Origin of the sequence: Streptomyces cinnamoneus, assembly GCF_014650495.1 — a bacterium.
Taxonomy (GTDB): domain Bacteria; phylum Actinomycetota; class Actinomycetes; order Streptomycetales; family Streptomycetaceae; genus Streptomyces; species Streptomyces cinnamoneus.
Window position 1 is genome coordinate 285583 of the sequence record NZ_BMVB01000007.1, and the last position, 56696, is coordinate 342278.

Here is a 56696-nt window from a genome sequence, read left to right on the forward strand (position 1 = left end):
ACTCAAACTCCTGGCCCTCGTGGGAGAAACCTCATCGTCGTTCTCTATTGACTTCGGAAAATGAAGACGTAGGGTCTCCCACGTTGCTTACGCCTTCAAGTGGTGGGCGCTTTGATCTTGTGCCCCACTGGAATGGCCACCCCCCACCCCGGCAACGTGGCCGGGTCCCAGGAGTACACGTTGACCAGCACTGCGACGGCGCAGGGTGCCGAGGGCCGCAAGGCCCAACCGGACCACCTCGGCCATGTCATCTTCATCACCGCGGCCGCGGCCATGGGTGGCTTCCTCTTCGGCTACGACAGCTCCGTGATCAACGGCGCCGTCGAGGGCATCCGCGGGAAGTACGACATCGGTTCGGCCGCCCTCGCGCAGGTCATCGCCATCGCGCTGATCGGCTGCGCCATCGGTGCCGCCACGGCCGGCAAGCTGGCCGACCGCATCGGCCGCATCCGCGTCATGCAGATCTCCGCGACGCTCTTCACCATCAGCGCCGTCGGTTCGGCCCTGCCCTTCTCGCTCTACGACCTCGCCTTCTGGCGCGTCCTGGGCGGCATGGCCATCGGCATGGCCTCGGTCATCGGCCCGGCCTACATCGCCGAGGTCTCCCCGCCCGCCTACCGCGGCCGTCTCGGCGCGTTCCAGCAGGCCGCGATCGTCATCGGCATCGCCATCTCGCAGCTGGTCAACTGGGGCATCCTCAACGTCGCCGACGGTGACCAGCGCGGCAAGGTCATGGGCATCGAGGCATGGCAGGTCATGCTCGGCGTCATGGTGATCCCGGCCGTCCTCTACGGCCTGCTCTCCTTCGCGATCCCCGAGTCGCCCCGCTTCCTGATCTCCGTCGGCAAGACCGACAAGGCCAAGAAGGTCCTGGCCGACGTCGAGGGCCACACCGTCGACCTCGACAAGCGCGTCGCCGAGATCGAGCTCGCCATGAAGAGCGAGCAGAAGTCCACCTTCAAGGACCTGCTCGGCGGCCGCTTCGGCCTGCTGCCGATCGTCTGGGTCGGCATCGGCCTCTCCGTCTTCCAGCAGTTCGTCGGCATCAACGTCGCGTTCTACTACTCCTCGACGCTGTGGCAGTCGGTGGGCGTGAACCCGGAGAGCTCGTTCTTCTACAGCTTCACCACGTCGATCATCAACATCGTCGGTACCGTGATCGCGATGGTCCTGGTCGACCGCATCGGCCGCAAGCCGCTCGCCCTCGTCGGCTCCATCGGCATGGCGCTCTCCCTGGCCCTCGAAGCCTGGGCCTTCGCCTCCAAGACCGCCGACGGCACCCTGCCGACCACCCAGGGCACGGTCGCCCTGGTCGCGGCCCACGCCTTCGTGCTCTTCTTCGCCCTCTCCTGGGGCGTCGTGGTCTGGGTCTTCCTCGGCGAGATGTTCCCCAACCGCATCCGCGCCGCGGCGCTCGGCGTGGCCGCCTCCGCCCAGTGGGTCGCGAACTGGGCCATCACGGCCAGCTTCCCGAGCCTGGCGGACTGGAACCTCTCCGGCGCGTACGTGATCTACACGGTCTTCGCCGTGCTCTCGATCCCCTTCGTGCTCAAGTACGTGAAGGAGACCAAGGGCAAGGCGCTGGAGGAGATGGGCTAACCCCCCCCGCCGCCCGTCCCCTCCAAAGGGCGCTGCCCCCGGCTACGGCCGGGGGCAGCGCCCTTTTCGTACGGGGGTCGCAGGCCCTGCCGGGCTGGGCCGGTATCGCCTTGCGCGACCCGTACGTGGCGGTGGCTGCGCGCCGCGGTTGCATTTGCGCCCGCCTTCCCCCAGCTACCGCTGGGAGGTGCCCCAGCCCTGCGGAACGATGGCACGCAAACGGACGGGAGGGGCCGGGGTGGGGTGAGCCCTGACAGGGGGCGTAAAGCGTTATTTGCGGCGACGGAGACGGCACGTCAACGCGCTGCAGGGGCCGTAGATAATGCACCCCCAGAAGGGCCCGCCCCACCCCGGCCCCGGCACCACGACGGCGCTGCGGCGGGCAAACGAAAGAGGGCCCCCGCGCAGGGGGCCCTCTCACCGTTCAGCAGGACGGAACTACGCCGCCACCTTCTCGCGCTCGGTGCGCTCCGCGACCTGGGCCGCCTCTTCGCGAGGCGTCGGCAGCACCGCCATGATCGCCGCCGAGATGGCGATCGTCGCCGCCCAGCCGAGCCCGTACTTGCCGACGAACGTCGACGCCAGCGGCCCCGTGAACCAGTCGCACTTCGTGAAGCAGATACCGGCCGCCAGCGCCACGGTCCACGCCGTCATCGCCTGCCAGCAGAAGCCGCCCACGTACCAGTACCGGCTCGTGCGGCCCGTGTCCATGAGCGCCTCCGCGTCGTACCGCACGGCCCGCGACTTCCGCCGCGCCATGTCGACCGCGTACACGCCGATCCACGCCGAGAACGAGACGGCCAGCAGGATCAGGAAGGTGATGAAGGAGCTCAGGAAGCTCTTCGCGACGAGCATCAGCAGCAGACCGCCCACCAGCGAGATGACGGCGTTGATGCTCACGGCCATGGCCCGCGGCAGCTTGACGCCCATCGTCTGGGCGGTGAAGCCGGCCGAGTACATCGACAGGCTGTTGATCAGCAGCATGCCCACGATCGCGGTCACCAGGTACGGCACCGCCAGCCACGTCGGCAGGATGTCGCCCAGGAAGGAGACGGGGTCCGGCGCATCGGCCAGCCCGGGCGTGGCGACGGCCATCACGGCACCCATGAGCACCATCGGCACCATGACCAGACCCGCACCGGAGACCGTCGCACCGACGATCTTCTTGCCGGAGGCGGCGTGCGGCAGGTACCGCGCGAAGTCCGGCCCGGTCGGCACCCAGCTGATGCCACCGGCGGCGATGGTCCCGATGCCGGCGATCATCATCGCCGTCGTGCCGGCCGGCTTCGAGAAGACGTCGTCCCACTTGATGTGGGTGATCAGGTAGCCGAGCACCAGCACGCTGAAGATGCCGAAGAGGTACGTCGACCACTGGTTGCAGACGTTGAGCGCCTTGCGTCCCATGCCGCTCACCAGGAAGGTGCAGGCCACGAAGACGAACAGCGTGATGACGATCAGCACGTTGTTGCTCTTCACGCCGAAGAGCAGGTCGAGGACGGTGAGCACGGCGTACGCGCCCGTCACGGCGTTGATCGTCTCCCACCCGAAGCGGGCGACCCACAGGATCGCCCCGGGGAAGAGGTTGCCGCGTACACCGAACGTGGCGCGCGAGAGCATCGCGCCGGGCGCACCGCCCCACTTGCCGGAGACGGACAGCACACCGACGAGGCCGAAGGACACGAGCGCCGCGCACGCCGCGACGATCAGGACCTGCCAGAAGTTCAGCGCGTTGAAGACCACCAGCGCCGCGCCCATGGTGAGCAGCAGCACACTGATGTTGGCGGCGACCCAGGTCGGGAAGAGCTCCCGGACCCGGCCGTGCCGCTCGTGATCGGGGACGGGCTCGATGCCGCGGGTTTCTATCGCACTCGCGCCGGCCGCGTCGGCGGTACCGGTCGCGTCGGGGGTGCTGGACACGTTGGCGCCGTCGGCAGCGTTGTCCGTCATGGGGGCCATATCGGGGGCTCCGTGCAGGGTGAAGCAGGGCGGGGCCTGGGCAGAAAGGGACGTTGGGACTCTACGCGCGTCGCGCGAGCCCACGCCATCGTACTTTGATCTAACTTTGGCCGGTTAGTGCCGTTGGTCCTTGGAGCAAGGCACAACAAGACACCAACGGACGCCCTGCGACCTGCGGCGTCACGGCACTGCGGCGCTCCGCCGCCGAGGTGTCCGATACTGGGTGCGTTATGGACATCGTCATCCTTGCTGTAGTCATCGCTGTGGTCGCGCTCGGCGCGATCAGCGGGCTCGTGGTCAGCAGCCGCAAGAAGAAGCAGCTGCCCCCCGCTCCGCCGAGCAGCCCGTCTGTCACCGCGCCGCCCGCCGAGCCGCACGTCGGCGAGGAGGCCGAGACCCCGCGCGCCGAGGCGCGCCGCACCGTAGAAGAAGTAGAGCTCCCCGAAGCTCCCGCCCCGGCCCCGGTCGCCGAGGAGAGCGCGCCGGCCGTCGAGCCGGAGACCGCGGCCGAGGCCGCCGCCCCGGCCGAGCCGGAGATCGAGGTCCCGGAGCCCACCGCCGGCCGTCTCGTGCGCCTGCGCGCCCGGCTCTCCCGTTCCCAGAACTCCCTCGGCAAGGGTCTGCTGACCCTGCTGTCCCGTGAGCACCTCGACGAGGACACCTGGGAGGAGATCGAGGACACCCTCCTCACCGCCGACGTCGGCGTCGCGCCGACGCAGGAGCTGGTCGAGCGGCTGCGCGAGCGCGTGAAGGTGCTCGGCACGCGCACCCCCGAGGAACTGCGCGCCCTGCTCCGCGAGGAGCTGCTGACGCTCATCGGCACCGACTTCGACCGCAGCGTCCACACCGAGCCGGGCGTGGGCGTGAACGGCGAGGAGAAGCCCGGCGTCGTCATGGTCGTCGGCGTCAACGGCACCGGCAAGACCACCACCACGGGCAAGCTGGCCCGCGTCCTCGTGGCCGACGGCAAGTCCGTCGTCCTGGGCGCGGCCGACACCTTCCGCGCCGCCGCTGCCGACCAGCTCCAGACCTGGGGCGAGCGCGTCGGTGCCCGGACGGTCCGCGGCCCCGAGGGCGGCGACCCGGCGTCGATCGCCTTCGACGCGGTCAAGGAGGGCATCGCCGAGAACGCGGACGTCGTGCTCGTCGACACCGCCGGCCGACTGCACACCAAGACGGGCCTCATGGACGAGCTCGGCAAGGTCAAGCGCGTCGTGGAGAAGCACGGCTCGGTCGACGAGGTGCTGCTGGTGCTCGACGCCACCACCGGTCAGAACGGCCTCGTGCAGGCGCGCGTCTTCGCCGAGGTCGTGAACATCACCGGCATCGTCCTCACCAAGCTGGACGGCACCGCCAAGGGCGGCATCGTCGTCGCGGTCCAGCGCGAACTGGGCGTTCCGGTGAAGCTCGTGGGCCTGGGCGAGGGCGCGGACGACCTCGCGCCGTTCGAGCCGGAGGCGTTCGTCGACGCCCTGATCGGCGAGTAACCCCGCACGGGCCGTCCGGCCGGAGAAAGGGCCCGCGTCGCAGGTGCAGCTGCGACGCGGGCCCTTTCGCATGCGACGGCTCCCGGGCGCGTCGTATACGACGACGCCGCGAAGGGGCCGCGGGCCCCGGCGCCGCGCCGGGGCCCGCGGCCCCGCACTGCGCGGGGCCGTGCCAGGGGCGGCGGCTCACCCGGCGGCGGCCCGGTGGCAGACGTAGGCCAGGGTGCCCAGCAGCAGCCGCGCCTCGGGGGGCCGCCCCGCGGTGTCCAGGGCGGGCGGCAGCAGCCACCGCATGGGCCCGAGGCCCGCGAAGTCGGACGGCGGTGCCGTGATGTGGTCGCCGTGACCCAGCCCCCGCAGGTCGAGCCGGGCGTCGTCCCAGCCCATCCGGTACAGCAGCTGGGGGAGTTCCGCGGCGGCGCCGGGGGCGACGAAGAACAGCGCACGGCCGTGCGGGGTGAGCGCCACCGGCCCCAGCGGCACCCCCATGCGCTCCAGCCGTGCCAGTGCGTGCCGGCCGGCGGCCTCGGAGACCTCCAGCGCGTCGAACGAGCGTCCCGTCGGCAGCAGGACGGCCGCCCCCGGGACCTCCGCCCAGGCGGCCGCCGCCTCGTCCAGCGTGGAGCCCGCCTTGACGGGCGGGGCGAAGGAGAGCGGGTGCGCGCCGGGGGAGGGGCAGGCGGCGACGCCGCACGAGCAGGTGACGCGGCCGCCGCGCGAGGCCCGCGCGCCGGGGACCACGTCCCACCCCCACAGCCCGGTGTACTCCGCGACCGTCGTCACGGCCTCGGACGCGCGGCCTCGACGCCGAGAGCCGGAGCGCAGATCCCGGATGCCGCCGATAGTGAAGCCCATGCCCCCTCCAACGGGTCGTGCTCGCGGATGGTTACGTGTCGGAGTGTCTCGGACACGGACCGTCGCGGACCTCTGTCGCGGGACGGCGCGACGGTGCGCAAGAGGTGGTGCGGCAGGGGCCGTGCGCCGTGGCGCACATCCCTTCACCTTCCCGCTGGTTTCCGCGCGTTCGTTCCGTGTCAAGTCAATCGCGAAGCGGGAGGAAGGAGTTCATTCGTTGGGGTGGCGAATGGTGGCGTTTACTGGACTGCTCTCGCCCGACCGGTGATCGTAGGATTACTTTCGGTACATGAACCCCGCCGGACAAGCGGCCGCAGTGCACACGCACGGCAACGACACACGCAGGGCAATGCACGCGCACGAGCACGACAGGCTGTTGGCGGTTCGCACGCAGACGTGCGGGTGCACGCATGGATGTGGATGCACGTATGGATGCAGGCGCTTGGCTGCGCAGCTGCAGAGTTTCGGATGGGGGCGTTCCCGTGGGCGGCAGTGTCAGTGATGCCGAGGGTGCCGACATGGCTGATGGCGCGGCGGAGGAGTCCGGGGACGCGACGGGCGACAAGCCGCTCGACAAGTCCGCCGACAAAGCCGAGAAGCGCCCCAACGGACAGCTGAATTCGTGGTTCCTGCGCAGCGGATGGTCGAAGGGCGAACTGGCGCGGCAAGTGAACCGCCGGGCCCGGCAATTGGGCGCCCATCACATCAGCACGGACACCTCGCGGGTGCGCCGCTGGCTGGACGGCGAACAGCCGCGCGAGCCGATCCCGAAGATCTTGTCCGAGCTGTTCTCCGAGCGCTTCGGCTGTGTCGTCGGCGTCGAGGACATCGGCCTGCGGGCCGCGCACCAGTCGCCCTCCGTGTCGGGGGTCGACCTGCCGTGGGCGGCCCCGCAGACCGTCGAGCTGCTCAGCGAGTTCTCCCGCAGCGACCTGATGCTGGCGCGCCGGGGCTTCCTCGGCACCTCCCTGGCGCTGGCCGCCGGGCCCTCCCTGATCGAGCCCATGCAGCGCTGGCTGGTCCCCGGCCCCGCGGGCCGGGACGCCGCGGGCGCCGCCGACCGCGACCGCCCCCGGCGGTCGCGGCTGTCCGGACCCGAGCTGGAGCTGCTGGAGTCCACGGCCGTGATGTTCCGGCAGTGGGACGCCCAGTGCGGCGGCGGCCTGCGCCGCAAGGCCGTGGTCGGGCAGCTCCACGAGGTCACCGACCTGCTGCAGGAGCCCCAGCCCGAGGACATCTCGCGACGGCTCTTCCAGGTCGCCGCCGAGCTCGCCCAGCTCGCGGGCTGGATGAGCTACGACATCGGCCTGCACCCCACCGCCCAGAAGTACTTCGTGCTGGCCCTGCACGCCGCCAAGGAGGCCGGCAACCGCCCCCTGGGCTCGTACATCCTCTCCAGCATGAGCCGTCAGATGATCCACCTCGGCCGCCCCGACGACGCCCTGGAGCTCATCCACCTCGGCCAGTACGGTTCGCGGGAGACGGCCACCCCGCGGACCCAGGCCATGTTGTATGCGATGGAGGCCCGCGCGTACGCCAACATGGGCCAGCCCGCCAAGGTCAAGCGCGCGGTGAGCATGGCCGAGGACTGCTTCGGCGACTGCGAGTCCGGTGACGGCGACCCCGACTGGATCCGCTTCTTCTCCGAGGCCGAGCTGAACGCCGAGAACGCCCACTCCTTCCGCGACCTCGCCTACGTGGCCGGCCGCAGCCCCACCTACGCCTCGCTGGCACGCCCCAAGATGGAGCGGGCCGTCGAGCTCTTCGCACAGGACAACGAGCACCAGCGCTCCTACGCCCTCAACCTCATCGGCATGGCCACCGTGCACCTGCTGGAACGCGAGCCGGAGGAATCCACCGTCCTCGCCGGACAGGCACTGCGCATCGCCAAGCAGGTCCGCTCCGAGCGGGTGAACAACCGCCTGCGCAAGACGGTCGACAACGCCGTGCGCGAATTCGGCGACGTCGCCGAGGTGATGATGCTGACCGAGCAACTCGCCGTCCACCTGCCGGAATCGGCGGAGGCCGTCCAAGCGGTCTGACCCGAACCGGCCCCCCTACCCGGCCGCGGCGCCCCTCCCGTACCGCCCGACTCGGCCCCCCACGCCAGTCACACAGGAGGATCGCCGCGGCCGGCCTCTGCCGCCCGGATCCGGTAAGGCTCCGGTGAGGATCCGGTGAGGGTAGCGGCGCGATCGCCTCCGGATCGGCAGTTCACCCCGCCGTAACGCACCCGTCTCCTTCGTCACCGCCGCGAAACAACCCGTAGCGCTGGCCGAAACCGCGTTGCGCGAGCCTCAAGGCGACACCGGCCCACTGGGAAACCGGCCCGCACGGGGGCCTGGGCCGCGGCCGCGAGGAGACATCGACATTGAATGGCGCAGATACCGCATTCGTATTGATCAGTGCCGCGCTCGTGATGCTGATGACACCGGCCCTGGCCTTCTTCTACGGCGGCATGGTGCGGGTCAAGAGCGCGCTCAACATGCTGATGATGTCGTTCATCTCGCTCGGCATCGTCAGCGTCCTGTGGGTGCTCTTCGGCTACTCCCTCGCCTTCGGTGACGACGTCGGCGCCGGCCTCCTGGGCAACCTCGACCACATCGGCTTCAAGGGCATCACCCCCGAGACGCTCACCGGCGGCAAGGAAGGCATTCCGGTCCTCGCCTTCGCCCTCTTCCAGCTGATGTTCGCCGTCATCACCCCCGCCCTGATGAGCGGCGCCCTGGCGGACCGCGTGAAGTTCAGCGCCTGGGCGCTGTTCATCACGCTCTGGGTGTCGGTCGTCTACTTCCCCGTCGCCCACTGGGTCTGGCAGGCCGACGGCTGGCTCTTCAAGCTCAAGGTGATCGACTTCGCCGGCGGCACGGCCGTCCACATCAACGCGGGCATCGGTGCCCTCGCCGCCGTCCTCGTCGTCGGCAAGCGCATCGGCTTCAAGAAGGACCCCATGCGTCCGCACAGCCTGCCCCTGGTGATGCTCGGCGCCGGACTGCTGTGGTTCGGCTGGTTCGGCTTCAACGCCGGCTCCGCCCTCGCCGCCAACGGCACCGCCGCGAACATGGCCATGAACACCCAGGTCGCCACCGGCGCCGCCATGCTCGGCTGGCTCGCCTACGAGCGCATCCGGCACGGCGCGTTCACCACTCTCGGCGCCGCCTCCGGCGCCGTCGCCGGACTGGTCGCCATCACCCCCTCCGGCGCCGCCGTCAACGCCTTCGGCGCGATCCTCATCGGCCTCGTCGCCGGAGCCGTCTGCTCCTGGGCCGTCGGCCTGAAGTTCAAGCTCGGCTTCGACGACTCCCTCGACGTGGTCGGCGTCCACCTCGTCGGCGGCGTCATCGGCACCCTCCTCGTCGGCCTGCTGGCCACCGACGGCGTCGGCGGCCTGACCCAGCTCGGCCGCCAGGCGGCCGGCGCCTTCTCGGTGATGGCCTACTCCTTCGCCGTCTCCTGGGCCCTTGCCAAGCTCACCGACAAGCTGATCGGCTTCCGGGCGAGCGAGGAGGACGAGCTCAGCGGCATCGACCAGGCGTTCCACGCCGAGACCGCCTACGACTTCAGTGCGGTCGGCGGCGCCGCGGCCGCCCGCGGCACGTCCGCCCACGCCGAGCAGCAGATTCGGAACAAGAAGGTGGACGCATGAAGCTCATCACCGCGGTCGTCAAGCCGCACCGGTTCGAGGACGTCAAGAAGGCGCTGCAGTCCTTCGGCGTCAAGGGCCTGACCGTCACTCAGGCCAGCGGCTACGGCCGCCAGCGCGGCCACACCGAGGTCTACCGCGGCGCCGAGTACGAGATCGACCTCGTACCGAAGATCCGCATCGAGGTCCTCGCCGAGGACGACGACGCCGACGACGTCATCGACGTCATCGTCGCCGCCGCCCGCACCGACAAGATCGGCGACGGCAAGGTGTGGGTCGTCCCCGTCGAGACGGTGGTGCGCGTCCGCACCGACGAGCGCGGCGCCGACGCGCTCTGACCGGGCGCAACGCCCACGGGGGAGCAACGCCCAGGGGGGGCACGGAGAGCCGGAAGAGCCGGAGAGCCGCAAGGCACCGGAAACCTCGGGAAAAGGGGCCCTGACATGACGCAGACCGCCGCCACCGCCACCGACCCCGGGCCCAGCGGCTACGCGGCGGCCCGGCTGCGCCTCCTCCACGAGGAGTCCCTCTCCGGCCCGCCGCTGCGCACCGGGCTCGCCCGCCTCACCGACCGGTGGCTCGGCGGCCTCCTCGGCGACGCCCGGGGCGTCGCGCTCGTCGCCGTCGGCGGCTACGGGCGCGGCGAGCTCTCCCCGCGCAGCGACCTCGACGTCCTCCTGCTGCACGACGGCCGGACCGGCGCCCCCGGCATCGCCGCCCTCGCCGACCGCGTCTGGTACCCCGTATGGGACATGGGCCTCGCCCTGGACCACTCCGTCCGCACCCCCGCCGAGGCGCGCAAGACCGCGGCCGCCGACCTCAAGGTGCACCTGGGCCTGCTCGACGCCCGTCACCTCGCCGGCGACCCCGCCCTCACCACCGCCCTGCGCGGCGCCGCCTACGAGGACTGGCGCGCCCAGGCCCCGGACCGCCTGCCCGAACTGCGCGAGCTGTGCGAGGAACGCGCCCGCCGCCAGGGCGAGCTGCGCTTCCTGCTCGAACCCGACCTCAAGGAAGCGCGCGGCGGACTGCGCGACGCCACCGCCCTGCGCGCCGTCGCCGCGTCCTGGCTCGCCGACGCCCCCCGCGAGGGCCTCGAAGACGCCCGCTCCCTGCTCCTGGACACCCGCGACGCCCTCCACCTCGCCACCGGCCGCGCCAGCGACCGGCTGGCCCTCCAGGAGCAGGACCAGGTCGCCGCCCGGCTCGGCCTCGCCGACGCCGACGCCCTGCTGCGCGGCGTGTACGAGGCCGCCCGCACCGTCTCCTACGCCGCCGACGTCACCTGGCGCGAGGTGGGCAGGGTGTTGCGGTCCCGCTCCGGACGGCCCCGGCTGCGCCGCATCCTCGGCGGCCGCGGAGGCCGCGGGGGCTTCGTCGAGCCCGAGCGGGTCCCGCTCGCGGAGGGCGTCGTCGAGCAGGACGGCGAGGTCGTGCTCGCCCGGACCGCCCGGCCCGACCGCGACCCCGTCCTGCCCCTGCGCGCGGCCGCCGCGGCCGCACGGACGGGGCTGCCGCTCTCCCGGCACGCCGTGCGGCGCATGGCGGGCGCGCCGCCGCTGCCGGTGCCCTGGCCCGCCGAGGCCCGTGAACAGCTCGTCACCCTCCTCGGCGCGGGCGAGCCCACCGTGGCCGTCTGGGAAGCCCTGGAGGCCGAAGGCGTCGTCTCCCGGCTGCTGCCCGAATGGGAGCACGTGCGCTGCCGCCCGCAGCGCAACGCCGTGCACCGCTGGACCGTCGACCGGCACCTGGTCGAGACGGCCGTCCGGGCCTCCTCCCTCACCCGCGGCGTCGGCCGCCCGGACCTGCTGCTCGTCGCCGCCCTGCTGCACGACCTCGGCAAGGGCCGGCCCGGCGACCACAGCGAGACGGGTGCGGCGCTCGCCCGCGACATCGCGCCCCGGCTCGGCTTCGACGCCGCCGACACGGGCGTCCTCGTCACGCTCGTCCGCCACCACCTGCTGCTCGCCGAGACGGCCACCCGCCGGGACCTCGACGACCCCGGCACGATCCGTACGGTCACGGACGCCGTCGGGTCGGCCGGCGCGCTGGAGCTGCTGCACGCCCTCACCGAGGCCGACGGCCTCGCCACCGGCCCGGCGGCCTGGAGCGGCTGGCGGGCCGGCCTGGTGGCCGAGCTGGTCCGCCGCGCCGCCGCCGCGATGGCGGGGGAGCCGGTGCCCGGCCGTACGGAGCCGGCGCCGCCGACGCCCGCGGAGGAACGGCTGACGGCCGAGGCCGAGCGCACGGCGGGACCGGTGGTGGCGCTGGACCCGCCCCCCGGTCCGGCGGCCGAGGAGACGGTCGCGCTGACCGTCGCGGTCCCCGACCAGCCCGGCGTCCTGCCCGCCACCGCCGGCGTCCTGGCCCTGCACCGCCTCACGGTCCGGGCGGCGGAGCTGCGGGCCGTGGGCGGCACGCTCCTGCTGAACTGGCGGGTGGCGGCCGAGTACGGCTCCCCGCCGGAGGCGGCCCTCCTGCGGGGCGACCTCGTCCGCGCCCTGGACGGCACCCTCGACATCGCGGGCCGCCTGGCCGAGCGCGAGGCCGCGTACGGCAGGCGCCGCCGCGGCGCCGTCCACGCCCCGGCGCGGGTCACGGTCGCCGGCGGCGGCTCCCGGAACGCGACGGTGCTGGAGGTCCGTGCCCAGGACGCCCCGGGCCTGCTGCACCGCATCGGGCGGGCCCTGGAGGACGCCGGGGTGTGGGTGCGCAGCGCGCACGTGAGCACGATGGGGGCGAGCGCGGTCGACGCCTTCTACGTGACGGGTCCCGAGGGGGCACCGCTGGCGGACGGGGTGGCACTGGAGGTGGCCCGGAAGGTGCAGGAGTCGCTGGGCGGCTGACCGGATCGTGGAGGGGCGGATACCCTTGGGGGTCAGCTGCCGCCCCGACTCCGACAGAAGGATCCGCGACCACCGTGTTCGATACCCTCTCCGATCGCCTTGCAGCGACTTTCAAGACCCTGCGGGGCAAAGGCCGCTTGAGCGAAGCGGACATCGACGCCACGGCGCGCGAGATCCGTATCGCCCTCCTTGAGGCCGACGTGGCCCTGCCCGTCGTCCGGGCCTTCATCAAGCAGGTCAAGGAGCGCGCCCTCGGCTCGGAGGTCTCGAAGGCGCTCAACCCGGCGCAGCAGATCATCAAGATCGTCAACGAGGAGCTCATCGGCATCCTCGGCGGCGAGACCCGCCGGCTGCGCTTCGCCAAGACCGCGCCGACCGTCATCATGCTCGCCGGTCTGCAGGGTGCCGGTAAGACCACGCTCGCCGGAAAGCTCGGCAGCTGGCTGAAGGCGCAGGGCCACAGCCCGCTGCTCGTCGCCTGCGACCTGCAGCGCCCCAACGCCGTCAACCAGCTCTCGGTCGTCGCCGAGCGCGCCGGCGTCGGCGTGTACGCGCCGCAGCCGGGCAACGGCGTGGGCGACCCGGTGCAGGTCGCCAAGGACTCGATCGAGTTCGCCCGCACCAAGCAGTACGACATCGTCATCGTCGACACCGCCGGCCGCCTCGGCATCGACGCCGAGATGATGCAGCAGGCCGCGGACATCCGCGACGAGGTGCGTCCCGACGAGATCCTCTTCGTCGTCGACGCCATGATCGGTCAGGACGCGGTCAACACCGCCGAGGCGTTCCGCGACGGCGTCGGCTTCGACGGCGTCGTGCTCTCCAAGCTCGACGGCGACGCCCGCGGTGGTGCCGCGCTGTCGGTCGCGCACGTGACCGGCAAGCAGATCATGTTCGCCTCCAACGGCGAGAAGCTGGACGACTTCGACGCGTTCCACCCGGACCGCATGGCGTCCCGCATCCTCGGTATGGGCGACATGCTCAGCCTCATCGAGAAGGCCGAGCAGACCTTCAGCCAGGACGAGGCCGAGAAGATGGCGGCCAAGCTGGCGAAGGGGCCGAAGGAGTTCACGCTCGACGACTTCCTGTCCCAGATGGAGCAGGTCCGCAAGATGGGCAGCATCTCCAAGCTGCTCGGCATGCTCCCCGGCATGGGCCAGATCAAGGACCAGATCAACAACCTCGACGAGCGCGACGTCGACCGCACCGCCGCGATCATCAAGTCGATGACCCCGGCCGAGCGCCAGGACCCGACGATCATCAACGGCTCGCGCCGGGCCCGCATCGCCAAGGGTTCGGGCGTCGACGTCAGCGCCGTCAAGAACCTGGTCGAGCGGTTCTTCGAGGCCCGCAAGATGATGTCGCGCATGGCGCAGGGCGGCGGCATGCCGGGCATGCCGGGCCTGCCGGGCATGGGCGGCGGCGCAGCGCGCAAGAAGAAGCAGGTCAAGCAGGGCAAGGGCAAGCGTCAGTCGGGCAACCCGATGAAGCGCAAGGCCGAGGAGCAGGCCGCGGCCGCCCGCCGCGAGCAGGCCCAGGCCGCCAACCCGCTGGGCCTGCCGCCCGGCCAGGCCGGCCAGGACTTCGAACTGCCCGACGAGTTCAAGAAGTTCATGGGCTGATCCGGTTCACCGGTTCAGCCACGCGAAAGCCCCCCGGCGCCGGCCGGGGGGCTTTCGTGCGTACGGCTACACCCGCGCTATCAGGTAGCGGAACACGTTGGGCATCCACACCGTGCCGTCGCCCCGCAGGTACGGGTGGAGCGCCTCGGTGAGCTCCTTGACGACCTGCTCCTCGTCCGTGGCGCGGGCGGCCGCGTCGAAGGCGCCCGTGGAGAGCAGGCCGCGCACCGCGCTGGTGAGGTCGGCGTAGCCGTACGGGCAGGCGACCCGGCCCGAGCCGTCGGGGGCGAGCCCGGCCTCGCGGGCGAGGTTCTCCAGGTCGTCGCGGCCGCTGGGGCGCCAGCGGGCCGGGGCGCACATGGGGTCGGCCAGGCGCGCGGCCACCCGGAACGCTCCCGCCGCCGCGCAGCGCTCCTGCGGGCCCCAGCCGGCGAGGACGACGGGCGAGCCGGGCTCGGCGCAGGCGGCCGCGCCGGCCAGGGCCTGCGCCAGGCCGCGCGAGCCGGCGCCCGCACTGAAGAGCGGGTCGAAGGCGGTGATGAGGGTGAAGGCGGGGCCGTCGGGGCCGCGGACGGTCTCGGGGCCGCCGAGGCCGAGGCGGGTGCCGTTGCCGGGGGCGCCCTCGGGCAGGAGGCGCTCCCGGGCCAGCTCCAGCCGGCGGGCGTCGCGGTCGACGCCGCAGACCGTGGCGCCGCGGGCGGCGGCCATCAGCAGGGCCAGGCCGGAGCCGCAGCCGAGGCTGAGCAGGCGGGTGCCGGGGCCGGCCTCCAGGCGCTCGTACACCGCTTCGTAGAGCGGCACCAGCATCCGTTCCTGGATTTCCGCCCAGTCGCGGGCCCGTGAAGCGGGCGAGGTCGGGGACGGCCGGTGCCGCCGCACGAGCGTTGGTGTCATCGAATGCGCCCCAATCCGCCGGGTGAGGTGTCCTGGTCCTGATCCGTGGTTCCGCCCCCATGAGTGCTGCCGAGTGCTCTGAGAGTGCTGCCGGTGCCGCTGCCCGTGCGTGGTCCGTGCGTCGTTCACGCCGTGGCGAAGAACCCCCCGATGCCAGAAAACTCCGCTTCCGCCCGCGAGTCCAGGGGGAGGGCGCGAGAAGGTGCCCGTATGCCCACGATGGCATGTGCCGGGCGTCATCGCACGAAATGGAACCGGCTGCGGACGGGCGGCCGGAAAGGACGGTCCGGCCGGGAAGGCGGGGTTGCGAGTGGACGGATTCACACTCGGCCTGACGGGCCCCGTACCATTCGCAGCATGGCAAAGGCTCCCATTCTCACCCCCCAGGCGGAAGACTTCCCGCGCTGGTACCAGGACTTGATCAACAAGGCCGAGCTGGCCGACAACGGCCCGGTGCGCGGCACCATGGTCATCCGACCGTACGGCTATGGGCTCTGGGAGCGGATGCAGCAGGAGATGGACGCCCGCATCAAGGACGCGGGCGCCTCCAACGCGTACTTCCCCCTCTTCATTCCGCAGTCCTACCTGACGAAGGAGGCGGAGCACGTCGAGGGCTTCGCCCCCGAGCTGGCGGTCGTCACGCACGGCGGCGGCAAGGAGCTGGAGGAGCCGGTCGTCGTCCGGCCGACGTCCGAGACGATCATCAACGAGTACTTCTCGAAGTGGGTGCAGAGCTACCGCGACCTGCCCCTGCTGATCAACCAGTGGGCGAACGTCGTCCGTTGGGAGATGCGTCCGCGCGTCTTTCTCCGCACGAGTGAATTCCTCTGGCAGGAGGGCCACACCGCCCACGCCACGTACGAGGACGCCCGCGACTACGCGGCCCGTATCCACCGCGACGTCTACTACGACTTCATGGTGAACGTCCTCGGCATCGACGTCGTGCTCGGCCGCAAGACGCCCAAGGAGCGATTCGCCGGCGCGATCAACACGCTCACGCTCGAAGGCATGATGGGCGACGGCAAGGCCCTGCAGATGGGCACCAGCCACGAGCTCGGCCAGAACTTCGCCAAGGCGTTCAACACCTCGTACCTGTCGAAGGGCGGGCAGCAGGAGCTGGTCTGGCAGACCTCCTGGGGCGTCTCGACCCGTATGGTCGGCGGTCTGATCATGTCGCACGGCGACGACAGCGGCCTGCGCGTCCCGCCGCGCCTCGCGCCCGTCCAGGCCGTGGTCCTGGCGATCAAGGGCGACGAGGCCGTGCTGGCCAAGGTCCGCGAGATCGGCGACGTGCTGAAGGCGGCCGGCGTGCGCGTGCAGGTCGACGACCGCACCGACACCCCCTTCGGCCGCCGCGCGGTGGACTGGGAGCTCAAGGGCGTGCCCGTCCGCATCGAGATCGGCCCGCGCGACCTGGAGAACGGCACGGCCATGCTGGCCCGCCGCATTCCGGGCGGCAAGGAGCCGGTGCGCATCGACGAGCTGGCCGCGCTGCTGCCCAAGGTCCTGGAGGAGGACCAGGCGCAGCTGCTGCGCGAGTCGCGCGAGCGCCGTGAGTCCCGCACGACGGACGTGAAGACCATCGAGGAGGCCGCCGAGGCGGCCGCCGCCGGCGGCTGGGCCCGCATCCCGTGGGCGACGCTGGGCGCCGAGGGCGAGGCCAAGCTCGCCGAGCAGGCCGTGACCGTGCGCTGCCTGGTGGCCGAGGACGGCTCCGTGCCGGAGTCGGACGACGCCCCGGGCGCCGTCGCCATCGTCGCGCGCGCCTACTGACCCATCTGCCCCCGGGTGTGCGCTCCGGCGCACACCCGGGGGTTTTGTGCGCGGGGCGTGCACCGGCGCCCGGAGGGATCGTCCGACTTACTGATGCGTCAGTACGTCCCACCTTGCGAACTGGTGCACGGCTCATCCGCCTTCTCCGCAGTTCTGCGCACCCGCCCTCCTCAGGACGTATGAGGCGGGAAACTGACTGGTACGTGCAAATTATTTGGGATGGCCCGGTATCGGAACACCGGGCTGTCCCTGCTCGTTGTCACGACGTGAGCACGACACCACCTGTTCTCGCCGCAGAGCTGGCGCAGGCGTGGGCCGACATTCAGCGGTTCCACCCCGAGCTGCCGGATCTTGCCGCGCCCGAATCATTGATCGGGGAGTCGTCGTCCGCCTGCGGCGCCGAGCTCTCCTTCGAAAGGCTGCTGCACGAGGCAGTGCACGGCATCGCGGCCGCCCGCGGTGTCCGGGACACCTCACGCGCCGGCCGCTATCACAACCGCCGGTTCCTGGCGATCGCCGAGGAGCTGGGGCTCGACCACAGCGATGAGCCGCATCCCAGCAGCGGGTTCTCGCTCGTCGTGCTCAACGCGGAGGCGCGCAAGCGCTACCGTCCGACGATCGACAGACTGCAGCGTGCCCTGAAGGCGCACACGGTCGCCACCACCGCCGACACCTCGCGCACCTTCCGCGGGCCGGCGGCGCGGCACGGCTCGTCCGGCGGCGGGGTGCGGGTGAAGGCGGTGTGCGAGTGCGGGCGCAACGTGCGCGTCGTCCCCTCGGTCCTCGCCCAGGCGCCGATCATGTGCGGGGGCTGCGGCCAGCCGTTCCGGATCCCCGAGGCCGTCTCGGTCGGCTGAGCGCGGCGGGTTCCCGCCGCGGTTCGGCGGGCTCGTGGTGGTGTGGCACAATGAGTGGCTGTACTCGACAGTCGCATAGGACCCCTCTCTCCTCCGGCTGACGCGTCCATCGGGCACCCCGAGTACCGCAAACCCCACGTGGCATCTCGTTGTGCCCCACCACGTCAAGACCAGGAGACACCACTCCAGTGGCAGTCAAGATCAAGCTGAAGCGTCTGGGCAAGATCCGTTCGCCTCACTACCGCATCGTCGTCGCCGACTCCCGTACCCGCCGTGACGGCCGGGCCATCGAGGAGATCGGTCTGTACCACCCGGTGCAGAACCCCTCGCGCATCGAGGTCGACAGCGACCGTGTCCAGTACTGGCTGGGTGTCGGCGCGCAGCCGACCGAGCCCGTCATGGCCATCCTCAAGGTCACCGGCGACTGGCAGAAGTTCAAGGGCCTGCCGGCCCCGGCCCCGATGCTCGTTGCCGAGCCGAAGGCCGACAAGAGCGGTCTGTTCGACGCCGCCGTGAGCGCCGTCGGCGACGCGAAGGGTGAGGCCATCACCCCCAAGGCGAAGAAGTCGGAGAAGAAGGACGAGGCCGAGGCGGCCGAGTCCTCTGAGTCGACCGAGGCCTGAGGATGCTCGAGGAGGCCCTTGAGCACCTCGTAAAGGGCATCGTCGACAACCCCGACGACGTGCAGGTCGCCTCGCGCAACCTGCGCCGCGGGCGCGTGCTGGAGGTCCGGGTGCACCCCGACGACCTCGGCAAGGTGATCGGCCGCAACGGCCGCACCGCGCGCGCACTGCGCACCGTCGTGGGCGCCCTCGGCGGCCGTGGCATCCGTGTCGACCTCGTCGATGTGGACCAGGTCCGCTGAGAAGCGACAGAGCACCGGCACGGGCCGGGAAGGGTTTCCCTTCCCGGCCCGTTGTTGCGTTCGTACGGCTGTTGTGTTCGTACGGCCGTGTTCATTCAAGAAGCGTGTGAGAAGGAATGAGTAGCGTGCAGCTCGTAGTCGGCAGGATCGGCCGCGCCCACGGCATCAAGGGCGAGGTCACCGTTGAGGTCCGCACGGACGAGCCCGAGCTGCGGCTCGGGCCCGGGGCCGTGCTGGCCACGGACCCCGCGGGCGTGGGACCGCTGACCATCGAGACCGGCCGCGTGCACAGCGGACGGCTGCTGCTGCGCTTCGCCGGCGTCGGCGACCGCACGGCCGCGGAGGCGCTGCGCAACACGCTGCTGATCGCCGAGGTCGACCCGGACGAGACCCCCGAGGACCCGGAGGAGTTCTACGACCACCAGCTGATGGACCTCGACGTCGTCACCGTCGACGGCACGGTCGTCGGCCGGATCGCGGAGATCTCCCACCTGCCGTCGCAGGACCTGCTGATCGTCGAGCGCCCCGACGGCAGCGAGGTGATGATCCCCTTCGTCGGCGAGATCGTCACGGAGATCGACCTGGAGGAGCAGCGGGCGGTCGTCGACCCGCCGCGCGGCCTTCTCGACAGCGCGGAGGCCGAGGTGGCGAGCTCCCGCGACGCCGACGAATCCGGCGAGCAGGGCTCCGGCGCCGGAGCGGACGCCGGGGCGGACGCCGGGCAGGACGCCGGGCAGGGCTCCGCGCGGGGCGAGGGTGACGTCTGATGCGCCTCGACGTCGTCACGATCTTCCCCGAGTACCTCGAACCGCTGAACGTCTCGCTCGTCGGCAAGGCCCGGGCCCGCGGCCGGCTGGACGTGCGCATCCACGACCTGCGGGAGTGGACGCACGACAAGCACAACACGGTCGACGACACGCCGTACGGCGGCGGCCCCGGCATGGTCATGAAGCCCGAGCCCTGGGGCGAGGCGCTGGACTCGATCATCGAATCCGGTGAGGAGGGCGCGCGCCCGGTCGTCGTCGTGCCCACGCCCAGCGGCAAGCCGTTCACGCAGGCGCTCGCCGTCGAGCTGTCCGAGCAGCCCTGGCTGGTCTTCACCCCCGCCCGCTACGAGGGCATCGACCGCCGCGTCATCGAGGAGTACGGCGACCGCCTCGACGTGCGCGAGGTGTCCATCGGCGACTACGTCCTGGCCGGCGGCGAGGCCCCGGTCCTGGTCATGGTCGAGGCCATCGCCCGGCTGCTGCCCGGCGTGCTCGGCAACGCCGAATCGCACCGCGACGACTCCTTCGCCCCCGGCGCCATGGCCGACCTGCTCGAAGGGCCCGTCTACACCAAGCCGCCGGAGTGGCGCGGCCGCGGCATCCCGGACGTCCTGCTCAGCGGTCACCACGGGAAGATCGCCCGGTGGCGCCGCGACGAGGCGTTCCGCCGTACGACCGCCAACCGGCCGGACCTGATCGAGCGGGCCGACCCGGCCGCCTTCGACAAGAAGGACCGCGAGATGCTCTCGATCCTGGGCTGGGGCCCGGGCGAGGACGGCCGATTTGGGCGTACGGCCCCGGACGTGGAAGAATAAGCCGTTGCCGTCCGCCCGGCGCACGCCCCTGCCACAGGGGGAACGACGTCCGCCCGGCGCACCGGCACCATCCCCACTTCGGCACGAATTCCGCTGATGACCTGTGGCATCGGCGAGGAAGCAGACGCACATGTCCTCCCTGCTCGACAACGTCAACGGCGCCTCCCTGCGCACCGACGTCCCGGCCTTCCGCCCCGGCGACACCGTGAACGTCCACGTTCGCGTCATCGAGGGCAACCGCTCCCGCATCCAGCAGTTCAAGGGTGTCGTCATCCGCCGTCAGGGCGCGGGCGTCAGCGAGACCTTCACGGTCCGCAAGGTCTCCTTCTCCGTCGGCGTCGAGCGCACCTTCCCGGTGCACAGCCCGATCTTCGAGAAGATCGAGCTCGTGACCCGCGGTGACGTCCGTCGCGCCAAGCTGTACTACCTCCGTGAGCTCCGCGGCAAGGCCGCGAAGATCAAGGAGAAGCGCGACAACTGAGCTTCTCGCCGGAGTCCCGGACCGGCCGGATAGGCTTTCGGCCCGATGGACACCGACGCACAGCTTTCGGAGCGCGACCGCTCTCCAGCACCCGATGAGGCACCCGGCGACGGGATGCCGGACCAGGGTGCGGAGCAGGGGTCGCGCTCCGCTCGTTTTCCCCGGTGGGTCCGGCGGGTCCGGGTCCGGCGGGTTTGGCGGTGGCTGACCGGCGGCGGCCCGCTGCGCCGCCTGGGTCTGCTGCTGATCGTCTGTTTGGTCTTCCTGCTTCTGGTCAGCAGCTACGTTGTGCAGCCCTTTCAGATCCCCAGCGGATCGATGCAGCAGACCTTCCGGGTCGGCGACCGCGTGCTGGCCAACAAGCTGGCCTACCGCTTCGGCGACGAGCCGCGGCGCGGCGATGTGATCGTCTTCGACGGCACCGGCTCCTTCGTCCAGGACACGCCGTCGGAGAACCTCGTGACGGCGCTGATCCGCAAGGGCGCCTCGGCCGTCGGGCTGATGCGCCCGGCGGAGACCGACTACATCAAGCGCGTCGTGGGCGTCGGCGGGGACCGGGTCCGGTGCTGCGACCGGCGCGGGCGGCTGGAGGTCAACGGCCGGCCGGTGCTGGAGGAGTATCTGTACCCGGGTGACGAACCTTCCCGAGTCCCGTTCGACATCGTGGTCCCGGAGGGCAAGCTATGGGTCATGGGCGACCATCGCAGTGACTCCCGTGACTCCCGCGACCACTTGGGCGAGCCCGGCGGTGGCACGGTCCCGCTGGACCGGGTCATCGGGCGAGCCGACTGGATCGGCTGGCCGCTGGGCCGGATGACGTCGCTGAAGCGACCGGATGCCTTCGCGGACGTCCCGGACCCGGGCGGTCCGGGAGGGGGCACGGGGCATCCCGGCGGTCCGCATGGGTAGTCGGGGGCGTACACAGGTACGGACGGGCGCGGGGGCCCGTGCACGCACCGGCTCCCACGCCCGTACCACCCCCGCGGCCCCGGACCGCGGACCGGCGGAAGCGGGGGCAGGGGCCGGGGCGCCGCCGGCGACCGGGGGACGGGCGGCCCGGCGCAAGGCCGCGCGGCGGGCCAAGCGGCGCCGCCAACGGTCGGCGATCAAGGAAGTGCCCATCCTCATAGGGGTGGCGCTGCTGATCGCCCTGGTGCTGAAGACCTTCCTCCTGCAGGCGTTCGTGATCCCGTCGGGGTCGATGGAGCAGACCATCCGCATCGGCGACCGGGTGCTGGTGGACAAGCTGACGCCGTGGTTCGGCTCCCGGCCGGAGCGGGGCGACGTCGTGGTCTTCCAGGACCCCGGGGGGTGGCTGGACGGCGAGCAGTCCTACGGCGGCCACGACCCGGTGGTCGTCAAGCAGGTGAAGGAGGGGCTCGCGGCCATCGGCCTGCTGCCCTCGGCCGGTGAGCAGGACCTGATCAAACGGGTGATCGGCACCGGCGGGGACACCGTCAAGTGCTGTGACACCGACGGCCGGGTCACGGTCAACGGAAAGCCCCTCATCGAGCCGTACGTCCATCCGGGGAATCCGCCCTCGCAGTTGAAGTTCGAGGTGAAGGTCCCCGCGGGCCGGCTCTTCGTCATGGGGGACCACCGTTCCGACTCGGCGGACTCGCGGTACCACCTGACCGAGCCGGGGCAGGGGACGATCGCGGAAAGCCAGGTCGTGGGGCGTGCGGTGGTGATCGCCTGGCCCCTGGGGCACTGGCGCGGACTGTCGCAGCCGGAGCCCTTCGCCGCCGTGCGGGACGCACCCCGTACGGGGACGCGAGGGGACGCTTCGGCGCATAGTGTGTCCTCCACGGATCAAGAAGGGTTGATCCGGCTCCCGACCCCTGCGGAACTCCCGCTCGTTATGGGAGTGGTGGGCCTGCGTCGTGTGTGCGACAGGCGGCAGCGTGGAGTGAGGAGTGGATGTGGGGGATTTGGCGGTCGGCGCACGTTCCGGTCACGGAGAGCCCGAAAAGCGGCCCGGGCGGACGGATGAGCCGCTCGGGCAGGCGTCCGGCGGACCCGGCGGCGGGGCCGCCGCGGACGCGCCGGGCGAGGCCGGGGCCCAGGCGGCCCCCGGTCCCGTCGGCGCCGGCCCCGACGCCGTGCCCGTGACGCCCGGGGCGGGCGACGGGGGCACGGACGCCGCGCGGTCCCGCAGGGAGCCGAAGAAGCAACGATCCTTCTGGAAGGAACTGCCGATCCTCGTCGGCATCGCCCTGTTGCTGGCGCTGGTCATCAAGACCTTCCTGGTGCAGGCGTTCTCGATCCCCTCCGAGTCGATGCAGAACACCCTCCAGCGCGGCGACCGGGTGCTGGTGGACAAGCTGACGCCGTGGTTCGGGGCGAAGCCCGAGCGGGGCGAGGTCGTCGTCTTCCACGATCCGGGCGGCTGGCTGGGCGAGACCCCGGGCGCGGACAACGGCCCGGTGGCCGGCGGCATCCAGAAGGTGCTCAGCTTCGTCGGCCTGATGCCCTCCGCGGAGGAGAAGGACCTGATCAAGCGGGTCATCGCGGTCGGCGGCGACACGGTCGAGTGCAAGGGCAACAACGACCCGGTCACGGTCAACGGCAAGGCGCTGGACGAGCCGTACATCTTCCCCGGCAACACGCCCTGCGGTGACAAGCCCTTCGGCCCGATCAAGGTCCCCGACGGCCGGATCTGGGTGATGGGCGACCACCGCCAGGACTCCCTCGACTCCCGCTACCACCAGGACCTCGACCGCTTCCAGGGCACGGTCTCGGAGGACGAGGTCGTCGGCCGGGCCATCGTGGTCGCCTGGCCGGTGAACCGCTGGTCCACCCTCCCCGTCCCGTCGACCTTCGACCAGCCGGGACTGAGCGCGGCCGCCGCCGTGGCGCCGCCGGCCCTCGGGCTCGCGGGCGCGGTGCCGCTGGTGCTGTGGCGTCGGCGCCGTGCGCTGCGCAAGGACGCCGAAGCCCTCGCCAGGGGCTGACCGACGTCGGTACCGCCGGGTAGTGTGCGATTCCGTGCCCCAGGGCATGCGGAATCCGATCTTCCATAGGGGTGTGCGACCACCCCGTGGATCCTGAGGCGGGGCGGGAGACGGCATGAGCGCGACCGACGGAACGGAACGCAGCGCGAGCGGCAGAGCGGAAGGTGGCGCGAGCGGCGGAACGGGCCGCAGCGCGACCGACGGAACGGGACGTAGCGCGACCGGCGGAGCGGAAGGTAGCGCAACCGGCGGGACGGAACGCGACGACGGCCGCGGCCGCACGGGCAGGGTGCTGTCCGGGCTGGCCGTGGCCGTCGGCTGTGTGCTCTTCCTCGGCGGCTTCGCCTGGGCCGCCCTGCTGTACCGGCCCTACACCATCCCCACCGACTCGATGGAGCCCACGATCGGCCGCGGCGACCGGATCCTGGCCCAGTCCATATCCGGCGACGACGTCCGCCGCGGCGACGTCGTGGTCTTCGTGGACCAGGCATGGGGCAGCTCCCCGATGGTCAAGCGCGTGGTCGGCGTCGGCGGCGACAAGATCGAGTGCTGCGACCGGCAAGGCCGGCTGACCGTCAACGGCAAGCCCGTCGAGGAGCCGTACCTCGAAGCCGGCGGCCCTGCCTCGTCCACCGGCTTCTCCGCCACCGTCCCCGAGGGCCATCTCTTCCTCCTCGGCGACCACCGCACCGACTCGCTCGACTCCCGCAGCCACATGGCCGACGGCGGACAGGGCACGGTCCCGCGCGGCGCGGTCACGGCGCGCGTGGACGCCACGGCCTGGCCGTTCTCCCGCGCCGGCATGCTCGACCGGCCCACCTCCTTCGCCGCACTGCCCGGCGGCACCTCCCGCCCCGGCCCGCTGGTGCTCATCACGACGTGCGTCGTCGCGGGCGCGGCGCTCATCCTGGGAGGTGCGGCGTACGGGCCGCTGGCCCGGCGCCTGACGGGACGCGGAAAGGCGGCGGTGCCCCATGGCTGACCCCGGCGCACACGGCCCCGGCCTGCGCAGGGCCGCCCGCGTGATCCTGCTCGACCCCGCGGACCGCGTGCTGCTGATGCACGGCTACGAGCCCGCCGACCCGACCGTCACCTGGTGGTTCACCCCGGGCGGCGGGCTGGAGGGCGACGAGAGCTGGGAGGAGGCGGCGCGCCGCGAGCTGGCCGAGGAGACCGGCATCACGCAGATCGAGCTCGGGCCGGTGCTCTGGCTGCGGACCTGCTCCTTCCCCTTCGACGGGCGGCAGTGGGAGCAGGACGAGCGCTACTACCTCGCCCGCACCGGGCAGACCCCCGCCTGGACCGGCGGCGGGACGGAGCTGGAACGTCGCAGCATCACGGGACTGCGCTGGTGGACGTGCGCGGAACTGCTGGCGGCGCGTGAGACGGTGTATCCGACCAGGCTCGCCGAGCTGCTGCGTACGCTGCTCGACGAGGGGCCCCCGAGTACGCCAGTGCTCCTGGAGACTGAGCGCGCCTGACGCACAATGGGGGGACGCACGGCTGAAGGGGAACATGCCATGAGTGCCGAGGACCTCGAAAAGTACGAGACCGAGATGGAGCTGAAGCTCTACCGGGAGTACCGCGACGTCGTCGGTCTCTTCAAATACGTGATCGAGACCGAGCGCCGCTTCTACCTCACGAACGACTACGAGATGCAGGTGCACTCCGTCCAGGGTGAGGTCTTCTTCGAGGTCTCGATGGCCGACGCGTGGGTGTGGGACATGTACCGGCCCGCGCGCTTCGTGAAGCAGGTGAGGGTGCTCACGTTCAAGGACGTGAACATCGAGGAGCTGAACAAGACGGACCTCGACCTGCCGGGGACCTGAGCCGTCGCCGTGACGGGCGGCTGAAGGCCGGGGGCCGAGGGCTGAGGGCCGGGGAGCCGAGGGCCGCGGGGCCGGGGGTCGAGGGGGCGGAATCTCTCGTTCGAGTGGCGAGGTTTTCCCCAACCGACGGGTTATCCACCAAGATCCAATGGGATGGCCCGGGGGCTTCATAGTCGGCACCGGAGGTGGTGCTGATGAACGCCCGAGGGGGACTCGGCCGCTACGGGGAGAACCTGGCGGCGCGCCGGCTGACCGAGGCCGGAATGGCGGTGCTGGCACGCAACTGGCGGTGCCGCCACGGCGAGATCGACGTCGTGGCGCTCGACGGCGACGTCCTGGTGATCTGTGAGGTCAAGGCCCGGCGCGGCGGCGCGTACGAACACCCGATGGCGGCGGTCCGGGCGACCAAGGCCGACCGGCTGCGGACGCTGGCCGGGCACTGGATGGCCCGGCACGGCGGGGCACCGCCGGGCGGGGTGCGCATCGACGTGGTGGGCGTCATGGTCCCGGACCGCGGCGCGCCCGTCGTCGAGCACGTCAGGGGGGTGGCCTGATGGGGTTCGCCCGTACGTGCTCGGTCGCCCTGGTCGGCGTCGAGGGGGTGGTCGTCGAGGTCCAGGCCGACCTGGAGCCGGGCGTGGCCGCCTTCACCCTGGTGGGGCTGCCCGACAAGAGCCTGGTCGAGAGCCGGGACCGGGTGCGTGCCGCGGTGGTCAACTCCGGGGCCGAGTGGCCGCAGAAGAAGCTCACCGTGGGGCTCAGCCCCGCCTCGGTGCCCAAGAGCGGCTCGGGATTCGACCTCGCGGTGGCCGTGGCCGTGCTGGGCGCCGCCGAAGCCGTCGATCCCGCGGCCATCACCGACCTGGTGATGATCGGTGAGCTGGGGCTCGACGGCCGGGTCCGTCCGGTACGGGGCATCCTCCCGGCCGTGCTCGCCGCGGCCGGCACGGGATACCGCCAGGTCGTCGTGCCGGAACAGACCGCGGCGGAGGCGGCGCTGGTGCCCGGCGTCTCGGTGCTGGGGGTCCGCAGCCTGCGCCAGCTCATCGCGATCCTCACCGACGCCCCGGTACCGGACGAGGAGCCCCCGGAACAGGGCCGGCCCGATCCCCTGCTGGCCGGCCTGCTGGTGCCCGGCGCCGGCATGGGAGGCGGCTCGGCCGCCAGGGCCCGGACGGCCGGGGACGGGACGGGCGGCGGGCCGGACCTCGCGGACGTGGCGGGCCAGCACACCGCACGGCTCGCCCTGGAAGTGGCCGCCGCCGGCCGCCACCACCTGCTGCTCTCCGGACCGCCGGGCGCGGGCAAGACGATGCTCGCCGAACGGCTTCCGGCCATCCTTCCCCCGCTGACGCAACAGGAGGCCCTGGAGGTGACCGCCGTCCACTCCGTGGCGGGCATGCTGCCGCCGGGCGAGCCCCTGGTGGCGGCCGCACCCTACTGCGCGCCGCACCACTCCGCGACGATGCAGTCGCTGGTCGGCGGCGGCAACGGCCTGCCCAGACCCGGCGCCGTCTCCCTCGCCCACCGCGGAGTGCTCTTCATGGACGAAGCGCCGGAATTCAGCACCAAGTCCCTGGACGCGCTGCGCCAGCCCCTGGAGTCCGGACACGTGGTGGTGGCCCGCACGGCGGGGGTGGTGCGGCTGCCCGCCCGCTTCCTGATGGTGCTCGCCGCCAACCCCTGCCCCTGCGGACGGCACACCCTGCACGGAGCGGGCTGCGAATGCCCCGCCTCGATGATCCGCAGATACCAGGCCCGGCTCTCCGGCCCCTTGCTGGACCGGGTGGACCTACGGGTCGAGGTCGAACCCGTGCAGCGCGCCGACCTCCTGGGGCAAGGCGGTCGGGGCGAGCCGACGGCCGTGGTCGCCGCGCGCGTCGCCGAGGCCAGAGCGCGGGCCACCGCCCGGCTCGCGGACACCCCCTGGACCGCCAACAGCGAGGTGCCGGGACACGAGCTGCGCACCCGCTGGCAGCCGGCCCCCGGAGCGCTCGCCCCCGCCGAGTGCGACCTGGAGCGGGGCCTGCTGACGGCCCGTGGGCTCGACCGCGTCCTGCGGGTCGCCTGGACCCTGGCGGACCTCACCGGTCACGACCGCCCCGAAGCCGACGACGTGACCCTTGCCCTGGAACTGCGCACCGGCATCGCCAGGGGAGCCCCGCTGCCGGTCCGGCGGCCGGTGCCGCTGCCCGGGCGGGTCCCGGCGTGCGGGGGCGAGTCGTGAGCGGGGGCCCGTCGTGAGCGGGGGAGTGAACGACGCGGAGCGGCTGGCGCGGGCGGCCCTGACGCGGCTGACCGAGCCCGGTGACGAACACGTGGGGCGGTGGCTGCGGCAGCTGGGCGCCGTGGAGCTGGTCCGGGCGCTGACCGGGGCCGGACCGCCGCCCGAGGGGGCCCGCCCGGACCGGCTGGAGGGATGCCGGGCGCGGGCGCAGACGCTCGATCCCGGCGCCGACCTCGCCGCCGTCGCCCGGCTCGGAGGCCGCTTCCTGTGCCCGGGCGAGCCCGAATGGCCCGGACAGCTCGACGACCTGGGAGACGCCAGGCCCATCGGACTGTGGGTGCGCGGCAGCGCGAACGTACGTCTGTGGGCGCTGCGGTCCGTCGCCGTCGTGGGCGCCCGGGCCTGTACCGACTACGGCTCGCACGTCGCGGCCCTCCTCGGCTCGGGGCTCGCGGAGCGCGGCTGGGTCGTGGTCTCCGGGGCGGCGTTCGGCGTCGACGGCGCGGCGCACCGGGGAGCGCTCGCCGCGGGCGGGGCGACGGTGGCCGTGCTGGCCTCGGGGATCGACGTGCCCTATCCGCGCGGGCACGCCGAATTGATCGCGCGGATCGCCGAACAGGGCCTGGTCCTCGCCGAGTTGCCGCCGGGCGGCCACCCCACGCGCAGCCGCTTCGTCCTGCGCAACCGCGTCATCGCCGCCCTGACACGCGGAACGGTGGTCGTGGAGGCCGAGTACCGCAGCGGGTCGCTCGTCACCGCCCGCCGGGCCCGCGCACTGGGACGGCAGACGATGGGCGTGCCCGGGCCGGTCACGTCGGGCCTCTCCGCCGGGGTGCACGAACTACTGCGCGAAGGGGCATGCCTGGTGACCGACGCCGACGAGATCGCCGAGCTGGTCGGCAGCATCGGAGAGCTCGCCCCCGAGCGACGGGGGCCTGTCGTGCCCAGGGACCTGCTGGAACCGGGGGCCCGGCGGGCCCTGGAGGCGGTGCCCGGCCGGGGCGGCGGCGAGCTTGCGCTCATCGCCCGCAACGCCGGGATGGGCAGGGACCGCACGCTCGCCAGCCTGTACGAACTCCGGGCGCTGGGGTTCGTGGAACGACTGGGCGATCGCTGGCAGTTGGCTGACGCGGCGTCAACATCCGGCACCCCCAAGCCCCCCGGACGGCGCCCCCCTGTGCGGCGAGGCGGTCCTTGACCTGGGGTGATCGGGTGAAAGGGTTAAGGCGGTGACCGCGACGGCCGATACGGCGGGCTCCGTGCGGCCGACGGTCGCCGCCCGTGGCCGTCACGCGCGAAGCGGCCCGCGGAGGGCCCCCGCCCCGCGGAACGCATCCGTGCATACCGAAGGGGTCTCCTCGCTCACCGCAGCGCCGCAGTCACGCTACGCTCACGGAATCCATCCATTCGTACCACCCGATCCACCGTCCACAGCAGAACGGCTCAAGACGACGAATGCCCCAGCACACCTCCGGGTCCGACCGCGCGGCGGCACCGCCTGCAGCGCGCGGCGCCGTGCGCCCTCCCGCACCCTCGACGCTCGATGAGCTGTGGCGGTCGTACAAGACCTCGGGCGACGATCGGCTGCGGGAGCAACTGATCCTCCACTACTCGCCCCTGGTGAAGTACGTGGCGGGCCGCGTCAGCGTCGGGCTGCCGCCCAATGTGGAGCAGGCCGACTTCGTCTCCTCCGGCATCTTCGGCCTCATCGACGCCATCGAGAAGTTCGACCCCACCCGCTCCATCAAGTTCGAGACCTACGCGATCACCCGCATCCGCGGCGCGATGATCGACGAACTCAGGGCGCTGGACTGGATCCCGCGCTCCGTCCGGCAGAAGGCGCGCGCCGTCGAACGCGCCTACGCCACCCTGGAGGCCGAGCTGCGCCGCACGCCCTCGGAGGCGGAGGTGGCGGCCGAGATGGGTGTCACCCTCGACGAACTGCACGCGGTCTTCAGCCAGTTGTCCCTGGCCAACGTGGTCGCCCTGGAGGAGCTGCTGCACGCGGGCGGCGAGGGCGGTGACCGGCTGAGCCTCATGGACACCCTGGAGGACACCGCGGCCGACGACCCCGTCGAGGTCGCCGAGGACCACGAGCTGCGCAGGCTGCTGGCCCGCGCGATCAACACCCTCCCCGAGCGGGAGAAGACCGTGGTCACCCTCTACTACTACGAGGGGCTCACCCTCGCCGAGATCGGCCACGTCCTCGGTGTCACCGAGAGCAGGGTGAGCCAGATCCACACCAAGTCCGTCCTGCAGCTGAGGGCCAAGCTCGCGGACGTCGGGCGCTGAAGCGTCCGCTGAATCGTCCCTCCAGCGTCGTCCCCGGCAGGCCCTGTCCGTAAAGTGGGAGCGTGCCCAGGATTCGAGCGGCCTCAGTGGCCGAGCACCGGACGATGCAGCGCGGCGCCCTGCTGGACGCCGCCCGCTCCCTGCTGTCCGAAGGCGGGACGGAGGCGCTGACCTTCCCCGCCCTCGCCGAGCGCACGGGACTCGCGCGGTCCTCGGTCTACGAGTACTTCCGCTCCCGGGCCGCTGTGGTCGAGGAACTGTGCGCCGTCGACTTCCCCGTCTGGGCCGCGGAGGTCGAGGCCGCCATGGAACGGGCCGACACGCCCGAGGGGAAGATCGAGGCGTATGTGCGACAGCAGCTGACGCTCGTCGGCGACCGCCGCCACCGCGCCGTGGTCGCCATCTCCGCCGGAGAGCTGGACGCCGGCGCCCGCGAGAAGATCCGCGCCGCGCACGGCGGCCTGGTCACCATGGTCGGCGAAGCACTCATGGCCCTCGGCCACGAGCAGCCCCGCCTCACCGCCATGCTGCTCCAGGGCGTCGTCGACGCCGCCGTCCGCCGCATCGAGCTCGGCGCGGCCGAGGAACCGGACCACATCACCGAAGCTGCCGTCGCCATGGCGCTACGCGGCGTCCGCGGCTGACCGGGGGCCCCTCCCCTCCCCCCGGCCCCCCACCCCACCCCACCCACCCCAGCCCCCTCCACTGCGCCTACTGCGCCTACTGCGCGAACCCGAACCCGGGTCCGAACCCGGTGGCCGTTCCCGGGTGCCCGTCTGTCAGGGGGAGCAGACGGGACGGCGGGCGGCGCAGCATCCAGGGTGGGAGCAGCGTCAGCGGGTCCAGGTAGGCGTCGCCGCGGCGCAGGCCCCAGTGCAGGCAGGGCGTCGCGCCGCAGTGGGACGGGCCCGCCTCCAGTACTCCCACCACCGCACCTGCCGGCACGTGGTCGCCCTCGTGCACCGTCGCCCGTACGGGCTCGTACGTCGTGCGCAAGGGCGGGCTGCCCGTTCCTGGCAGCTCCACCGCCACCACCCCGCGCCCGGCGATCGTGCCCGTGAAGGACACCGTTCCGGGGGCGGCGGCCCGCACCGGGCTGCCCGGCGGAGCGCCCAGGTCCACGCCCCGGTGGCCGGCGGCCCAGGGGGCCGGAGGCGGACGCCAGGCCCGTAGGACCGGCGGCCGGGGAGCCAGCGGCCATGAGCGGCCATCGGCCGCCCCCGCCCCCGCCCCCGCACCCGGGCCCTGCGCGCCGGGCGCGGGGGCGGCCTGGGGTGCGGTGGAGCAGAGGAGGAGGGCGAGCACGCCGAGCACGAGGGATCGCACAGCCGTACGGAGTCGTCGCATGGAGTCACCATGCCCCGGGGGAGGCGGGGCGCGGGGATCTTGGCCGCAGCCTGTGGACTACTCGCGGGTTGTGGACAACGCCGTCACCCGGCGCTTCTCCGGTCCCGTACACTTCTCATGGCGATCCGGGTCACCGGGTCGACTTCGCACGCCCCGCCACCGGCGCGTCAGACCCTCTCGGGCAGCACGGTGGCCGTGTCTCTCGGTCCGTGGAACGGCTCCTCGCAAGGGTGACGTCCACGGCAGGCGCGTCGGGGCGTCAGGAGCGGCGGCCGCCCGGCCGTCGTGGAACCGAGTATTTCAAGGAGCGCGGCCATGGCCGTCGTCACGATGCGGGAGCTGCTGGAGAGCGGCGTCCACTTCGGTCACCAGACCCGTCGTTGGAACCCGAAGATGAAGCGTTTCATCTTCACGGAGCGCAACGGCATCTACATCATCGACCTGCTCCAGTCGCTGTCGTACATCGACCGCGCCTACGAGTTCGTCAAGGAGACCGTCGCGCACGGCGGCTCCATCATGTTCGTCGGTACGAAGAAGCAGGCCCAGGAGGCCATCGCCGAGCAGGCGACCCGTGTCGGCATGCCCTACGTCAACCAGCGCTGGCTGGGCGGCATGCTCACCAACTTCTCGACCGTCTACAAGCGCCTGCAGCGCCTGAAGGAGCTCGAGCTCATCGACTTCGAGGATGTGGCCGCCTCCGGCCTCACCAAGAAGGAGCTCCTGGTCCTCTCCCGCGAGAAGGCCAAGCTGGAGAAGACCCTCGGTGGTATCCGCGAGATGCAGAAGGTGCCCAGCGCCGTCTGGATCGTGGACACCAAGAAGGAGCACATCGCCGTCGGTGAGGCGCGCAAGCTCCGCATCCCGGTCGTCGCGATCCTCGACACCAACTGCGACCCCGACGAGGTCGACTACAAGATCCCGGGCAACGACGACGCCATCCGCTCCGTCACCCTGCTCACCCGCGTGATCGCCGACGCCGTCGCCGAGGGCCTCATCGCCCGCTCCGGTGGTGCCGGTGAGGGCAAGGGCGAGAAGGCCGCCGGCGAGCCCCTCGCCGAGTGGGAGCGCGACCTGCTTGAGGGCGAGAAGAAGGCCGACGAGGCCGCCGCCGAGAAGCCGGCCGAGGCTGAGGCCGAGGCCGAGAAGCCGGCCGACGCCGAGCAGGCCTGACACCCTGCCGCGGGTGACGGCGGGGGTGAAAGCCCCCGCCGTCACCCGGTGGATCCACTGTCGGCCCCCGTCAGCGGGACGGGGACCGGCAGGTGTGGTGACCTCAAGACGGACCAGCCTTGCCCGTGACGCCACGAAGGCCCGGCAAGGCGTAGTGCAGAAGAAGGATTGAAGGATGGCGAACTACACCGCCGCTGACGTCAAGAAGCTGCGTGAGCAGACCGGCGCCGGCATGATGGACTGCAAGAAGGCGCTCGACGAGGCCGAGGGCAACCTTGAGAAGGCCATCGAGATCGTCCGCGTCAAGGGCCTGAAGGGTGTGGCCAAGCGCGAGAGCCGCACCACCGAGAACGGCGCCGTCGCCTCCCTCATCGCCGAGGACAACACCTCCGGTGTCATCGTCGAGCTCAAGTGCGAGACCGACTTCGTCGCCAAGGGCGAGAAGTTCGTCGCCGTCGCCGACGCCCTGGCCGCCCACATCGCCAAGACCGCTCCGGCCGACGTCGCCGCCCTGATGGCGTCCGAGATCGAGGCCGGCAAGACCGTCCAGGCGTTCGTGGACGAGGCCAACGCCACCCTGGGCGAGAAGATCGTCGTGGACCGCTTCGCGCAGTTCGCCGACGGCAAGGTCTACGCCTACATGCACCGCACCGCCGCGGACCTGCCCCCGCAGGTCGGTGTCCTGGTCGAGCTGGACAAGGACAACGCCGAGGTCGCCAAGGACGTCGCGCAGCACATCGCCGCGTTCGCGCCGAAGTTCCTCTCCCGTGACGCCATCTCCGCCGACGTCGTCGAGAACGAGCGCCGCGTCGCCGAGGCCACCGCTCGCGAGGAGGGCAAGCCCGAGGCTGCCCTGCCGAAGATCGTCGAGGGTCGCCTCACCGGCTTCTTCAAGGAGCAGGTCCTGCTGGACCAGCCCTTCGCGAAGGACAACAAGAAGACCGTCCAGAAGGTCCTGGACGAGGCCGGTGTCACGCTGAAGCGCTTCGCCCGCATCCGCGTCGGCGCCTGAGCTGTCCGCAGGACAGCGAATGACCCGCGACCCGCTAGGGTCGTACGCAGCCGACCGTCCACCGGCCGGCCGCTGATGTGACGAGGAGGCCATTGCCGCAGAGGGAACCGAAAGGATCCATCCGGCAATGGCCTTCTTCGTATGTGCACGAGGAGAACTCCAATGAACCAGGGCGCGGACGCCAAGCAGGCCGCCGACGACACGAGCGCCGACCAGGGCAAGACCCGTCGGTTCCTGCTGAAACTGTCAGGTGAGGCCTTCGCCGGTGGCGGTGGGCTGGGCGTCGACCCCGACGTCGTGCACGCCATCGCCCGCGAGATCGCGGCCGTGGTCCGCGAGGGCTACGAGATCGCGGTCGTCATCGGCGGCGGCAACTTCTTCCGCGGCGCCGAGCTGCAGCAGCGCGGCATGGACCGGGCCCGCTCGGACTACATGGGCATGCTCGGCACCGTGATGAACAGCCTCGCCCTCCAGGACTTCCTGGCCAAGGAAGGCGTCGAGACCCGGGTCCAGACCGGCATCACCATGGGCCAGGTCGCCGAGCCGTTCATCCCGCTGCGCGCCGTGCGCCACCTGGAGAAGGGCCGCGTCGTGATCTTCGGCGCCGGCATGGGCATGCCCTACTTCTCCACCGACACCACCGCCGCCCAGCGCGCCCTGGAGATCCACGCCGAGGCGATCCTCATGGGCAAGAACGGCGTCGACGGGGTCTACGACTCCGACCCCAAGAAGAACCCCGACGCGGTGAAGTTCGACGCCCTGGAGTACGGCGAGGTGCTCGCCCGCGGCCTGAAGGTCGCCGACGCCACCGCCATCAGCCTGTGCATGGACAACAAGCTGCCGATCCTGGTCTTCGAGCTGCTGGCCGAGGGCAACATCGCGCGTGCGGTGAAGGGTGAGAAGATCGGCACGCTCGTGAGCGACCAGGCCACGCGGGACTGAGACCCGCACCGCCGTCCGTGGTGAGCACCCGAGGTGTCACGGACGGCAACTCGCTGCCGCGGGAAGACCTCGGCACGGGGATGGACAACTGCCTGCCGGTCGGACACCGTGCAGGAGAAGACGCGCGCAGGGGCGAGGCTCTGCTTACTGATAACACCAGGAGCAAGTGGTGATCGAAGAGATCCTCCTCGAAGCCGAGGAGAAGATGGAGAAGGCCGTTGTGGTCGCCAAGGAGGACTTCGCGGCGATCCGCACCGGGCGTGCGCACCCGGCGATGTTCAACAAGATCGTGGCGGACTACTACGGTGCGCTGACGCCCATCAACCAGCTGGCGTCGTTCTCGGTGCCGGAGCCGCGCATGGCCGTGGTCACGCCGTTCGACAAGACCGCCCTGCGCAACATCGAGCAGGCGATCCGCGACTCGGACCTCGGCGTCAACCCGAGCAACGACGGCAACATCATCCGGGTGACGTTCCCGGAGCTCACCGAGCAGCGCCGCCGTGAGTACGTCAAGGTCGCCAAGACCAAGGCCGAGGACGCCAAGGTCTCGATCCGCTCCGTCCGCCGCAAGGCCAAGGACGCCCTCGACAAGCTCGTCAAGGACAAGGAGTCCGGCGAGGACGAGGTGCGCCGCGCGGAGAAGGAGCTCGACGACACCACCGCGAAGTACGTCGCGCAGGTGGACGAGCTGCTCAAGCACAAGGAAGCCGAGCTGCTTGAGGTCTGATGAACGACGCATCCTGGGGAGCCCCGCCGCGCGCCGGTAGCTGGGGAGTCACCGACCAGGGTCCTTCCCCCGTGCACGGCTGGGAAGGACCCCCACCGGCGGGTCCTCTGCACGAGGCGGGCATCGCGGCGCAGACTCGCCCCATGCCCACTGTGCCCGGAGCAGGCGGATACCAGGACGACGGAGCCGACCGTGACCAGGGGGCCGCGCACATCGGCGGCCCCCTGTTCCGCGATGAACAGGAGCCCGACATCCGGCCGCAGGAGCCTGCCGCCCCCCAGGGGGCCAAGGCCAAGAAGAGCGCGGGCCGCGATCTGCGGGCCGCGGTGGGGGTCGGCGTGGGCCTCGGCGCCGTCATCCTCGCCTCCCTGTTCATCTACAAGCCCGTCTTCCTCGGCGTGATCGTCGTCGCCGTGGTGGTCGGGCTGTGGGAGCTGACGTCCCGGCTCGCCGAGCGCAAGGCCATCAAGGCCCCCCTGGTGCCGCTGGCCATCGGCGGCGCCGCGATGATCGTCGCGGGCTACGTCAACGGGCCCGAGGGCGCGTGGGTGGCCATGGCCTTCACTGCGCTCGCCGTGCTCGTGTGGCGCATGACCGAGCCGCCGGACGACTACCTCAAGGACGTCACCGCCGGCGTCTTCGCGGCGTTCTACGTGCCGTTCCTGGCCACCTTCGTGGCGCTGATGCTCGCGGCGGGCGACGGCGCCTGGCGGGTGCTGACGTTCCTCGTCCTGACGGTCGTCAGCGACACCGGCGCCTACGCGGTCGGCTGGCGCTTCGGCAAGCACAAGCTCGCCCCGCGCATCAGCCCCGGCAAGACCCGCGAGGGCCTGTTCGGCGCCGTGGCGTTCGCGATGGTGGCGGGCGCCCTGTGCATGCAGTACCTGATCGACGACGGCGTGTGGTGGCAGGGTCTGCTGCTGGGCTTCGCGGTCGCCGTCAGCGCCACCCTGGGCGACCTCGGCGAATCCATGATCAAGCGGGACCTGGGCATCAAGGACATGGGCGCCCTGCTGCCGGGCCACGGTGGAATCATGGACCGGCTGGACTCGCTGCTGCCGACCGCTCCGGTGGTGTGGCTGCTCATGGTCGCCTTCGTGGGCGCGGCCTAGATCGATTCGGCCTGGTTTCGTGCCAGGTACCCTGGAAGGGCTCGTCGCTGCGCGGCGGGCCCTTTTCCGGCCCCGCGCCCGCGGGGATTCCCCCAGCTGTGAGACCTCCGGGTTCCGGCACCGTCCTGCCGCTGGCTCCGCGATTGCGGAGATCATCCGCTCTCGTCGCAATGAGGAGTTTCCGCTCATGGCCCCCGCGCCTGGAGAACTGACGTTCGTCGCCCCCCGCGGTGCCAAGCTGCCCCCGCGGCACCTCGCCGACCTCAGCCCCGCCGAGCGCCGCGAGGCGGTCGCCGCGATCGGTGAGAAGCCGTTCCGCGCGAAGCAGCTGTCCCAGCACTACTTCGCCCGGTACGCGCACGACCCGGCCACCTGGACCGACATCCCGGCCGCCGCCCGCGAGAAGCTCGCGGGCGAGCTGCTGCCGGAGCTGATGAGTGTGGTGCGGCACATCTCGTGCGACGACGACACCACCCGCAAGACCCTCTGGCGCCTGCACGACGGCAAGCTCGTCGAGTCGGTCCTGATGCGCTACCCCGACCGGGTCACCATGTGCATCAGCTCCCAGGCCGGCTGCGGCATGAACTGCCCGTTCTGCGCCACCGGCCAGGCGGGCCTGGACCGCAACCTGTCGACGGCCGAGATCGTCCACCAGATCGTCGACGGCATGCGCGCCCTGCGCGACGGTGAGGTGCCGGGCGGCCCCGCCCGCCTGTCCAACATCGTCTTCATGGGCATGGGCGAGCCGCTCGCCAACTACAAGCGCGTCGTCGGCGCCATCCGCCGCCTCACCGACCCCGAGCCGGACGGCCTGGGCCTGTCGCAGCGCGGCATCACCGTCTCCACCGTCGGCCTCGTCCCGGCGATGCACCGCTTCGCCGACGAGGGCTTCAAGTGCCGCCTCGCCGTCTCGCTGCACGCGCCGGACGACGAGCTGCGCGACACCCTCGTGCCGGTCAACACCCGCTGGAAGGTCCGCGAGGTCCTCGACGCCGCCTGGGAGTACGCGGAGAAGTCCGGCCGCCGGATCTCCATCGAGTACGCCCTGATCCGCGACATCAACGACCAGGCGTGGCGCGGCGACCTGCTCGGCCGGCTGCTCAAGGGCAAGCGGGTGCACGTCAACCTCATCCCGCTCAACCCCACCCCCGGCTCGAAGTGGACGGCCTCCCGGCCGGAGGACGAGCGGGCCTTCGTCGCGGCGATCGCCGCGCACGGCGTGCCGGTCACCGTCCGTGACACGCGTGGCCAGGAGATCGACGGGGCCTGCGGCCAGCTGGCCGCCACCGAGCGCTGATACTGTCCCTCTGCACCACTCGTACAAATGAACAATCCGACAGGGGAGCGCAGCGAGCGCTGAGAGTGCGGCACGGCCCGCAGACCCTCGGACCTGATCCGGTTAGTACCGGCGTAGGGAGTCAGCACCACCATGAACACCACCCTTCGGCGTGCCCTGGGCGCGACCGCCGCCCTCGCGCTGGGCGTGCCCGTCCTGGCCGCCTGCGGCAGCTCCGACGACAAGGGGTCGGGGGAGTCCGGCGGCAAGACCGTCACCCTGGTCTCGCACGACTCCTTCGTCGCCTCGGAGGCCGTGCTCAAGGAGTTCACCGAGAGGACCGGCTACACGGTCAAGGTCCTCAAGAGCGGTGACGCCGGCCGGGCCGTCAACCAGGCGATCCTCTCCAAGAGCCACCCGCAGGGCGACGTCTTCTTCGGCGTCGACAACACCCTGCTCTCCCGGGCGCTCGACAAGGACCTCTTCGCCCCGTACGAGGCCAAGGGCCTGGACCGGGTGCCGCAGGAGTTCCAGGCCGACGCCGGCGAGCACCGCGTGACGCCCGTCGACACCGGCGAGATCTGCGTCAACTACGACCGGGCCTACTTCGCCGACCACAAGCTGACCCCGCCGCAGTCCTTCGACGACCTGGTCAAGCCGGAGTACAAGAACCTCCTGGTCACCGAGAACTCCGCGACGTCCTCCCCGGGCCTGGCCTTCCAGCTCGCCACCATCGCCCAGTACGGCGACGACGGCTGGAAGGACTACTGGAAGAAGCTCAAGGAGAACGGCGTCGAGGTCGTCGACGGCTGGGAGCAGGCGTACAACGACCGCTTCTCCGGCTCCGCCGCCGGCAAGAAGGCCAAGGGCGACCGCCCCCTCGTCGTCTCCTACGCCTCCAGCCCGCCCGCCGAGGTGCTCGGCGTGAAGCCGGAGCCCCAGGAGGGCCCGACGGGCGTGGCGACCGGCACGTGCTTCCGGCAGACCGAGTTCGCGGGCCTGCTGAAGGGCGCCAGGAACACCGAGGGCGGCAAGGCCCTGATCGACTTCATGCTGGGCAGGACCTTCCAGGAGGACATGCCGCTGCAGATGTTCGTCAAGCCGGTCAGCCAGGACGCCAAGCTGCCCGAGGTCTTCACCAAGTACGGCGCGCAGATCGACAAGCCCGGGACGCTCGCCCCCGAGAAGATCGCCAAGAACCGCGACCAGTGGGTCAAGGAATGGTCCTCGCTCGTCCTGAAGTAGACCCCGCAGCGCCACCGCGCGCCGCCGTCCGCCCGGCTGGGGGACGGCGGCGGACGGCGACGCGGCTCGGCCTGATGGCCGTGCCGCTCGCCTTCTTCGGCGTCTTCTTCGCCTACCCCGTCGCCTCGATCGTCTCGCGCGGCCTGAAGGACGGCGGCAGCTGGCAGTTCGCCCGCATCGGCGAGGTGATCACCGATCCCCGCATCGGCCACGTCCTGTGGTTCACCACCTGGCAGGCCGCCGCGTCCACCGCGCTCACGCTCCTGCTCGCGCTCCCCGGCGCGTACGTCTTCGCGCGCTTCGACTTCCCCGGCAAACACCTGCTGCGGGCCGTGGTCACCGTCCCGTTCGTCCTGCCGACGGTCGTCGTCGGATCGGCGTTCCTGGCGCTGCTGGGACGCGGCGGGCTGCTCGACGAGCTGTGGGGCGTGCGGCTGGACACCACGGTCTGGGCGATCCTCCTCGCCCACGTCTTCTTCAACTACGCCGTGGTCGTACGGACCGTCGGCGGCCTGTGGGCCCAGCTCGACCCCCGGCAGGAGGAAGCCGCCCGCGTCCTGGGCGCCGGCCGCCTGGCCGCCTGGCGGCGGGTGACCCTGCCCGCCCTGGGCCCGGCCGTGGCCGCCGCGGCCCTGATGGTCTTCCTGTTCACCTTCACCTCCTTCGGCGTCGTCCAGATCCTCGGCGGACCGCGCTACGCCACGCTGGAGGTGGAGATCTACCAGCAGACCGCACAGCTCCTCGACCTGCCCACGGCCGCCGTCCTCACCCTCGTGCAGTTCGCGGCCGTGGCCGCGCTGCTGGGCGTGCACGCCTGGACGGTCCGGCGGCGCGAGGCGACGCTGAAGCTGGTCGACGCCGCACGCACCGCCCGCCGCCCGCAGGGCGCGGCCCAGTGGGCCCTGCTGGCGTCCGTGCTGGCCGTCGTCGCCCTCCTCGTGCTCGTCCCCCTCGTGGTGCTGGTCCTGCGCTCCCTCGACGGCCCCCACGGCTACGACCTGACCTACTACCGGGCCCTCGCCTCGGCCGGCGACAACGGCGGCACGTTCGTCGTCGCCCCCCTGGCGGCCATCGGCAACTCCCTGGCGTACGCACTCGCCGCCACCGCCGTCGCGGTGGTCGTCGGCGGCCTGGCCGCGGCGGCCCTGACCCGGCGCGAGGGCCGGCTCGTACGGGGCTTCGACGCGCTGCTGATGCTGCCGCTGGGCACCTCGGCCGTCACCGTCGGCTTCGGCTTCCTGATCGCCCTCGACGAGCCGCCGCTGGACCTGCGCACGTCGTGGATCCTGGTGCCGCTGGCACAGGCGCTGGTGGGCGTGCCGTTCGTCGTCCGCACCATGCTGCCGGTGCTGCGCGCGGTGGACGTCCGGCTGCGCGAGGCGGCCGCCGTCCTCGGCGCCTCGCCGCTGCGGGCGTGGCGCGAGGTGGACCTGCCCCTGGTCGGGCGGGCGCTCGCGGTCGCGGCGGGCTTCGCGTTCGCCGTGTCCCTGGGCGAGTTCGGGGCGACCGTCTTCATCGCCCGGCCCGACAGCCCGACCCTGCCGGTGGCCGTGGCCCGGCTGCTGGGCCGGCCCGGGGCACTCACCTACGGGCAGGCGATGGCCCTCAGCACGATTCTGATGCTGGTGTGCGCGGCGGCGCTGCTGGTGCTGGAGCGCGTGCGCACCGACCGTACGGGAGAGTTCTAGATGCTGCGCCTCGACGAGGTGACCGTCCGCTTCGGCGAGCGCACGGTGCTGGACGCCGTCGACCTCTCCGTCGCCGAGCACGAGACCGTGTGCGTCCTCGGGCCCAGCGGCAGCGGCAAGTCCACGCTGCTGCGCGTCGTGGCCGGCCTGCAGCGGGCGGACGCCGGACGGGTGCTCCTGGCGGGCAAGGACCAGAGCGCGGTGCCCACGCACCGCCGCGGGGTGGGCCTGATGTTCCAGGACCACCAGCTCTTCCCGCAGCGGGACGTGGCCGGCAACGTCGCCTTCGGGCTGCGCATGCGCGGGACCGGCCGCGCGGAGTCGGCCCGCCGGGTTGCCGAGCTGCTGGAGCTGGTGGGCCTGCCGGGCGCGCAGCGCCGGCCGGTCGGCGCCCTGTCGGGCGGCGAGCAGCAGCGCGTCGCCCTGGCACGGGCGCTGGCGCCCGAGCCGCGGCTGCTGATGCTCGACGAGCCGCTGGGGCAGCTGGACCGGAGCCTGCGCGAACGGCTCGTGGTGGAGCTGCGCGCGCTCTTCGGCCGGCTGGGGACGACGGTGCTGGCGGTCACCCACGACCAGGGCGAGGCGTTCGCGCTCGCCGACCGGGTGGTGGTGATGCGCGACGGGCACATCGCCCAGGCCGGGACCCCGCTGGAGGTCTGGCGGCGGCCCGCGTCGGAGTTCGTGGCGCGCTTCCTCGGCTTCGACAACGTGGTGCCGGCGACGGTGCGCGGTGAGTGCGCGGAGACGGTGTGGGGCCGGGTGCCGGTGCCCCGGGGGACGCCGGAGGGGGCGTGCCGGGTGCTGGTGCGGCCGGCCGGGGTGCGGATCGCCTCGGTGGCCGAGGGGCTGGCGTGTGACGTGGTGGCGCGGACGTTCCGGGGGGACCACGTGGTGGTGCGGCTTCGGCCCGCCGACGGGCCCGAGCTTGAGGCGGCCTGTGCGTTGGCCTCCGCGCCGGGGGTGGGGGACCGGGTGGGGGCGGTCTTCGGGGTGGACGAGGTCGCGGTTCTCCCCTGACCCCCGGACCGCGCTGTGTGCGGTGTCCGCAAACGCCGGACGGGCTGGAAAACCAGCCCGTCCGGCGTTTGAGGGGCCCCCTCGCTCTCAGGCGACCGCTGTCGGCTCCGGTGTGTCCTTCTCGACCGCAGGCGTCGCCGAGTGGGCGTCCGGTTCGCCGAACCAGGCCACGGCCACCGCACCCGCGACGGCCAGCAGGAAGCCGAGGACGGCCATCCACGCGAAGCCCGCGCGGGAGGTGTCGCCCAGCCAGACGACGCCGATGATGCCGGGCAGGACCGTCTCGCCGACGACGAGCGCGGCGGTGGCGCCGTTGACCGAGCCGATCTGCAGGGCCACGGTGTGCAGGTACATGCCGACGCCGCCGGCGATGAAGATGGCGTAGAGCGCCGGGTCCGCGAGCATCGTGGGCAGGTCGAACGGGTCGATGCCGTCGAGGATGCGCACGCCCACGCCGATGGCGCCGAAGCCGAGGCCGGAGAGCAGACCGGCCAGGATCGCGGCCTTCGAACCGAGGAAGTGCACGGCTATCCAGCCGCCGCCCATCAGCACGACGGTGATGGCCAGGAGCCACCAGTGCGTGGACCGCGCGGCCTCACCGCTGCCCTCGTGGCCCGCGGCGGTCGCCAGGAGCACCAGCGCCGCGCAGACCACGCCGATCGACATCCACTCCTTGCGGTTCAGCCGGATGCCGAGCAGCTTGATGCTCAGCAGGGCGGTGACGATCAGGTTGGCGCTGATCACCGTCTGGGAGAGGAAGAGCGGCAGCATCCGGGCGGCCAGCGCGCCGAGCGCGAAGCCCACGAAGTCCAGGACGGTGCCGACCATGAACTCCCAGGTCACCGCCGCCTTCGCGGTGGACGACAGGCTGGGGCCGCCGTGCTGGGTGGTGCCCGCGGCGGACGCCCCCTTGGCGGCCTCCTGCTGGGCCGACCTGCGCGACCCCACGGCCTGGAGGACCGATCCTGTGCCGTAACACGCCGAGGCCGCGACAGCCGTGACAAGGCCGATGATCACCAATTGCTCCGTTCGCCTGATGGTCCGTCGTGCTGATGCAGCGGACGTAGTCCTGCCTCTTGAAGCAGACGTACTTTTCGGCGCCGGAGTTGCCTTGGGTCAAGAACTGGTCAAGAACGGGTGAGCGGCAGCGTGGTGAGCTCGGCGATCAGCCAGGTCAGCGGGGCGAGCAGGGCCAGCAGCGCGCCGGAGCGCACCGCCACCGCCCCGCGCATCACGGAGGCCGGCACGCCCAGCCGCAGCAGGGCGTCGTGGGTCCCGGAGCGGGACACCCGGGTGTCGAGGGCCGCGGTGATCGCCGTGGCCGTCACACAGGCCATCACGATCGCCGCGCCGAGCCCGGTGAGCGGCCCGAACGGGTGGGGGCCGGTGTGCTCCCACTCCGGGCCGTACAGCTCGACGGCCGCCAGCGCGCCCGCGGCGACCGCGCACAGCACCCCCAGCGGCCGGCCGAGCCGCACCGCGGCGTCCTGCAGTATCCGGCCGGCCAGCAGCCGCACGGCCCCGGGCCGCCCGGCCGCCAGCAGCGCGCCGCACCAGTGGATGAGCCCGGGTCCGGCCAGCACCAGACCGAAGGAGGCGAGCAGCCAGCCGGCCAGGAGACCGGGGGAGGCGCCGTCCTCCTGACCGGGCAGGGCCAGCAGGTGGTCCGGGGCGGGGGCCGGTGCGTGCCCGACGTACGCCTCCAGGGCCAGGCCGCAGGCGAGGACCGCGATGCCCCAGGGCAGGCCCGCGTGGCCCGGCCGGGGCGCGCGGGCAGCGGCCGGCGCGGGGGCGTCGGCGGAGTCGGTCTCCGGGGCGCGCGCGGCCGCGCCCGAGGCGCGCTCCCTGCGCGGGCGCAGCACGATCACGCACGCGCCGGCCGCCAGCACGGGCAGCAGCCCGAGGAGGGTCAGCGCCCCCGCCCACGGCAGGGCGGCGTGCCCGTCCAGCAGGCCGGCCGCGGTGCCGCTCAGCGGGGTGCCGCCCAGGTCTCCGCGGAGTTCGAGATAGGCCAGCAGAGCGACGACGCTGCCCACCCCGCACGAGATCGCCGTCGAGGCCGCGGCGAGCACCGACAGCCGCACCGGCCCGAACCCGACCGCGTCCATGCCGTCGCGGGGACGGGTGGCGGGATCGTTGCGGGCGACGGCGACCGCGAAGTACACGACGGCCGCCAGCGGTACCGCGCACCACAGCAGCCGTACGAGCGACTCCCCGGCCGCCCCGGGGTGCGCCACGGCGTGGCCCAGTGCGCACAGCAGAAGGAAGCCGGCTCCGGACGCCGCGCCCGCCACCAGCAGCCGGCGCAGGTGGACGAGCGGGTGCGCGCCGCGCGCTAGGCGGAGACTGAGCACGCGGCCCTGCCCTCCCCTTCGGACGCGTCGGGGGACGGGATCGCGCCACCGCGGCGGCCGTCCACGAGGGTGACCGTGCGGTCGGCGAGGGCGGCGCTCTCGTCGTCGAGGGTGGCCAGGACGACCGTGATGTGGTGCGAGCGGGCGGCCGTGGTCAGCGTGCGCAGCACCTGGGCGCGGTCGGTCGCGTGCAGCGGAGCGGTCGGCTCGTCGGCGAAGACGACGGTCGGCTCGGCGGCCAGGGCGCGGGCGATGGAGATCCGCTGGCGCTGGGCCTGGGTGAGGGCGCCGGGGCGCTTGCGGGCGCAGTCGCCGACGTCGAGGCGTTCGAGCCATTCGGTGGCCGTCTGTTTGGCCGTGCGGTGGCCGATGCCGCGCACCAGCAGGGTCAGGGCGGCGTTCTCCCAGCCCGTCAGCTCCGGTACGAGGTGGGGCTCGCTGTCGATCCAGCCGAACCGCTCACGGCGCAGCCGCTCGCGGGCGGCGCGGGAGAGGGTGTGCACGGGCGCGCTGTTGAACCACACCTCGCCCGGGTCGGCCAGGAGCTGTCCCGACAGGCATTTGAGGAGCGTGGTCTTCCCGGAGCCGCGGGGTCCGGTCACGGCGAGGATCTCGCCCTCGCGGACGCCGATGGACACCCCGGTCAGGGCCGGGGAACCGCTGTAGGAGTAGTGCAGACCGCGTGCCCAGAGCACGTCGTTGTCCGGCGGGGCCACCATATCGAGCACCTCGGGTCGCTGAGAGGGTCCGTTTCCCCTGTCCGGGTGAACGAACCGGAGGCCATTGGGTCACTGGCACCGTACGGAACCGGGATCCTAGCCCCCGTCCAGGCTCGGCGCTGGAGGGCCTCACTTTCCTTCCATCGGGCTCATCGCCGGGGGGTGTGCGCCGCGCGTGCCGCGGCCCACGTGCGCGCGGGGGAGTGAGCGCGTCCGTGGGCCGTGGCGGGGAGACGGGCCGGAAGGTGTGGGAGGTGCCCGTCGGGGTGCGGTCCCGTCAGATCTTCGTCCACGCCTCCGTGAGGACCCCGCGGACGATCTGCTCGATCTCGTCGAACGTCGACCGGTCCGAGATCAGCGGCGGCGACAGCTGGATGACCGGGTCGCCGCGGTCGTCGGCCCGGCAGTACAGGCCGTTCTCGAACAGCTTCTTCGACACGAAGCCGTACAGCAGCCGCTCGCACTCCTCCGGCGTGAAGGACTCCTTGGTGGCCTTGTCCTTCACCAGCTCTATGCCGTAGAAGAAGCCGTTGCCGCGCACGTCGCCGACGATCGGCAGGTCGTGCAGCTTCGACAGGGTGGCGTGGAAGACCGACTCGTTGTCCAGCACGTGCTGGTTGAGGCCCTCGCGCTCGAAGATGTCGAGGTTGGCCAGCGCGACCGCGGCCGAGACGGGGTGGCCGCCGAAGGTGTAGCCGTGCAGGAAGGTGTTGCTTCCCTTGAAGAACGGCTCGGCGATGCGGTCGGAGATGACGGCCGCGCCGATGGGGGAGTAGCCCGACGTCATGCCCTTGGCGCAGGTGATGATGTCCGGCACGTAGCCGAACTTGTCGCAGGCGAACATCGTGCCCAGGCGGCCGAAGGCACAGATGACCTCGTCCGAGACGAGCAGCACGTTGTAGGTGTCGCAGATCTCGCGCACTCGCTGGAAGTAGCCGGGCGGCGGCGGGAAGCAGCCGCCGGCGTTCTGCACGGGCTCCAGGAAGACGGCCGCGACGGTGTCCGGGCCCTCGAAGAGGATCTGCTGCTCGATCTGGTCGGCGGCCCAGCGGCCGAACGCCTCCGGGTCGTCCCCGTGGACCGGCGCGCGGTAGATGTTGGTGTTGGGCACCTTGTGCGCGCCGGGGACCAGCGGCTCGAAGGGGGCCTTGAGGGCGGGCAGGCCGGTGATGGCCAGGGCGCCCTGCGGGGTGCCGTGGTAGGCGACGGCCCGGGAGATGACCTTGTACTTGCCGTGGTTGCCGGTGAGCTTGTGGTACTGCTTCGCCAGCTTCCAGGCCGTCTCGACGGCCTCGCCACCGCCGGTGGTGAAGAAGACCTTGTTGAGGTCGCCCGGGGCGTAGTGGGCCAGCCGCTCGGCCAGCTCGACGGCCTTGGGGTGGGCGTAGCTCCACACGGGGAAGAAGGCGAGCTCCTGGGCCTGCTTGTTGGCGGCCTCGGCGAGCTCGGTGCGGCCGTGGCCGGCCTGGACCACGAACAGGCCGGCCAGGCCGTCGAGGTAGCGCTTGCCCTGGTCGTCGAAGATGTAGGTGCCTTCGCCGCGCACGATGGTGGGCACGGGTGCGTTCTCGTACGACGACATGCGGGTGAAGTGCATCCACAAGTGGTCGTACGCCGTCCTGCTGAGGTCCTTGCTCACGGCTATCGGGTTCCCCATGTGTAGGTCTGTTTGCGGAGCTTGAGATAGACGAAGCTCTCGGTCGAGCGCACGCCCGGCAGGGTCCTGATGCGCTTGTTGATCGTTTCCAGGAGATGGTCGTCGTCCTCGCAGACGATCTCGATGAGGAGATCGAAGGAGCCGGCGGTGACGACGACGTACTCCACCTCGTCCATCGCGGTCAGGGCGTCGGCGACCGGATCGAGGTCCCCGTCGACGTTGACGCCGACCATCGCCTGGCGCCGGAATCCCACGGTGAGCGGGTCGGTGACGGCGACGATCTGCATGACGCCCTGGTCGAGCAGCTTCTGCACGCGTTGCCGGACCGCCGCCTCGGACAGTCCCACGGCCTTGCCGATCGCCGCGTACGGGCGGCGCCCGTCCTCCTGGAGCTGCTCGATGATCGCCAGGGAGACGGCATCGATCGGCTGCGTGCTGTTCACGCTCTTCGAATCTGCACTACGAGTGGCCACGCATCCCACTGTGCAGGAGAAGTCGGTGGCCTGGCAAGCGTTGAGCGATGAAATTCGTTGCCGATCAAGCGTAGAAGCACTGATTCCGTTGTTCATGGGTGATGGGTATGTTGAAAGCGTCACCTCACTGATTAGGCTGGGCGCCTCAAGTCAACGGAGATTCGACAGAAGGGGTGGCACAACGTGACCACCGAGCTGCGCCGCCTGCGTAACTACATCGACGGAGAGTTCCGCGATGCCGCCGACGGGCGGACCACCGAGGTCGTCAACCCGGCCACCGGAGAGGCGTACGCCACCGCCCCGCTGTCCGGCGCCGCCGACGTCGACGCCGCCATGGCCGCAGCCGAGGCCGCCTTCCCCGCCTGGCGCGACCTGGTGCCCGCGGAGCGCCAGAAGGTCCTCCTCAAGATCGCCGACGCCTTCGAGGCGCGGGCCGAGGAGCTCGTCGCCGCCGAGTCGGAGAACACCGGCAAGCCGCTCTCGCTCACCCGCAGCGAGGAGGTGCCGCCCATGGTCGACCAGATCCGCTTCTTCGCCGGCGCCGCCCGCCTGCTGGAGGGCCGCTCCGCCGGTGAGTACATGGAGGGGATGACCTCCATCATCCGCCGCGAGCCCGTGGGCGTCTGCGCGCAGGTCGCGCCGTGGAACTACCCGATGATGATGGCCGTGTGGAAGTTCGCCCCGGCCCTCGCCGCGGGCAACACCGTCGTCCTCAAGCCCTCCGACACCACCCCCGCCTCCACCGTCCTGATCGCCGAGATCATCGGTGGGGTGCTGGAGGAGCTGGGCCACCCCAAGGGCGTCTTCAACGTCGTCTGCGGCGACCGCGACACCGGCCGCCTGATGGTCGAGCACTCCGTGCCCGCGATGGCCTCCATCACCGGCTCCGTACGGGCCGGCATGTCGGTCGCCGAGTCCGCCTCCAAGGACCTCAAGCGCGTCCACCTGGAGCTCGGCGGCAAGGCGCCCGTCGTCGTCTTCGAGGACGCCGACATCGCCAAGGCCGTCGAGGAGATCGCCGTCGCCGGCTACTTCAACGCCGGCCAGGACTGCACGGCCGCCACCCGCGTGCTCGTCCACGAGTCCGTCCACGACGACTTCGTCACCGCCCTCGCCAAGGCCGCCGCCGACACCAAGACGGGCCAGCCGGACGACGAGGACGTGCTCTACGGCCCGCTCAACAACGCCAACCAGCTGCAGCAGGTGACCGGCTTCATCGAGCGCCTCCCCGCCCACGCCACGGTCGAGGCCGGTGGCCACCGCGTCGGCGAGAAGGGCTACTTCTACGCCCCGACCGTCGTCTCCGGCCTCAAGCAGGACGACGAGATCGTCCAGCACGAGGTCTTCGGCCCCGTCATCACCGTCCAGTCCTTCACGGACGAGGAGCAGGCCGTCGCCTACGCCAACGGCGTCGAGTACGCCCTGGCCTCCTCGGTGTGGACCAAGGACCACGGCCGGGCCATGCGGATGTCCAAGGCCCTCGACTTCGGCTGCGTGTGGATCAACACCCACATCCCGCTGGTCGCCGAGATGCCCCACGGCGGCTTCAAGAAGTCCGGCTACGGCAAGGACCTCTCCGCCTACGGCTTCGAGGACTACACCCGCATCAAGCACGTGATGACCTCGCTGGGCTGACCCCTCTCCGGGCCGCACCGCACCCCGGTCGCGCACGCACGTACGGTCCGTACGTGCGTGCGCGTATCATCGACGCCCGGCCGATCGGCCCGTACGTCCTGCCCGCCATCCCGCCGGAATGCGAGTAAAAGCCCGTGAAGCCCCTCTCCCGCCGGACCCTCCTGCGCGCGCTGGGCGCCGGCGCCGGGGCCGCAGCCCTCGCCGGGTGCGGGGTGCCCGCCGCCTACGTCGCCCCGGGCGACCGGGCCGCGGCGGACCGCTCCGATCGCGACAAGCGCCTGGTCTTCGCCAACTGGCCGCTGTACATCGACGCGGACGAGGACGACCCGCAGAAACGTCCCACCCTCGACGCGTTCCAGGAGCGCAGCGGTATCTCGGTGAAGTACACCGAGGAGATCAACGACAACGACGAGTTCTTCGGCAAGATCAGCCCGGCCCTGATGAACCACCAGGAGACCGGCCGGGACCTCATCGTCGTCAGCGACTGGATGGCCTCCCGCTACGTCCGGCTCGGCTGGGTCCAGGAGATGGACCGGGCCGCCCAGCCCCACGTCGCCAAGGAACTCGACCCGCTGCTGCGGGGACCCTCCTTCGACCCCGGACGCCGGCACACCGTGCCCTGGCAGTCCGGCATCACGGGCATCGCCTACAACCGCCGCAAGCTCGGCCGCGAGATCCGGCGCACCGCGGAGCTGTGGCACGACGACCTGCGCGGCCGCGTCACCCTGCTGTCCGGCATGGACGAGGCGTTCTCCCTGCTGATGCAGGGCAACGGCGCGGACGTCACGCGCTGGACCGCCGACGACTTCCACACCATGACCGAGCAGTTGCGCACGCTCGTCCGCAAGCGGCACATCCGCCGCTTCACCGGCAACGACTACATCAAGGACCTGTCCTCCGGCGACGTCCTCGCCTGCCAGGCGTACTCGGGCGACATCATCCAGCTCCAGGCCGACAACCCGGACATCGAGTTCGTCGTACCCGAGGAGGGCGCGGAGCTGTGGGCCGAGAGCCTGATGATCCCCAACCTCGCCCGCCACAAGCGCAACGCGGAAGCGCTCGTCGACCACTACTACCGGCCCGACGTCGCCGCGGAGCTCGCCGCCTCCGTCAACTACGTCTGCCCGGTCCCGGCCGCCCGCGAGGTCCTGGCCTCGTCCAAGGACAAGGAACTCGCCGAGCTCGCCGAGAACCCGCTGGTCTTCCCCAGCGAGGACATGCGCAGGCGGCTCGCGACCGCCCGCGACATGACCGCCCGCGAACGGCCGGCCTTCACCAAGGAGTGGAACGAGATCGCCGGGCTGTGAGCCCGCCGCCTCAGGCGGAGGCGGGCAGCAGCGAGCGCAGGGCCCCGATGCGGTTGGTGGTGATCGAGTCGACGCCCGCGCGCAGCAGCCGGCGCATGGTGCGGCGGGTGTCCGCGGTCCAGGCCGACACCAGCAGCCCGTCGGCGTGGTTGCGCGCCACCAGCTCCGGCGTGACGAGCCCGAAGCGGTAGTTGAGCCAGCGCGGGCGCACCTCGGCCAGCAGGGACGGGCGGGGCGGGGCGTGCGTCGTCCAGGTCAGGGCGATCTCGGCGTCGGGGTCCGCGCGGCGCACGTTGAGCATCGCCACCGGCCCGCCGCAGTAGTACGCGCGCTCCGCGGCCCCGCTCGCCCGGACGGCGGCGACGGCCGCCGCGGCCGCGGCCGGGTCCGGCAGGTCGACGAACAGCCGCGCCGGCGACGCGTTCTCTGCTCCGCCCCCCTCTTCCCGCCCCGCCCGGCCCTGCTCTTCCCGCCCCGCCCGGCCCTGCTCTTCCCGCCCCGCCCGGCCCTGCGTCTCCCGCCCCGGCCGCATGACCTCGGCGAGGGCCTCCTGGAGCGTGGGCACCCGGCCGTGGGTGAGGCTGCGCACCTGCTCGGCCGTCAGGGCCGACAGGGCCACCTCCCGGCCCCACAGCCGGCCCAGCGTCGCGTCGTGCAGCAGGACGGGCACGCCGTCGGCGGTCAGCCGGACGTCGATCTCCACGGCACCCGCCCCCGCCCACAGCGCGGAGCGGATCGAGGGGAGGGTGTTCTCGCGGTGCACATACGGGTCGCCGCGATGGGCGACGGCGGTGAAGGCGGTGACCATGCGCCCCATTGTGGCGGGAACGCCGGGGCCCGCGCCGTCAGCCCCGCCAGGTCGCCGTGTAGGTGTCGATCTCCGTGCGCAGCCGCGCCTTGGCCGTCTCGTCCATGAACGACACGTCCACGGCGTTCTTGGCGAGCGCGGCGATGCCCTGGGGGTCGAGGTCCAGGAGGCGGGCGGCGACCGCGTACTCGGTGTTGAGGTCGGTGCCGAACATGGGCGGGTCGTCGCTGTTGACGGTCACCAGCACCCCGGCGGAGACCATCTCCTTGATCGGGTGTCGGTCCAGGTCGGTCACGGCGCGGGTGGCGAGGTTGGAGGTCGGGCAGACCTCCAGCGGGATGCGGTGCTCGGCCAGGTGGGCCAGCAGACGGGGGTCCTGGGTGGCGCTGGTGCCGTGGCCGATGCGCTCGGCGCGCAGCTCGGTCAGGGCGTCCCAGATGGTCTGCGGGCCGGTGGTCTCCCCGGCGTGCGGCACGCTGTGCAGCCCGGCGGCGATGGCCCGGTCGAAAAACGGCTTGAACTGACCGCGGGGCACCCCGATCTCGGGGCCGCCCAGACCGAAGGAGACCAGCCCTTCCGGCTTGAGGTCGCAGGCGATCCGCGCCGTCTCCTCGGCGGCCGCCAGCCCCGCCTCGCCCGGGATGTCGAAGCACCAGCGCAGGACGACGCCCAGCTCCGACTCCGCGGCCTTGCGGGCGTCCTCGATGGCCTCCACGAAGGCGGCGTCCGGGATGCCGCGCCGGGTGGAGCTGTAGGGGGTGACGGTCAGCTCGGCGTAGCGGATGTTCTGCCGGGCCATGTCGCGGGCGACCTCGTAGGTCAGCAGGCGCACGTCCTCGGCGTCGCGGATCAGGTCGACCACCGAGAGGTAGACCTCGACGAAGTGGGCGAAGTCCCGGAAGGTGAAGAAGTCGGCGAGGGCCTCGGGGTCGGTGGGCACCGGCCCGTCGGGGTGGCGTGCGGCCAGCTCGGCGACGATGCGTGGGGACGCGGAGCCCACGTGGTGCACGTGCAGCTCCGCCTTCGGGAGCCCTGCGATGAACGAGTCGAGTGCGGGCATGCGTGCCTCCATGGCTGCTCGGGGCGCTCGGTCAACGGCGTGCCGATCATCGTATGCGCGGTGGGAGTCGGGGCCGTGCTCAGGCCGTAGCATGACGGAGTAACGACTGGGGAGGGTCATGTCCGACAAGGACGACACGCAGCCGGAGCCGCAGCACAACGATCCCTGGGCTCCGCCTGTGCCGGAGCGGCGCGTGCCGCTCGACAAGCCCGGCGCCGCACCGGCGCCGGCCGTGCCACAGCAGGTACAGCCCGTCCCCCTCGCACCGCCGTTCCCCGGGCCTGCCGCGGCCGTGCCCGCCCAGCCCGTTCCCGGCGCGCCGCAGCCCGGCGCCGTCCCGCCCGTACCGCTCGCTCCGACCGGCCCGGGCACCCCCAGCGCGTACGCCGGCGGAACCTACGGCTACGGGCAGCCCGGCCCCTACCCGCAGCAGGGCCCGGCGCCCTACGCCACCGGCCCGGGCGTCGGAGCGGTGCCGTACGGCCAGGACCCGTACGCCCAGGGCCCCTACGGGCAGACCGGCTACGGCACGGGCGCCTACGGCTACCCGGCCGCGGCCTACGGGCAGGGCTGGCCGGCGCCGGTCCCGGCGCCCAACAACAGCCTCGGGGTGACCGCCCTGGTGCTCGGCATCGTGGGCACCGTGCTGGCGCCCACCGTCGTCTTCGGCGTCATCCTCGGCGTGCTGGCGATCGTCTTCGGCGCGATGGGCCGCACCAAGGCGGGCACGGGCGAGGCGACCAACGGCGGACAGGCCCTGGCGGGGCTGATCCTGGGCGGCGTGGCACTCCTCGCCACGGCCCTGATGCTCGTCTTCATCATCACCGTGGACGACGACGCGAGCGATGTGGACGACGACCCCGACGAGGCCGTCTACGGCGCCTATATGAGCGCGCCGCCCGGCCCCGGCCCGCTGCTCCCGGCAGCCGCCGCCAGGCGCTGACGCGCCTCCATCAGCGCGAAGCCCAGCAGGTTCAGCCCGCGCCAGCGGGCCGGGTCCTGCGCCCGCTCGTCGTCGGCGGCCAGGCCGATGCCCCACACCCGGTCCAGCGGGCTGGCCTCCACCAGGACGCGTGAGCCCGTGCCGAGCAGGTAGGCGCCCAGCTCCGGGTGCTGCCCGAACTTGTGGACGCTGCCCTCGACGACCAGCTCGAAGCGGTGCCGGCGCCACTCCTCCTCGTCGAAGCCGCGCACCGAACGGCCCGCGTCCTTCGCCTGCTTGGGGTGGCCGGCCGCGAGCGCCCGGGCCTCTGCCTCGGCGTCGCCGAACAGCCGTGCCTTGCCGGCCATCATCCAGTGCTCGGCGGTGGCGTAGACCGTGCCGTCCACGGTGAAGGGCGAGGGCCACCACTGGCTGAAGCAACCCGCTCCCACGCTGCCGTCGCGGCGCGGCCGGTGGCCCCAGAAGTACACGTACTTCGCCCGCTCGCCGCGGGCGGCGGCCGCCGTCAGCTCCGCCACCGTCCGCGGACCGTCCGCGGTGATCCGCTCTGTGCCCATGTCGTCCGTCCCCCGTTCCGTCATGCCGTTCATTCTGGCAGCGGCCTCTGACAGCCGGTCGCGGGCCCCGCAGGGTGCCGGCCGGGGGCTCTGCACAGAATCCGTCGCCCAGTCAAAACATGGCGACGGAATCCCTTGTTGGGATCGGCTCGCTCTGCCAGGATCGGCAATCATTCCGGGTCGGAGCGCTGCGGTGCCCCACTCGGTTCCAGGACGGCAGTAGATTCCGACATTTACGACAAACAACCGCTCTTCGGTTTCGTGGTCCAGCCCGAATCGGCCCACACGCCGCTGTATGTCACTGTTATCTGCTCTCACCTCTCCCGACACCCTGGACCCAGACCCATGACGGCAACCGCCACCACCGGCACCGACGTCCGCCTGACCGGTATCAGCAAGACCTACGGCAGCTTCACCGCCGTGCATCCCCTCGACCTGTCGGTGCCCGCGGGCTCGTTCTTCGCCCTGCTCGGCGCCTCCGGCTGCGGCAAGACCACCACCCTGCGCATGATCGCCGGCCTGGAGGATCCCACCACCGGTACGGTCGAGCTCGCCGGCAAGGACGTCAGCGGTCTGCCCCCGTACAAGCGGCCCGTCAACACCGTCTTCCAGAACTACGCGCTCTTCCCCCACCTGGACATCTACGAGAACGTCGCCTTCGGCCTGCGTCGCCGCGGCATCAAGTCCGTCAAGAAGCAGGTCGACGAGATGCTCGACCTCGTCCAGCTCGGCGACCTCGCCCACCGCAAGCCCCAGCAGCTCTCCGGTGGCCAGCAGCAGCGCGTCGCCGTCGCCCGCGCGCTCATCAACCACCCCCAGGTGCTCCTCCTCGACGAGCCGCTCGGCGCCCTCGACCTCAAGCTGCGCCGGCAGATGCAGCTGGAGCTCAAGCGCATCCAGACCGAGGTCGGCATCACCTTCATCCACGTCACCCACGACCAGGAGGAAGCCATGACCATGGCCGACACGGTCGCGGTGATGAACGCGGGCCGCGTCGAGCAGCTCGGCGCCCCCGCCGACCTCTACGAGACCCCCCGCACCACCTTCGTCGCCAACTTCCTCGGCACCTCCAACCTCCTCACCGCCGACGTCCTCGGCACCGCGGGCGACGACATCCTTCTGCGGGTCGGTGATACCAAACTCACCCTTCCGGCGACACGATGTACAGCCACCGCCCGCACGGGCGAGAAGCTCCTGGTCGGCATACGGCCCGAGAAGATCACGCTGACGCACGCCGACGACGCCGGCACCGTCGCCGACGGCCGCAACAGCGTCCGCGGCCGCATCGCCCAGTCCAGCTTCACCGGCGTCAGCACCCAGTACCTCGTCGACAGCCCCGCCGGCACCGGCCTGTGCGTCTACGAGCAGAACATCGAGCGCGACTCCCGCCTCGTCCCCGGCGCCGAGGTCGTCCTGCACTGGAACCCCGGCCACAGCTTCGGCCTGGACGCCGCGCAGAACGTCGAGGCGGGCACGGACGTGGAAGCGGAGGGCGCGGGATGACCACCACCGACCTGCCCCCGGTGGCCCCCGCCGCCACCCCCGAGGCCGCCCGGCGCACCCGGCGCGTGCCCTACTGGCTCCTGCTCCCCGGCATCCTCTGGCTGCTCGTCTTCTTCGTCGCGCCGCTGGTCTACCAGGCGTCGACCTCCGTACAGACCGGCTCCCTCGAAGAGGGCTTCGAGGTCACCTGGCACGTCGCCACCTACGCGGACGCGCTGAGCGAGTACTACCCGCAGTTCCTGCGCTCCGTCGGCTACGCCGCCACCGCCACCGCGCTCTGCCTGCTCCTCGGCTACCCGCTGGCCTACCTCATCGCCTTCCGGGCCGGCCGCTGGCGCAACGTCCTGATGGTCCTCGTCATCGCGCCGTTCTTCACCAGCTTCCTGATCCGCACCCTCGCCTGGAAGACGATCCTCTCCGACGGCGGCCCCGTCGTCGCAGCCCTCGACGCCCTGCACGTCCTCTCCCTCACCGACGCGCTCGGCGTCACCGAGGGCCACCGCGTGCTCGCCACCCCGCTCGCCGTCGTCTGCGGTCTGACCTACAACTTCCTGCCCTTCATGATCCTGCCGCTGTACACCTCGCTCGAACGCATCGACGGCCGCCTCCACGAAGCCGCCCACGACCTCTACGCCCGGCCCGTGACCGCCTTCCGCAAGGTGACCCTGCCGCTGTCCATGCCGGGCGTCGTCGCCGGCACGCTGCTGACGTTCATCCCCGCGACGGGCGACTACATCAACGCCGAGCTGCTCGGCTCCACCGACCAGAAGATGATCGGCAACGTCATCCAGTCCCAGTTCCTGCGCGTCCTGGACTACCCGACCGCCGCGGCCCTGTCGTTCCTCCTCATGGCCGTCATCCTCGCCATGGTCACCGTCTACATCCGCAAGTCCGGGACGGAGGACGTCGTCTGATGGCCCCGCACTCCCGCGTCGCGCGCGCCCTGCGCCGCAACCTCGTGGTGATCGCAGGACTGGGCACCCTCGCCTACCTGCTGCTGCCCAACGTCATCGTGACGGTGTTCTCGTTCAACAAGCCCAACGGCCGCTTCAACTACGCCTGGCAGCGCTTCTCCACCGACGCCTGGACCGACCCCTGCGGCGTCGCCGACCTGTGCGGCTCGCTCTCGCTCAGCCTGTGGATCGCCCTCTGGGCGACCGTCGGCGCCACCGTCCTCGGCACGCTGATCGCCTTCGCGCTCGCCCGCCACCGCTTCCGGGGCCGCTCCTCCGTGAGCACCCTGATCTTCCTGCCGATGGCGATGCCCGAGGTCGTCATGGCCGCCTCGCTGGCCACCCTCTTCCTCAACATGGGTGTCAGCTTCGGCTTCTGGACCGTCCTCATCGCCCACATCACGTTCTGCCTGAGCTTCGTGGTCACCGCCGTCAAGGCCCGCGTGATGAGCATGGACCCCCGCCTCGAACAGGCCGCACAGGACCTCTACGCCACCCCGCTGCAGACCTTCCTCAAGGTCACCCTCCCCATCGCCGCCCCCGGCATCGCGGCGGGCGCCCTGCTCTCCTTCGCGCTCTCCTTCGACGACTTCATCATCACCAACTTCAACTCCGGTTCGACCGTGACCTTCCCCATGTACGTCTGGGGATCCGCACAAAGAGGCACACCCGTTCAGATCAATGTCATCGGAACGGCGATGTTCGCCGTCGCCGTGCTGTGCGTCCTCGTCGCCCAACTGGCCGGGAGACGCCGAAAAAGGAGCTGAGACCCATGGCCACCGGCGCCATGAACCCTGTGAAAGCACTGTCCGACGCAACCCCCCGCCCCTACTGGCTCGACGACCCCTCCCGGCCGGAGGCGCTGCCCGCCCTCGTCGGCGACGAGTACTGCGACCTGCTCGTCGTCGGCGGCGGCTACACCGGCCTGTGGACCGCCCTGAACGCCAAGGAGCGGGACCCCGCCCGGGACGTCGTCCTCATCGAGGGCCAGGAGAGCGGCTGGGCCGCCTCCGGCCGCAACGGCGGCTTCTGCGCCGCCTCCCTCACCCACGGCTGGGCCAACGGCCGCGCCCGCTGGCCGGCCGAGCTCACCGCCCTGGAGGAGCTCGGCCACCGCAACCTCGACGGCCTGGAGGCCGCCCTCGCCCGCCACGGCATCGACTGCGACTTCGAGCGCACCGGCGAGATCGACGTGGCCACCGCCCCCCACCAGGTCCACGAGCTGAAGGAGGCCGCCGAGGAGGCGGACTCCCTCGGCGTCCGCGACCACGTCTTCCTCGACCGCGACGCCGTACGCGCCGAGGTCGACTCCCCGACCTTCCTCGCCGGCCTCTGGAACCGCCGCGGCGTCGCCATGCTGCACCCCGCCCGGCTCGCCTGGGGCCTCAAACGCGCCTGCCTGGCCCTGGGCGTGCGCATCTACGAGCAC

53 protein-coding genes and 1 riboswitch (1 of these 54 running past the window's edge) are annotated in these 56696 nt (G+C 71.8%); of the genes, 41 read left to right on the forward strand and 12 right to left on the reverse strand.

What is annotated here, in order from left to right:
* Window positions 1–99: 99 nt before the first annotated feature.
* Window positions 100–1599, forward strand: coding sequence for a sugar porter family MFS transporter (locus IE182_RS13340; protein ID WP_373303550.1), 1500 nt, complete (start codon window positions 100–102; stop codon window positions 1597–1599).
* Between the two features lie 438 nt (window positions 1600–2037).
* Here IE182_RS13340 and IE182_RS13345 read toward each other — a convergent pair whose 3' ends face one another.
* Entirely contained in the window at window positions 2038–3555 is a 1518-nt protein-coding gene (locus IE182_RS13345) for a purine-cytosine permease family protein (protein ID WP_229844774.1), read from the reverse strand.
* Between the two features lie 230 nt (window positions 3556–3785).
* Here IE182_RS13345 and ftsY point away from each other — a divergent pair, with 230 nt between their 5' ends.
* Window positions 3786–5042 (forward strand): signal recognition particle-docking protein FtsY, encoded by a 1257-nt coding sequence (gene ftsY, locus IE182_RS13350; RefSeq protein WP_190109984.1) that lies wholly within the window; start codon window positions 3786–3788, stop codon window positions 5040–5042.
* A 186-nt stretch (window positions 5043–5228) separates the two neighbouring features.
* Here ftsY and IE182_RS13355 read toward each other — a convergent pair whose 3' ends face one another.
* Window positions 5229–5897, reverse strand: a complete 669-nt coding sequence (locus IE182_RS13355; protein WP_190109985.1) for a bifunctional DNA primase/polymerase — start codon at window positions 5895–5897, stop codon at window positions 5229–5231.
* 518 nt (window positions 5898–6415) lie between these two features.
* Here IE182_RS13355 and nsdA point away from each other — a divergent pair.
* The 5 genes from nsdA (at window position 6416) to ffh (ending at window position 14008) form a co-directional block, all read left to right on the forward strand.
* Window positions 6416–7939, forward strand: a complete 1524-nt coding sequence (nsdA, locus tag IE182_RS13360) for a transcriptional repressor NsdA (RefSeq protein ID WP_229844776.1) — start codon at window positions 6416–6418, stop codon at window positions 7937–7939.
* Between the two features lie 329 nt (window positions 7940–8268).
* Window positions 8269–9543 (forward strand): ammonium transporter, encoded by a 1275-nt coding sequence (locus IE182_RS13365; protein WP_190109986.1) that lies wholly within the window; start codon window positions 8269–8271, stop codon window positions 9541–9543.
* Window positions 9540–9878 carry a P-II family nitrogen regulator gene (locus IE182_RS13370; protein WP_190109987.1) on the forward strand — a complete coding sequence of 113 codons (339 nt, stop codon included), beginning with the start codon at window positions 9540–9542 and terminating at the stop codon, window positions 9876–9878. Before IE182_RS13365 ends, IE182_RS13370 begins: the two co-directional genes overlap by 4 nt.
* Window positions 9879–9983: 105 nt before the next feature.
* Window positions 9984–12386: a [protein-PII] uridylyltransferase gene (locus tag IE182_RS13375; protein ID WP_190109988.1), complete on the forward strand. Its 2403-nt coding sequence runs from the start codon at window positions 9984–9986 to the stop codon at window positions 12384–12386.
* Between the two features lie 74 nt (window positions 12387–12460).
* On the forward strand, window positions 12461–14008 hold the full coding sequence (ffh, locus tag IE182_RS13380) for a signal recognition particle protein (protein ID WP_190109989.1): 1548 nt from the start codon (window positions 12461–12463) through the stop codon (window positions 14006–14008).
* Window positions 14009–14074: 66 nt separating this feature from the next.
* Here the strand turns inward: ffh and IE182_RS13385 are convergent, their stop codons facing one another.
* Complete coding sequence (locus IE182_RS13385) at window positions 14075–14902, reverse strand: class I SAM-dependent methyltransferase (protein ID WP_190109990.1); 828 nt, start codon at window positions 14900–14902, stop codon at window positions 14075–14077.
* 357 nt (window positions 14903–15259) lie between these two features.
* On the opposite strand from IE182_RS13385, the gene proS reads away from it, so the two are divergent.
* The 18 genes from proS to IE182_RS13475 all read left to right on the forward strand — a co-directional run bounded on the left by proS (window position 15260) and on the right by IE182_RS13475 (window position 30406).
* The gene (gene proS / locus IE182_RS13390; RefSeq protein WP_190109991.1) at window positions 15260–16675 is read left to right on the forward strand and encodes a proline--tRNA ligase; all 1416 of its coding nucleotides are present in this window, start codon (window positions 15260–15262) and stop codon (window positions 16673–16675) included.
* A gap of 266 nt (window positions 16676–16941) precedes the next feature.
* Complete coding sequence (locus IE182_RS13395) at window positions 16942–17532, forward strand: hypothetical protein (RefSeq protein ID WP_190109992.1); 591 nt, start codon at window positions 16942–16944, stop codon at window positions 17530–17532.
* A gap of 188 nt (window positions 17533–17720) precedes the next feature.
* Entirely contained in the window at window positions 17721–18155 is a 435-nt protein-coding gene (rpsP, locus tag IE182_RS13400) for a 30S ribosomal protein S16 (RefSeq protein ID WP_190109993.1), read from the forward strand.
* 2 nt (window positions 18156–18157) lie between these two features.
* Window positions 18158–18397 (forward strand): RNA-binding protein, encoded by a 240-nt coding sequence (locus IE182_RS13405; RefSeq protein ID WP_030267150.1) that lies wholly within the window; start codon window positions 18158–18160, stop codon window positions 18395–18397.
* A 125-nt stretch (window positions 18398–18522) separates the two neighbouring features.
* On the forward strand, window positions 18523–19164 hold the full coding sequence (gene rimM, locus IE182_RS13410) for a ribosome maturation factor RimM (RefSeq protein ID WP_190109994.1): 642 nt from the start codon (window positions 18523–18525) through the stop codon (window positions 19162–19164).
* On the forward strand, window positions 19164–19979 hold the full coding sequence (gene trmD, locus IE182_RS13415) for a tRNA (guanosine(37)-N1)-methyltransferase TrmD (RefSeq protein WP_190109995.1): 816 nt from the start codon (window positions 19164–19166) through the stop codon (window positions 19977–19979). Before rimM ends, trmD begins: the two co-directional genes overlap by 1 nt.
* 130 nt (window positions 19980–20109) lie before the next feature.
* Window positions 20110–20460 carry a 50S ribosomal protein L19 gene (rplS, locus tag IE182_RS13420; RefSeq protein WP_071961628.1) on the forward strand — a complete coding sequence of 117 codons (351 nt, stop codon included), beginning with the start codon at window positions 20110–20112 and terminating at the stop codon, window positions 20458–20460.
* 45 nt (window positions 20461–20505) lie between these two features.
* Window positions 20506–21369: a signal peptidase I gene (gene lepB, locus IE182_RS13425; protein ID WP_190109996.1), complete on the forward strand. Its 864-nt coding sequence runs from the start codon at window positions 20506–20508 to the stop codon at window positions 21367–21369.
* The gene (gene lepB, locus IE182_RS13430) at window positions 21362–22453 is read left to right on the forward strand and encodes a signal peptidase I (RefSeq protein ID WP_190109997.1); all 1092 of its coding nucleotides are present in this window, start codon (window positions 21362–21364) and stop codon (window positions 22451–22453) included. Before lepB (IE182_RS13425) ends, lepB (IE182_RS13430) begins: the two co-directional genes overlap by 8 nt.
* Window positions 22392–23414: a signal peptidase I gene (gene lepB / locus IE182_RS13435; protein WP_190110054.1), complete on the forward strand. Its 1023-nt coding sequence runs from the start codon at window positions 22392–22394 to the stop codon at window positions 23412–23414. The genes lepB (IE182_RS13430) and lepB (IE182_RS13435) overlap by 62 nt, the downstream gene beginning before the upstream one ends.
* Before the next feature lie 115 nt (window positions 23415–23529).
* Window positions 23530–24396: a signal peptidase I gene (gene lepB / locus IE182_RS13440; RefSeq protein ID WP_190109998.1), complete on the forward strand. Its 867-nt coding sequence runs from the start codon at window positions 23530–23532 to the stop codon at window positions 24394–24396.
* A complete protein-coding gene (locus IE182_RS13445) occupies window positions 24389–24895 on the forward strand; it encodes an NUDIX hydrolase (RefSeq protein WP_190109999.1) in 507 nt (168 codons plus the stop codon). Before lepB (IE182_RS13440) ends, IE182_RS13445 begins: the two co-directional genes overlap by 8 nt.
* Window positions 24896–24934: 39 nt before the next feature.
* A complete protein-coding gene (locus IE182_RS13450) occupies window positions 24935–25243 on the forward strand; it encodes a DUF2469 domain-containing protein (protein WP_126916304.1) in 309 nt (102 codons plus the stop codon).
* A 194-nt stretch (window positions 25244–25437) separates the two neighbouring features.
* Window positions 25438–25797 (forward strand): YraN family protein, encoded by a 360-nt coding sequence (locus tag IE182_RS13455; RefSeq protein WP_190110000.1) that lies wholly within the window; start codon window positions 25438–25440, stop codon window positions 25795–25797.
* Window positions 25797–27470: a YifB family Mg chelatase-like AAA ATPase gene (locus IE182_RS13460; RefSeq protein WP_190110001.1), complete on the forward strand. Its 1674-nt coding sequence runs from the start codon at window positions 25797–25799 to the stop codon at window positions 27468–27470. Before IE182_RS13455 ends, IE182_RS13460 begins: the two co-directional genes overlap by 1 nt.
* A 13-nt stretch (window positions 27471–27483) precedes the next feature.
* Window positions 27484–28668 (forward strand): DNA-processing protein DprA, encoded by a 1185-nt coding sequence (dprA, locus tag IE182_RS13465; protein ID WP_190110002.1) that lies wholly within the window; start codon window positions 27484–27486, stop codon window positions 28666–28668.
* Window positions 28669–28925: 257 nt separating this feature from the next.
* Entirely contained in the window at window positions 28926–29762 is an 837-nt protein-coding gene (gene whiG / locus IE182_RS13470) for an RNA polymerase sigma factor WhiG (RefSeq protein WP_190110003.1), read from the forward strand.
* 86 nt (window positions 29763–29848) lie between these two features.
* Window positions 29849–30406 carry a TetR/AcrR family transcriptional regulator gene (locus IE182_RS13475; RefSeq protein ID WP_190110055.1) on the forward strand — a complete coding sequence of 186 codons (558 nt, stop codon included), beginning with the start codon at window positions 29849–29851 and terminating at the stop codon, window positions 30404–30406.
* 76 nt (window positions 30407–30482) lie between these two features.
* Here the strand turns inward: IE182_RS13475 and IE182_RS13480 are convergent, their stop codons facing one another.
* Entirely contained in the window at window positions 30483–31109 is a 627-nt protein-coding gene (locus tag IE182_RS13480; RefSeq protein ID WP_190110004.1) for a M23 family metallopeptidase, read from the reverse strand.
* Window positions 31110–31424: 315 nt separating this feature from the next.
* Between IE182_RS13480 and rpsB the strand changes: the two genes are divergently transcribed.
* The 9 genes from rpsB (at window position 31425) to IE182_RS13525 (ending at window position 41298) form a co-directional block, all read left to right on the forward strand.
* Window positions 31425–32279 (forward strand): 30S ribosomal protein S2, encoded by an 855-nt coding sequence (gene rpsB, locus IE182_RS13485; protein ID WP_190110005.1) that lies wholly within the window; start codon window positions 31425–31427, stop codon window positions 32277–32279.
* A gap of 175 nt (window positions 32280–32454) precedes the next feature.
* Window positions 32455–33291 (forward strand): translation elongation factor Ts, encoded by an 837-nt coding sequence (gene tsf, locus IE182_RS13490; RefSeq protein ID WP_190110006.1) that lies wholly within the window; start codon window positions 32455–32457, stop codon window positions 33289–33291.
* Window positions 33292–33453: 162 nt separating this feature from the next.
* Window positions 33454–34233: a UMP kinase gene (pyrH, locus tag IE182_RS13495; protein WP_190110007.1), complete on the forward strand. Its 780-nt coding sequence runs from the start codon at window positions 33454–33456 to the stop codon at window positions 34231–34233.
* A gap of 169 nt (window positions 34234–34402) precedes the next feature.
* Window positions 34403–34960 (forward strand): ribosome recycling factor, encoded by a 558-nt coding sequence (gene frr, locus IE182_RS13500; RefSeq protein WP_190110008.1) that lies wholly within the window; start codon window positions 34403–34405, stop codon window positions 34958–34960.
* Window positions 34960–36072 carry a phosphatidate cytidylyltransferase gene (locus IE182_RS13505; RefSeq protein ID WP_190110009.1) on the forward strand — a complete coding sequence of 371 codons (1113 nt, stop codon included), beginning with the start codon at window positions 34960–34962 and terminating at the stop codon, window positions 36070–36072. Before frr ends, IE182_RS13505 begins: the two co-directional genes overlap by 1 nt.
* Window positions 36073–36259: 187 nt before the next feature.
* The gene (gene rlmN, locus IE182_RS13510) at window positions 36260–37369 is read left to right on the forward strand and encodes a dual-specificity RNA methyltransferase RlmN (RefSeq protein ID WP_190110010.1); all 1110 of its coding nucleotides are present in this window, start codon (window positions 36260–36262) and stop codon (window positions 37367–37369) included.
* Between the two features lie 31 nt (window positions 37370–37400).
* Window positions 37401–37506, forward strand: a riboswitch (TPP riboswitch).
* Complete coding sequence (locus IE182_RS13515) at window positions 37502–38593, forward strand: thiamine ABC transporter substrate-binding protein (RefSeq protein WP_190110011.1); 1092 nt, start codon at window positions 37502–37504, stop codon at window positions 38591–38593. Its footprint overlaps the riboswitch before it by 5 nt.
* Entirely contained in the window at window positions 38569–40281 is a 1713-nt protein-coding gene (locus IE182_RS13520) for an ABC transporter permease (RefSeq protein ID WP_190110012.1), read from the forward strand. Before IE182_RS13515 ends, IE182_RS13520 begins: the two co-directional genes overlap by 25 nt.
* A complete protein-coding gene (locus tag IE182_RS13525; RefSeq protein WP_190110013.1) occupies window positions 40282–41298 on the forward strand; it encodes an ABC transporter ATP-binding protein in 1017 nt (338 codons plus the stop codon).
* An 87-nt stretch (window positions 41299–41385) separates the two neighbouring features.
* Here the strand turns inward: IE182_RS13525 and IE182_RS13530 are convergent, their stop codons facing one another.
* The 5 genes from IE182_RS13530 to IE182_RS13550 all read right to left on the reverse strand — a co-directional run bounded on the left by IE182_RS13530 (window position 41386) and on the right by IE182_RS13550 (window position 46501).
* Window positions 41386–42315, reverse strand: coding sequence for a DMT family protein (locus tag IE182_RS13530; protein WP_190110014.1), 930 nt, complete (start codon window positions 42313–42315; stop codon window positions 41386–41388).
* A gap of 110 nt (window positions 42316–42425) precedes the next feature.
* Window positions 42426–43652, reverse strand: a complete 1227-nt coding sequence (locus IE182_RS13535; protein WP_190110015.1) for a hypothetical protein — start codon at window positions 43650–43652, stop codon at window positions 42426–42428.
* Window positions 43634–44371, reverse strand: coding sequence for an ABC transporter ATP-binding protein (locus tag IE182_RS13540; RefSeq protein ID WP_190110016.1), 738 nt, complete (start codon window positions 44369–44371; stop codon window positions 43634–43636). The genes IE182_RS13535 and IE182_RS13540 overlap by 19 nt, the downstream gene beginning before the upstream one ends.
* Before the next feature lie 277 nt (window positions 44372–44648).
* The gene (locus tag IE182_RS13545; protein WP_190110017.1) at window positions 44649–46028 is read right to left on the reverse strand and encodes an aspartate aminotransferase family protein; all 1380 of its coding nucleotides are present in this window, start codon (window positions 46026–46028) and stop codon (window positions 44649–44651) included.
* The gene (locus IE182_RS13550) at window positions 46013–46501 is read right to left on the reverse strand and encodes an Lrp/AsnC family transcriptional regulator (RefSeq protein WP_190110018.1); all 489 of its coding nucleotides are present in this window, start codon (window positions 46499–46501) and stop codon (window positions 46013–46015) included. The genes IE182_RS13545 and IE182_RS13550 overlap by 16 nt, the downstream gene beginning before the upstream one ends.
* A gap of 183 nt (window positions 46502–46684) precedes the next feature.
* On the opposite strand from IE182_RS13550, the gene IE182_RS13555 reads away from it, so the two are divergent.
* Both IE182_RS13555 and IE182_RS13560 read left to right on the forward strand, forming a co-directional pair.
* Entirely contained in the window at window positions 46685–48136 is a 1452-nt protein-coding gene (locus IE182_RS13555) for a gamma-aminobutyraldehyde dehydrogenase (RefSeq protein WP_190110019.1), read from the forward strand.
* Window positions 48137–48270: 134 nt separating this feature from the next.
* Complete coding sequence (locus tag IE182_RS13560) at window positions 48271–49443, forward strand: polyamine ABC transporter substrate-binding protein (RefSeq protein ID WP_190110020.1); 1173 nt, start codon at window positions 48271–48273, stop codon at window positions 49441–49443.
* Between the two features lie 10 nt (window positions 49444–49453).
* Here IE182_RS13560 and IE182_RS13565 read toward each other — a convergent pair whose 3' ends face one another.
* On the reverse strand, window positions 49454–50260 hold the full coding sequence (locus IE182_RS13565) for a glycerophosphodiester phosphodiesterase (protein ID WP_190110021.1): 807 nt from the start codon (window positions 50258–50260) through the stop codon (window positions 49454–49456).
* A gap of 28 nt (window positions 50261–50288) precedes the next feature.
* Entirely contained in the window at window positions 50289–51311 is a 1023-nt protein-coding gene (locus IE182_RS13570) for an adenosine deaminase (RefSeq protein ID WP_190110022.1), read from the reverse strand.
* A gap of 118 nt (window positions 51312–51429) precedes the next feature.
* Here IE182_RS13570 and IE182_RS13575 point away from each other — a divergent pair, with 118 nt between their 5' ends.
* Entirely contained in the window at window positions 51430–52254 is an 825-nt protein-coding gene (locus IE182_RS13575) for a DUF4190 domain-containing protein (protein WP_190110023.1), read from the forward strand.
* Here the strand turns inward: IE182_RS13575 and ybiA are convergent.
* The gene (gene ybiA / locus IE182_RS13580; protein WP_229844780.1) at window positions 52194–52835 is read right to left on the reverse strand and encodes a riboflavin biosynthesis intermediates N-glycosidase; all 642 of its coding nucleotides are present in this window, start codon (window positions 52833–52835) and stop codon (window positions 52194–52196) included. The two genes, IE182_RS13575 and ybiA, sit on opposite strands and share 61 nt — an antisense overlap.
* Window positions 52836–53156: 321 nt before the next feature.
* On the opposite strand from ybiA, the gene IE182_RS13585 reads away from it, so the two are divergent.
* The 4 genes in view from IE182_RS13585 to IE182_RS13600 are tightly spaced (at most 5 nt apart) and all read left to right on the forward strand, a layout consistent with a single transcriptional unit that may run on beyond the window.
* Window positions 53157–54314 carry an ABC transporter ATP-binding protein gene (locus IE182_RS13585; RefSeq protein WP_190110024.1) on the forward strand — a complete coding sequence of 386 codons (1158 nt, stop codon included), beginning with the start codon at window positions 53157–53159 and terminating at the stop codon, window positions 54312–54314.
* A complete protein-coding gene (locus IE182_RS13590) occupies window positions 54311–55228 on the forward strand; it encodes an ABC transporter permease (protein WP_190110025.1) in 918 nt (305 codons plus the stop codon). The genes IE182_RS13585 and IE182_RS13590 overlap by 4 nt, the downstream gene beginning before the upstream one ends.
* Window positions 55228–56034 carry an ABC transporter permease gene (locus tag IE182_RS13595; protein ID WP_190110026.1) on the forward strand — a complete coding sequence of 269 codons (807 nt, stop codon included), beginning with the start codon at window positions 55228–55230 and terminating at the stop codon, window positions 56032–56034. The genes IE182_RS13590 and IE182_RS13595 overlap by 1 nt, the downstream gene beginning before the upstream one ends.
* Before the next feature lie 5 nt (window positions 56035–56039).
* On the forward strand, window positions 56040–56696 hold the 5' portion of the coding sequence (locus IE182_RS13600; protein WP_229844781.1) for an NAD(P)/FAD-dependent oxidoreductase. The gene runs 756 nt beyond the window's last position; 657 of the gene's 1413 nt are visible here — the first part of the coding sequence; its start codon is at window positions 56040–56042; the stop codon falls past the right edge of the window.

Bases quoted from the DNA above. Each gene is read 5' to 3' on its own strand.
- rplS (WP_071961628.1), top strand. From the start codon at position 20,110: ATGTCCTCCCTGCTCGACAACGTCAACGGCGCCTCCCTGCGCACCGAC.
- IE182_RS13590 (WP_190110025.1), top strand. From the start codon at position 54,311: ATGACCACCACCGACCTGCCCCCGGTGGCCCCCGCCGCCACCCCCGAG.
- IE182_RS13455 (WP_190110000.1), top strand. From the start codon at position 25,438: ATGAACGCCCGAGGGGGACTCGGCCGCTACGGGGAGAACCTGGCGGCG.
- IE182_RS13385 (WP_190109990.1), bottom strand. From the start codon at position 14,902: ATGACACCAACGCTCGTGCGGCGGCACCGGCCGTCCCCGACCTCGCCC.
- IE182_RS13515 (WP_190110011.1), top strand. From the start codon at position 37,502: ATGAACACCACCCTTCGGCGTGCCCTGGGCGCGACCGCCGCCCTCGCG.
- whiG (WP_190110003.1), top strand. From the start codon at position 28,926: ATGCCCCAGCACACCTCCGGGTCCGACCGCGCGGCGGCACCGCCTGCA.
- IE182_RS13375 (WP_190109988.1), top strand. From the start codon at position 9,984: ATGACGCAGACCGCCGCCACCGCCACCGACCCCGGGCCCAGCGGCTAC.
- IE182_RS13450 (WP_126916304.1), top strand. From the start codon at position 24,935: ATGAGTGCCGAGGACCTCGAAAAGTACGAGACCGAGATGGAGCTGAAG.
- ybiA (WP_229844780.1), bottom strand. From the start codon at position 52,835: ATGACGGAACGGGGGACGGACGACATGGGCACAGAGCGGATCACCGCG.
- IE182_RS13575 (WP_190110023.1), top strand. From the start codon at position 51,430: ATGTCCGACAAGGACGACACGCAGCCGGAGCCGCAGCACAACGATCCC.
- IE182_RS13545 (WP_190110017.1), bottom strand. From the start codon at position 46,028: ATGGGGAACCCGATAGCCGTGAGCAAGGACCTCAGCAGGACGGCGTAC.
- IE182_RS13405 (WP_030267150.1), top strand. From the start codon at position 18,158: ATGCTCGAGGAGGCCCTTGAGCACCTCGTAAAGGGCATCGTCGACAAC.
- proS (WP_190109991.1), top strand. From the start codon at position 15,260: ATGGCAAAGGCTCCCATTCTCACCCCCCAGGCGGAAGACTTCCCGCGC.
- IE182_RS13345 (WP_229844774.1), bottom strand. From the start codon at position 3,555: ATGGCCCCCATGACGGACAACGCTGCCGACGGCGCCAACGTGTCCAGC.
- IE182_RS13445 (WP_190109999.1), top strand. From the start codon at position 24,389: ATGGCTGACCCCGGCGCACACGGCCCCGGCCTGCGCAGGGCCGCCCGC.
- IE182_RS13370 (WP_190109987.1), top strand. From the start codon at position 9,540: ATGAAGCTCATCACCGCGGTCGTCAAGCCGCACCGGTTCGAGGACGTC.
- rlmN (WP_190110010.1), top strand. From the start codon at position 36,260: ATGGCCCCCGCGCCTGGAGAACTGACGTTCGTCGCCCCCCGCGGTGCC.
- IE182_RS13520 (WP_190110012.1), top strand. From the start codon at position 38,569: ATGGTCCTCGCTCGTCCTGAAGTAGACCCCGCAGCGCCACCGCGCGCC.
- IE182_RS13460 (WP_190110001.1), top strand. From the start codon at position 25,797: ATGGGGTTCGCCCGTACGTGCTCGGTCGCCCTGGTCGGCGTCGAGGGG.
- IE182_RS13505 (WP_190110009.1), top strand. From the start codon at position 34,960: ATGAACGACGCATCCTGGGGAGCCCCGCCGCGCGCCGGTAGCTGGGGA.
- IE182_RS13525 (WP_190110013.1), top strand. From the start codon at position 40,282: ATGCTGCGCCTCGACGAGGTGACCGTCCGCTTCGGCGAGCGCACGGTG.
- IE182_RS13595 (WP_190110026.1), top strand. From the start codon at position 55,228: ATGGCCCCGCACTCCCGCGTCGCGCGCGCCCTGCGCCGCAACCTCGTG.
- rpsB (WP_190110005.1), top strand. From the start codon at position 31,425: ATGGCCGTCGTCACGATGCGGGAGCTGCTGGAGAGCGGCGTCCACTTC.
- lepB (WP_190109996.1), top strand. From the start codon at position 20,506: ATGGACACCGACGCACAGCTTTCGGAGCGCGACCGCTCTCCAGCACCC.
- lepB (WP_190109998.1), top strand. From the start codon at position 23,530: ATGAGCGCGACCGACGGAACGGAACGCAGCGCGAGCGGCAGAGCGGAA.
- nsdA (WP_229844776.1), top strand. From the start codon at position 6,416: ATGGCTGATGGCGCGGCGGAGGAGTCCGGGGACGCGACGGGCGACAAG.
- pyrH (WP_190110007.1), top strand. From the start codon at position 33,454: ATGAACCAGGGCGCGGACGCCAAGCAGGCCGCCGACGACACGAGCGCC.
- IE182_RS13480 (WP_190110004.1), bottom strand. From the start codon at position 31,109: ATGCGACGACTCCGTACGGCTGTGCGATCCCTCGTGCTCGGCGTGCTC.
- trmD (WP_190109995.1), top strand. From the start codon at position 19,164: ATGCGCCTCGACGTCGTCACGATCTTCCCCGAGTACCTCGAACCGCTG.
- tsf (WP_190110006.1), top strand. From the start codon at position 32,455: ATGGCGAACTACACCGCCGCTGACGTCAAGAAGCTGCGTGAGCAGACC.
- IE182_RS13585 (WP_190110024.1), top strand. From the start codon at position 53,157: ATGACGGCAACCGCCACCACCGGCACCGACGTCCGCCTGACCGGTATC.
- IE182_RS13565 (WP_190110021.1), bottom strand. From the start codon at position 50,260: ATGGGGCGCATGGTCACCGCCTTCACCGCCGTCGCCCATCGCGGCGAC.
- IE182_RS13540 (WP_190110016.1), bottom strand. From the start codon at position 44,371: ATGGTGGCCCCGCCGGACAACGACGTGCTCTGGGCACGCGGTCTGCAC.
- lepB (WP_190109997.1), top strand. From the start codon at position 21,362: ATGGGTAGTCGGGGGCGTACACAGGTACGGACGGGCGCGGGGGCCCGT.
- ftsY (WP_190109984.1), top strand. From the start codon at position 3,786: ATGGACATCGTCATCCTTGCTGTAGTCATCGCTGTGGTCGCGCTCGGC.
- IE182_RS13570 (WP_190110022.1), bottom strand. From the start codon at position 51,311: ATGCCCGCACTCGACTCGTTCATCGCAGGGCTCCCGAAGGCGGAGCTG.
- IE182_RS13355 (WP_190109985.1), bottom strand. From the start codon at position 5,897: ATGGGCTTCACTATCGGCGGCATCCGGGATCTGCGCTCCGGCTCTCGG.